This is a genomic window from Alterinioella sp. B-7 (assembly GCF_056857775.1).
Map to the genome: position 1 here is coordinate 54,593 of NZ_JBSXNT010000031.1, position 55,602 is coordinate 110,194.

Consider the following 55,602-nt stretch of genomic DNA (forward strand, 5'->3'; position numbering starts at 1 on the left):
GGAGTTCCCCCGGTTTTGTGGCCGGTAATTGGCTTGGGGATTCCAGCCCTTCAGCAGCGGTCCCTTCGTAAATGATGGGTGACTTATATGAACCGCCCCGGTTTTCCCGGAGGCTGATTACTCCGTTTTCTAAACATAACGGTGGACCAGTTCAGACGGGGCACTCAAGTTGGCATGGTCCACCACAGCGGCAGGGGCTCGCAATACCTGTCCATTGGTTATACCGAGCGATTGGCGGAAGCCGGCATCGAACCCTCGGTGGGCAGCGTCGGCGACAGCTGCGTCAACGCCTTGGCCGAGCCGATCAACGGCTTGTACAAGGCCGAGGTCATTCACCGCCGGGGGCCTTGGCGCAACTTCGAGGCCGTGGAATACGCGACGCTCGAATGGGTGGACTGGTTCAACAACCGCCGTCTCCTCGAGCCGATCGGGAACATCCCGCCCGCAGAAGCCGAGGCCAACTTCTACGCCGCTCTGGAAACTGAACCCATGGCCGCGCAGCTAACCGAAATCAGCCTCCGGCAAACCCGGCGCGGTTCAGGGGCAACAGGTGGTAACCGTCAGACTCGGAACACTAGCTTGGCGTAAGCTAGGTTAGCGAACTCAAAATTATCGGCAGGAAAGGGTGCCGGTACTGTAGCCTGGCAACTATCATTATAGTTGAGAATACGGTAGAGCCTATGGTGAGCCTAAGAAATCGGGATTTCCACTAAGTCTTTGATTTAATGGTGCCCGGGGGCGGAATCGAACCACCGACACGAGGATTTTCAATCCACTGCTCTACCCCTGAGCTACCCGGGCACGGGGACGGCAAATCCTTGCCGTGGGTGGGGGCGTTCTAGGGGGTTCGGGCGGGGCTGTCCATAGGGTTCTTGGAAAAATCTGCGGGCTGCTACCCGCGCTCGATTTCGGTCAGGACAGGCATTCGCGGCCAGCCAATGATCTACCGGGCAACCCTCTGATTGCCCGGAGAATTTCCTGCCAGTCAACCCGCCTTCTGCGGGCGCATGTCGGCCGCATTGATGCCCGCGACCTCGACCGGTTTCTTCATCGCGTCGCGGCGGAACGGGTCGCCCAGTTCCTGGTTGATCATCGCCTCGATCAGCGTCGTCTTGCCCGCCTTCTGATCCTTCAGCGCCTGATCCAGGGCCGCCGTCAGCTCCTCCATCGTGTGGGCCTGCACGCCCTGCAGGCCGCAAGCCTTCGCAATACCCGCGTAACTCACCTTCTCATCCAGTTCGGTGCCGACGAAATTGTCGTCGAACCAGAGCGTCGAGTTGCGCTTTTCCGCCCCCCATTGGTAGTTGCGGAAGACCACCTGCGTCACGGCGGGCCATTCCTCGCGCCCGATGGCGGTCAGTTCCGTCACCGCGATACCGAACGCCCCGTCGCCGGAAAACCCCACCACGGGGGTGTCCGGGCAGGCGATCTTGGCCCCGATCACGGAAGGAAGGCCGTAGCCGCAAGGCCCAAAAAGGCCGGGGGCCAGGTATTTGCGCCCCTCATCAAAGGACGGGTAGGCATTGCCGATGGCGCAGTTGTTGCCGATGTCGCTGCTGATGATCGCCTCCTTCGGCAGGGCCGCCTGGATCGCGCGCCAGGCCATGCGGGGGCTCATCCAGTCGGGCTTGTCGGCGCGGGCGCGTTGGTTCCAGGTGGTGCCTGGGTCGTCCTCCTCGTGATCCATCGAGGAGAGCTGCTGCGCCCAGGCTGACTTGGTCTGCGCGATGGTGGATTTGCGGTCGTCGCGCCCCGCATCGCCTGCGGCATCCGAAAGCTTGTTCAGGATCCCCTCGGCGACCTGTTTCGCGTCACCCACAATGCCCACGGTCACTGTCTTGGTCAGGCCGATCCGGTCGGGGTTGATATCGACCTGGATCACCTTCGCGTCTGTCGGCCAGTAGTCCATGCCATAGCCCGGCAGGGTCGAGAACGGGTTGAGGCGGGTGCCGAGGCAGAGCACCACATCCGCCTGTTTGATCAGCTCCATCGCGGCCTTGGACCCGTTATAGCCGAGCGGCCCGGCAAAGAGGGGGTGCGAGCCGGGGAAGGCGTCATTGTGCTGGTAGCCGACGCAGACCGGGGCATCGAGGCGCTCGGCCAAAGCCCGGCTCGCCGGGATCGCGCCGCCAAGCACCACGCCCGCGCCGTTCAGGATGACGGGGAATGTCGCCTCCGACAGCAGATCGGCGGCGGCCTGCACGGCATCCGCCCCACCCGAGGGGCGCTCGAACTCGACGATGGCGGGCAACTCGATGTCGATCACCTGGGTCCAGAAATCGCGCGGCACGTTGATCTGGGCAGGCGCCGAGGCGCGTTTGGCCTGAAGGATCACCCGGTTCAGCACCTCGGCCATGCGCGAAGGATCGCGCACCTCCTCCTGGTAGGCGACGCAATCGGCGAAGAGGCGCATCTGCTCCATCTCCTGAAAGCCGCCCTGCCCCATCGTCTTGTTCGCGGCCTGCGGCGTGACCAGCAGCAGCGGCGTGTGGTTCCAATAGGCGGTTTTCACGGCGGTGACGAAATTGGTGATGCCCGGCCCGTTCTGCGCGATCATCATGCTCATCTTGCCGGAGGCGCGGGTATAGCCGTCGGCCATGAACCCGCCCGAGCCTTCATGCGCGCAATCCCAGAACCGGATCCCGGCCTGTCCGAAGATGTCCGAGATCGGCATCATGGCCGAGCCGATAATGCCGAACGCATCCTCGATCCCGTGCATCTGGAGGGTTTTTACAAAGGCTTCTTCGGTGGTCATCTTCATGGGGCGGGACTCCGGCGGGCAGGAAATCGGGGGGTGAGATTTGTGGCGACACTAGCGGGTTGCGGGGGGCCATCGTTAGGGCCAGTTCGGGCGGCCCGATAGGACCAAACCGGCGTGTTTGGGGGGCTTTGCCCCGTCGCCCCCTGGGCGACTCCCCAGGATATTTCCGGAACAAAGAAGCGGGCGGTGGCGCGTTAACCTTGATGGGGCGTTAAGCGGGGCTGGCGCGGATTTCCTCGGCGATGAGGCGGATGCCCTCGGGGATCCGGTCCTCGTGGATCGAGCTGTAGGCCAGGCGGTAATGGCGCGAGGGACCGTGGTCGGGCCCGAAGAACCCGCGGCCCGGTTCGATCACGACCCCGCGCCGGTCGAGGCGGCGGGCAAGGTCTTCGGTGTCGATCCCGGGCGGCGCGATCATCCAGAAGCTCGACCCGCCCTGCCCCGCGTTCTCGGCGATGCTCAGCCCCTCGGCGGCAATGGCCTGGTCCATCACCGCGCGGCGGCGCTGATAGGCCTGGCGCATCCGGTTGATCTGCGCGTCGTAATGGCCGAGGGACAGGAAATAGGCGACGGTGCGCTGGATATGGCCGGGCGGATGGCGCAACACCAGGCCGCGCAGGCCGCGCGCCTCGCGGATGAATTCCTCCGAGGCCACGACATAGCCAAGGCGCAGGCCGGGAAAGAGCGATTTCGAGAACGAGCCGATATGGATGACGCAGCCGCCCTGGTCCATGGATTTGAGCGAGGGCGACGGGGCCGCCTGGAAGGACAGCTCGAACTCATACTCGTCCTCGACGATGACGAAGCCGCGCGCTTCGGCCAGGCGCAACAGTTCCTTCCGGCGCTCCAGCGGCATGGTCACATTGGTCGGGCAATGGTGCGAGACGGTGGCGAAGACAACATCCGTATCGGGCGGCAACCGGCCCGGCGGCAGGCCCTCGGGCCCGACATCTATCGCGACGGTGCGGCAGCGGGTCTGGCTGAGGATCTCGCGCAGGCCGGGATAGGCGGGGTTCTCCATCGCCGCGACCCGGCGCTGCGTCAGCAGGATCTGTGCCGTCATCCACAGCGCGTTCTGCGCGCCCAATGTGATCAGGATCTGATCCTTGCGCGCGGCGATCCCCCGGCGCGGCAGGATATGGCGCTGGATGTATTCCAGCAGCCGCTCATCGTCCTGTTCGTAGTAATCGGCGGTCAGGACCGAAAAATCCTTCTGCCCCAGGGCCTGGAGTGCGCATTGGCGCCAGGTCTGATGCGAGAAAAGGCGCGGGTCGGCCTGGCCGTAGATGAAGGGATAGGGGTAGTCCTTCCAATTGGACGGCCGGATCGGCCAACCGGGGCTGACGAAGCGCCGTCCGATGGCGCGGGACCAGTCGATGCCGCCCTTCTCAGACCTTGCGGGGGGATCGAAGCTGGCTGGAACCGGCGCGGTTTTCGAGACGAAATAGCCCGAGCGCCCGCGCGAATTCAGGTAATCATCGGCCAGCAATTCGGTATAGGCATTGGTGACGGTGATGCGGCTGATCTGCAGGTGGCGGGCCAGTTTCCGGCTGGAGGGCAGCTTCTCTCCCGGGCGGAAGCGGCCTGATAAAATCCCTTCCGCAACAAGGCGTTGGACCTTCTGTTGCAGGGTTCCTTCGACGTCGGGATCGAGGTAGAAACTGTCCACCGGGATGGGCATGACTGGACTTATGACCCCGCGTGAATTGGACTGCATTCAGCCTTGCCTGCCGACCCCGCAATTGTCAATATTCTGGCGTTATCGGCACGCCCCCTCTGGCCCTATCTGAAGCCCTGTGAAACCGTCAGACTCCCCGCCAATATGCCTGTTCATCCAGGAGAGAGACTCATGAACACCCCTTTCAGCCCCAATGATCTGACCGCCGTGATCGAGGCCGACCGCGCCCATCTGTGGCACCACCTGATGCAGCACAAGCCGCTGGAAACCAATGACCCGAGGATCATCGTCGAGGGCAAGGGGATGCGGGTCTGGGATGCGACCGGGAAGGAGCATCTCGATGCCGTCTCGGGCGCGGTCTGGACCGTCAATGTGGGCTACGGGCGCGAGCGCATCGCCAAGGCGGTCTATGACCAGCTGGTCAAGATGAACTATTTCGCCAATTCGGCGGGCTCCATTCCGGGCTCGATCTTTGCCGAGATGCTGATCGAGAAGATGCCGGGGATGAGCCGGGTCTATTATACCAATTCCGGTTCGGAGGCGAATGAGAAGGCGTTCAAGATGGTCCGCCAGATCGCGCATAAGCGCCATGGCGGCAAGAAGCACAAGATCCTCTACCGCGACCGCGACTATCACGGGTCCACCCTGGCGGCGATGTCGGCAGGCGGCCAGGATGAACGCAATGCGCAATACGGTCCCTTCGCGCCCGGCTTCGTGCGCGTGCCGCATTGCATGGAATACCGCGCGCAATGGGACCTGTCGGGTGAGGAATACGGGGCGAAAGCCGCTGATGCCATTGAAGAAACCATCCTGCGCGAGGGCCCCGATACGGTGGGTGCGCTCTGCCTTGAGCCGGTGACGGCGGGCGGCGGTGTCATCACGCCGCCCGAGGGCTACTGGCCCCGCGTGCAGGAGATCTGCCGCAAATACGATGTGCTTCTGCATATCGACGAGGTGGTCTGCGGCGTCGGGCGCACCGGCAGCTGGTTCGGCTATCAGCATTACGGGGTGGAGCCCGATTTCGTCACCATGGCCAAGGGCGTTGCCTCGGGCTATGCCGCGATTGCCTGCATGGTGACGACGGAAGAGGTGTTTGCCATGTTCAAGGACGATGCCGCCGATCCGCTGAACTATTTCCGCGATATCTCGACCTTCGGCGGCTGCACGGCGGGGCCCGCGGCGGCGATCGAGAACATGAAGATCATCGAGGAGGAAGGCCTCTTGGAGAACACCACGCGCATGGGCGAGCGGATGCTGGACAACCTGCACGCGCTGTCGGAAAAGCACGCCGTGATCGGCGATGTGCGCGGCAAGGGCTTGTTCCTGGGCGCGGAACTGGTCAGCGACCGGACGTCCAAGGAGCCCTGCGCCGAGAAGGACGTGCAGGCCGTGGTGGCCGATTGCATGGCGCAAGGCGTCATCATCGGGGCGACCAACCGGTCGGTGCCCGGCTTCAACAACACGCTGTGCTTCAGCCCGGCCCTGATCGCGACGGCGGATGATATCGACGAAATCACGCAAGCCGTGGACAAGGCGTTAACCAAGGTCTTCGGCTAGGTGCGGGTGATCTCGATCTGAATTCGGGGGGGAACGCCCTCAAGCTGCGTGTACACCCCCCGTACACCCCCCTATGCCCCCCCGTACAGACGCGGGGCGACAACCGGTCCAATCGCGCTGCGTCGTTCCTGTTGGATGCCGGGTTAGGGGGCGTTGCCCCCGGTCGCCCTGCGGGCGCCCTCCCCCAGGATATTTTCAGAACAAAGAAGAGGGGGGGGGCGCGTTAACCTTAACGGGGGGCTACGCCTTGCCCTTCCATGGCACCAGCACGCGTTCGGCCCAGCGCATCAGCATGTCGATGCCGTAGCCGATGATGCCAATGAGGATGATGCCCATGATCACGATATCGGTGAGCTGGAATTTCGATGCGGCCACGATCATCTGGCCCGCGCCCTGTTCGGCGGCGACAAGCTCGGCGGCGACCACGGTGCCCCAGCAGACCCCCATCGCCACACGCGCGCCGGTGAAAATCTCCGGCAAGCTGTTGGGGATGATGACATGGCGCATGATCTGCGCCTTGGACGCGCCCAGAGAATAGGCGGCGTGGATCTTGGAAATCGACACGCCCGAGACGCCCGCCCGCGCGGCGATGGTCATGATCCAGAGTGCCGCGAGGAACAAGAGGAAGATCTTGCCGCTTTCGTCGATGCCGAACCAGATGATCACCAGCGGGATCAGCGCCAGAGGCGGCACCGGTCGCATGAATTCGACGATCGGGTCGAACCAGCCGCGGAACCAGTTGGAAAGCCCCATCGCGTAGCCGAGCGGTATGCCGATCAGCGCCCCGAGGGCGAAGCCCGCCAGAACCCGGAAGAGCGAATAGCCCAGATGTTCGGCCAGGGTGAAATCGCGATAGCCTTCTTGCGAGATTTCGATCAGGCGTTCCCAGACATCTTCCGGCGCGGGCAGCCAGATCTCCTCCATCTGCCAGCCGCCATAGGGGGTGAAGCGGATCGTGCCGCGCCGGCTGAGCGTGACGGTTCCGTCATCGGTCACGACTTCGCCAGCCTCGGGCTCGATCGGTTCGCCGTTGATGGCGACGATGCGAAAGCCCTCCTCCTCGGCGCCCTCGTCATTCTCGCCGGTCTGGATCAGGCTGGAGCGGCCGCCATTCAATGCCACGCTGTCGTCGCGGGCAAAGCCGTCGCCGCCGCCATCGCCTTCGGGCAGCTCGGCATCCTCGCCCACGGGCCGGACAATGGCACGCACGGTGGCGTCGTCACGTTCCCCTGCCGCGTTTTCGGCGGTGTAGGTGAAGGAGGTTTCGCCCAGGAACGGCCCCGGCGCGTGGATGGGGGTGATGACCGAACCGGTGAAGGCACCCCAGATCAGGAAAATGGAAATGACCGAGATGACCGAGGCGGCGCGATTGGGGCGCACGGCGCTTTCATCGCCGAAGGTCACGGTCTTGAGCGAGGTGAAATCGCGGCGCGATTCGCGCATCGCGGTGAAGGCCTTGACGGCAAAGAAGGCGGCGACGAAGAGGGCGATATAGATGGCGGCGATCAGCATCAGGCGGCCCCTTCCGTGCGGCCCATGATTTCCTCTTCCATGTCCCAGATCATCGACAGGATTTCATCGCGGGTCTCTCCGAAGAGGTCGGTCTTCTTGACATCGCGCAGATCGGCATCGACGCCGCGTTCGGCAAAGGGCAGCCGGTATTCCTTGTGGATGCGGCCGGGGCGCGGGGCCATGACCAGCAGGCGTTCGCCCAGGAGCAGCGCCTCCTCGACCGAATGGGTGATGAGGATGATGGTCTTGCCGGTCTCCTTCCAGAGCTTCAGCACCAGCCCTTGCATCTTTTCACGGGTCAGCGCGTCGAGCGCGCCAAGCGGTTCATCCATCAAGATCACATCCGGATCATTGGCCAGGCAGCGGGCCAGCGCCACGCGCTGCTGCATGCCGCCGGACAGCTCATAGACGGCCTTTTCCTTGAATTCCTGTAGGCCCACGACCTCGAGCAGGTGATCGGTGATCTGGTCACGCTCGGGTTTGGCCATGCCCTTCATGCGGGGGCCGAAATCGACGTTCTGGCGCACGCTCATCCATTCGAAAAGGGCGCCTTTCTGGAACACCATGCCGCGTTCGGCGTCGGGGCCGGTGACGTAATGGCCATTGAGTTCGATGGTGCCCTCGGTCGGCGCAAGGAAGCCCGCGAGGATGTTGAGAAGTGTGGTCTTGCCGCAGCCCGAGGGGCCGAGGACCGACATCAGCTCGCCTTCCTGGATGGTCAGGGTGATGTTCTTGAGCGCCTGCACCGCGCCGCCGTCGGGCAGGTCGAAGCGCATGGAAATCTTGTCGAGCACGAGTCCCGTCATGGCGGCCATTCCCCTTCAGGTGTTCGGCGTTGGTCGAAAAGGCGGCACGGGAGGAAGCCCCCGCGCCGCCCGTTTCAAGGGTTTACATGTCGCCATTCGCGGCCATCAGCGGGCCGGTATTGACCGCGCTTTCATAGCTGTCGCGGGCGGCGTCGATATTGCCGGTCTCGACGAAGAAGTTGGCCACTTCCAGCAGGAACTCCTGCGTGCCGCCGCCAAGCCAGGTCTCGGAGAGCTGATCCTCGATGGAGGGAAACTCGAAGCCCGCCAGCGTGGCCGCCGTGGCCTCCTCGTCCATGCCGGCATCCTGGGCGATGACCGGCAGCATCTCATCGGTGTTCTCGCCCGAGTTCCACATGTCGTTCATGCGGCCCGTGATGGCGAGGAAATCGGCCAGAAGCTCGGGCTCTTCCTCGGCGAAGGAGGCGGGGACGGAGGTGACGTCGAAGACATAGATGCCAAGCTCCTGCTTTTCGGCCCCCGAGAGCAGCACGTTGCCATGCTCCAGCATCCGGCGCAGCGCCCCGCCCCAGCCGCAGGCCATGTCGAGCGAGCCCTGCGCCAGAGCCGCGGCGCTGTCGGCCGGTGCCATGTCGACCACTTCGAGGCTGCTGACATCGACGCCAAAATGCTCCATCTGGCGCAGGAAGCCGTAATGCGCGGCGGTGCCGATCGGCACGCCGACGCGGGCGCCTTCCAGGTCGGCCACGTTGCTGGCGTCGATCTCCTGATCGGCATGGACGACGCAGTTGTCATTCTCGGAATAGCTGACCGCCACATCGACGACCTGGATATCCTGACCGGCGGAGGCCGCGACAACGAAGGGCGGCACGCCCTGGCTGATCGAGATGTCCACATCGCCCGAGGCCATTGCTGCCGACATCGCGGTGCCGGTGTCGAAGGCGCGCCAGTTGATGGTGATGCCCAGTTCCTCCTCGTAGATGCCCATCTGCTTGGCATATTGGAACGGCATCGGCCATTCGAGGAAATAGGCAACGGTCAGTTCGTCCATGCCTTGCGCGACGCTGGCGGTCGCGGACATGGCTAGGCCGATGGCGGCCCCGGAAAGAAGCGTCTTTTTCATGAAAATCTCCCTGTGTGGTGCGGGACCGATTTCCCTGCCCGGCCCTTCGCGTGCCGTAGCTTGCGAGGGCAACTTGCCCCGCGTCAAGAAATTCGTGGAAACTGGACTGATCGTTGCCCCGGTCTGGACTGATCCGGCCACCCCGATCAGTGCAGGCGCGAAGTGTCCGTGGTCGCGGCCCCGGCGGCCTCGGCCGCCTCCTCGATATCGTCGGGATCGTCCGAGGGCACCGCGTAGCTGCCCGTCATCCAGCGCCCCAGATCGACATCGGCGCAGCGGCGCGAGCAGAAGGGGCGGTATTCGGGGTCTGTCGGCTTCTTGCAGATCGGGCAGGTCATTGCATCATCAGGTCGGTCAGGGGCGCGCGGTCGCGTTTTCTTTGCAGTTCATAAAGCCCAAGCGGGGTCCATCCCGCAAGCACTGTATCGGTGCCGTCGAGGCGAAAGGCGCGGCGCAGCGCATCCTCGAACCCGCGGCGATCCTTCTTGGGCATGGGCGCCACGTCCAGCGTGATCTGCCCGCCAAGCCCGCGCAGGCGCAACTGGCGCGGCAGGTCGCGGGCGGCGGCGAGGTTGGCCTTGAGCCCGGCGGCAAGCGAAGTATCGTTGCCGGTATTGATGTCGACCGCGACGAGGGCGGAGGTCGGCTCGATGATCATCGACGCGCCCGAAATCAGGGGGACGTGCGGGCTGAGGGCCGCATCAAGCGCCTCCAGCACGCCATGCGGGCCGAACCCCTCCTCGACCGCATCGGGGGCGGGGGCGGCCCAATCGCGCCAGGCCAAGTGATGCGCGTCCGGCGCATCGACGAGCAGTTCGGGATCGCCTTCGGTGTCGGCGGTCACCGTCAGGGCGAGATCCCGCATCGCGGCAATGTCCTCGGCCAGTGCGGCCTCATCGGCGTTTTCGGCGGCAGAGCGCAGGATCAGCCCGAAATGGTCGGGGGCCGCGGCCATTTCCTCATGCGCGATTTCCAGCAGGCGATCCCGTTCCGCGTCATCCTTGATCGAGCGCGCGATGTTGAAGCCGCGCGCCTCGGGCGTGACGATGGCATAGCGGCTCTTGAAGAGAAGCCGCGTAGCGACGGGCGTGGCCTTGCCGCCCTCGCCGATCCCGGTCACCTGCACCAGCAGCGTCTGACCGGGGGCCAATCCCTTGGCCTGGCGCAGGAATCCAGGGATCCCGTCGGCCATGCGCAGCATCATGCCGCCCTGCCCCTTCATGGGCCGGTCGCAGACCGCGCGCAGGATCGCGCCGGGTTGCGGCGGGGCGTCCTCGGGCGGGTCGATGCGGATATCCTCAAGCCGCCCATCCACCATCAGCGCGGCGGCGGGGCGGCCGTTGAGATGATCCAGAACGACGATACGGCCTTTCATGGTTGCCCCCAGACCGGCCAGCCCGCGGCGGCCAGAAGTTGCGCGGTTTCCGCCAGCGGCAACCCCATGATGGCCGAATGGCTGCCGGAAATCCACGGGATGAAGGCCCCGGCGGGCCCTTGGATCGAATAGCCGCCCGCCTTGCCCTGCCAATCACCGCTGGCAAGGTAGCCGTTCAATTCGATATCGCTGAGCCGTTTCATCTGTACCCGGCTTTCCACCACCCGTTCCCGGAGCGTCCCGCCCTTGCGGACCGCAATCGCCGTATAGACGCGGTGGCGGCGTCCGGCCAGATCGGTGAGGAACTTGGCGGCCTCACCGGCATCTTGCGGCTTGCCCATGATGCGGCGGCCCATCGCGACGGTGGTATCGGCACAGAGCACGATGTCATCGGGCCCCGCCGCGACCGCCTGCACCTTGTCGCGGGTCACGCGGGCGCAATAGGCGCGGGGCAGCTCGCCTTTCTGCGGGGTTTCGTCGATATCGGGGGGCTGAATCGCGTCCGGCGTGACGCCCAGAACGCCCAACAGCTCAAGCCGCCGGGGGCTTCCCGATCCCAGGATAAGACGCATTATTCAACGATCCCGCATCTTGTCCGAAAATCGGACCGCACGTTTCGGGGCGCGGGCATCCGCGCGCCTTACTTGAAGCGGTAGTTGATCCGACCCTTGGTCAGATCATAGGGGGTCATCTCGACCTGCACCTTGTCGCCTGCCAGAACGCGAATGCGGTTCTTGCGCATCTTGCCTGCCGTATGTGCGATGATCGTATGGCCGTTTTCCAGCTCGACCAGGAATGTCGCATTCGGCAGGAGTTCCTTTACGACGCCGGGAAATTCGAGCAGTTCTTCCTTGGCCATGGTTTCTCCTGAATATTATCGCCCCTTGGGGCGCGATGGCGGCTAGATGCGCCTCAACGTCAAGAATTTCAAGCTGTATTTGCGGTTTGAACGATTTCAACCCCCGATTTGGCGCGTGCGTCACTGTCGGGCCAGCGGGCATGGTTGAAAACCGCGCCGCCCTCGCGCACGCGGGCAATCGCGGCGGGGTCGATATCGGCGAGTGTCCAGCCGGGAGCGTTGTGCGGGCCCAGGGCGATGATGCCGGTTTCGGGAAAGCCCAGGTCGGGGGGGCCGTAGATCGCGGCGGCACCTTCGTTTTCATCGACGGCGGGCGACCAGGCGCAGGGGAGGACGGTGGGCGCGTGGATCACGACGCATTGGCCCTCCAGCGCGCGGGCCATCGCGCCGACGCGCACGCGCCAGTAGCCCGCGAGGGTATCGGTGCAGGAGGGCACGGCGAGGATGTCGACACCCGCCTCGACCAGTGCGCGGGCAAGTGCCGGAAACTCGGCGTCGAAGCAGATCAGGATGCCGAGGGTGATGTCGCCGATGCGGAACGCGCGCAGGGGGCCGCCGGGGACCACATCCCAGGTCTCGGCCTCGAAACGGGTCATGATCTGCTTGTCCTGGTGGCCAATCAGGCCATCGGGTCCGAACAGCATGGCGCGATTGACCGGGCGCGACCCCCCGTCGAAGACGGGGGCGGAGGCGGCGAGGATATGCAGCTTGTGCCGTGCGGCGAGGGTGGCGTGCAGCGCGGCGGCGTCCGCCATCCGGTCCGAGACGGCGTGCAGGCTGGCCTCCAGATCGGCGGCGGCCTCACGCCCGGCCAGCGTGGCAAGCTCCATCGCGCCGTATTCGGGGAAGACCAGAAGCTCGGCCCCCTGCCCCGCGGCGTCACTGACCCAACGGGTCAGCTTGTCTTCGTAAGCCTGCCAATTGTCTAGAAAATCCATGTTGTAGGCGGCGGCGGCGATGCGCATGGGTCAGAGCCTCCTTGTCCAGAATTGCAGCGGTTTGGCGGTTTCGGTCTCGGACCCGGTGTCGCGCCAGGAAAGCCGCGCGATGGCGCCCTCCAGCGGCGCATATCCCCGCGCGCGCCAGAGGGAATCGAGCGGGCGATAGCCGGCGGGCCGCGCCGGGTGATCGTGGCGACGGATCACGGCGCAGAAGGCGGAATGGCTGAGGCCGAGGGCGCGGGCGTGATCCTCGCGCGCATCGAAGAAGGCATGGCCCGCGCCCTGGCCGCGAAAATCTGGCAGCAACACGGATTCGGCGCAGTAGAACACGTCCTCCAACGGGATGCCGTGAGCTTGCAACGTCGCCCCGAGCCCCTCGTCGTGATCCACCATCGGCATGCCGGTCGCGGCCCCCACCATGGTGCCGCCGTCAAAGGCGCCCGTGACGATGGCACGGGGGGTGGTATAGGCCGAGAGATAGCCTCGTTCATAAGCCGCATCGCCTTCGTAGAGATAGGGCCAGTCGCGGAAGACAGTGACGCGCAGGCGGGCGAGATCGTCCAGCACCTCGGCCACTTGCGCCCCTCGAAAGCTACGGAATTCCAGGCTCACGCCGAGACCTGGGCGATCCAGTCGGCGAGGTTGTAATAGGTGGTGACGCGGGCGATCTTGCCGCCCTCGATGTCGAAGAAGGCCCCGGCAGGCAGGCGGTAGCGCTGGCCGCGTGCGGGCGGCAGGCCCTCGTCATCGGCCAGGTATTCGCCGTTTACGGTAAATTCCGCCGCCGCGCGGGTGCCGTCCTCGGACACCATCACCACGATATCGCTCAACTCCTCGCGATAAGTGCGGGCCATGTGGTCGCAAAAGGCGCGAAACGCCTCCTGGCCGACGCGGATGCCACCCTCGTTGACGTGATGGGCCACATCCGGCGTCAGGCAGGCCAGCATCGCATCGGTATCGCCTGCGTTGAAGGCGTCGTAATAGCGGTAGATCAAATCCCTGCTCATGTCTGCGGCTCCGTCGGTTCTCCGAATTTTCCGATCATGCGGGTAATCAGCAGGTCGCGCGTCTGCCGATAGGCGGCGAGCTTGGCCTCGCGCGTCTCGCCCAGGCCCGTGGGGTCCAGCATCGCCCAGTATTCCACGTCGACATGGAAATTCCGGGTCAGCTCCAGCGCCAGGCGCTGGCTGGCGGGCGAGAGGCAGATCACCAGGTCGAAGCCCGACAGGTCATCGCCCCATTGCTTCATCTCCTCGAAGCTGCGCGAGCGGTGGCGCGACAGCTCCACCCCCATTTCGGCGCAGACCGCGATGGCGAAGCCGTCGATTTCCAGGTCGTTATGCACCCCCGCCGATTGCACATAGGCGCGGTGGCCGTAGAATTTTTTCATCAGCCCCTCGGCCATGGGCGAGCGCACGGCGTTGTGGTCACAGCAGAACAGGACCGAACTGGGGAACTCCTCGTCATCCACGCTCAGCCACCGTAATGCAATACGCAGACCAGCGTGAAGAGGCGCCTTGCCGTGTCGTGGTCCACATCCGCCTTGCCGTCGAGCCGTTCCTGCAACACCCGCGCGCCTTCATCGTGGATGCCGCGGCGGCCCATGTCGATGGCCTCGATCTGCGAGGGGGGCAGCCGTTTCACCGCGTCGAAATAGCTTTCGCAGATCTGCCAGTAATCCTTGACCACCTGCTTGAACGGGCTGAGCGAGAGGTGAAATTCCGCCGCATCCTCGCCCGCCTCGGTGTCGATATCGAAGACAAGGCGGCGGTCGCGGATGCCCAGGTGCAGCTTGTAGGGGCCACCTGGCGCGGTGCGCCCGCCCTGCGCGGGCAGCGCGAAGTTATTTGCCTCCAGCAGGTCGAAAATCGCCACCTTGCGTTCCTGCTCGATCTCGGGCGTGGGCGCAGGCAGCCCGCTGTCGTCAATCTCGATATGGCAGATATCGCCGCTCATCGTCTCACTCCCCCTCGTTCAGACGGTCCAGCCGCGCGCGGACCGAGCCCCCATGTGCCTGCAAGCTTTCGGAGTTTGCCAGCGTTTCCGCCGCCGGACCGATGGCCTTCAGGGCGGCAGGCGTCAGTTTTGCCACAGTCGTACGCTTGAGGAAATCCATCACCGAGAGGCCGGAGGAAAACCGCGCCGAGCGTGCCGTGGGCAGAACGTGGTTGGGGCCGCCGACATAATCGCCAATGGCCTCGGGCGTCCAGGGCCCGAGGAAGAGAGCGCCCGCGTGGCGGACCTTTGCGGCCAGCGCATCCGCGTCGGCGACGCAAAGCTCCAGATGTTCGGGCGCGATCCGGTCCGAGAGGGCGGCGGCCTCATCGAGGTCGCGCACCGTGATGACCGCACCGAAATCCCGCCAGCTTGCGCCCGCGATGGCGCGCCGGTCGAGGGTTTCGAGGCGGTTTTCGACGGCTTGCGCAACGGCGCGGCCAAAATCGGCATCGTCTGTGATCAGGATCGACTGCGCGCTTTCGTCATGTTCGGCCTGTGACAGCAGGTCCAGCGCGATCCAGTCGGGGTCATTATCCTTGTCGGCGATCACCAGGATTTCCGAGGGGCCCGCGATCATGTCGATGCCGACCTTGCCGAAGACGCGCCGCTTGGCTGCCGCGACATAGGCGTTGCCAGGCCCGGTTATCTTGTCGACGGGCGCTATGGTTTCGGTGCCATAGGCCATGGCCGCGATCGCCTGCGCGCCGCCCAAGCGGTAGACGGTCTTCACGCCCGACAGATGTGCCGCCAGCAGGACCAGCGGGTTCACCTTTCCCTCCGGCGTGGGCGCGCAGATGACGAGGGTTTCGACCCCCGCCACCGCCGCCGGAATGGCGTTCATCAAGACGGAGGATGGATAGGAGGCCAGCCCCCCCGGCACGTAGAGCCCCGCCGCCGAAACCGGTGTCCAGCGCCAGCCGAGGGTGGCCCCGGTCTCATCGGTCCAGCTTTGGTCGTCAGGCATCTGGCGCGCGTGGTAGGCGCGGATGCGGGCGGCGGCCAGTTCGAGGGCGTCGCGTTCGGCCTGCGGCACCTCCTCGATGGCTTGCGCGATCTCCTCGGGGGTGAAGGCGAAGCGGTCGGGGGTCAGGGTCAGGCGGTCGAAGCGCTCGGTCAGCTCGATCAGCGCCGCATCGCCGCGCCTGCGCAGATCCGCGATGATCGCGGCGACCGTGTCATCCACATCCGGCGCGTCCTCGCGCTTCATCTCCAGAAGGGCCTTGAAACGGGCATCGAAATCGGGGGCGGTGCTGTCGAGGAACTGGGGCATTTGTCTTTCATCCTTGGGCATTTGCCCAATAGCGCGCACGGCCCCCGGCCTCAAGCGCGGATGACGCGCGCCATGCGCACAAGCTCCAGCAGGCGCCCGTCACTGGCCAATGTGCGCGGTGCCTCGCCCTCGGAGCGGAACCCGGCCCGCTCGTAGAACCGGATCGCCGCCGCGTTGCTTGTGGCCACCGTCAGGCTGAGCCGGGTCATGCCCTGGGCCTTCGCCTCGACCTCGGCGGCCCGGAAGAGCGCCCGCGCAATGCCCTGGCCGCGATGGCCGGTCTTGACATAGACCGCGGTCAACTCGCCGGTTCGCGGGTCGGTCGGCATCGGGTCCAGCGCGGTGGAGCCGATCAGGGCCTGGTCCGCGAAGGCCCCCAGGATGGTGCCTTTCTCCAGCCGCGCGGCAAAGGCCGACAGCGGCTGTCCGGCCCAATCGTCATGGCTGGAGCCATAGGCCTCGGGGTGGTGCAGCAGCGCCTCGAGCCGCAGATAGCGCCAGATCGCGGCGTCCTCGGGGCAAAGGCGGCGGATAGCGGCGGCAGGTCTGCGCCGCCAGCGCCAGATCATGGGCCATGTCCCGGCACCTTGCCGGAGGGGGCGTAATATGGCCGGGTCACGTCGCGCAACGTCACCTCGAGGCATTCCACATCGACCGCCACCGCGCCGTCACCGGCCAGCACCAGCGTGATCCGGCCCGTGCCCTCCTCGCCGGCCTCCCAGTCCAGCGCCAGCAGCGACAGGACGGTGTCCTTGTCGGCCAGGTCGATGCCCTGGCTTGCCACCGCCATCGCATCCTCGATCACCAGCACCGATTGCACACGCTCGGGCGGGTGGTCGCCGACGCGGGCGCCCTCCTCCCAGCGGAAGCGGTTGATCAGGAGGGCGAAGCGGCGCTTCTTGCGGTCCCAGGTCATTTCCGTGATCGGGAACACCGCGTCCTGCGTCAGCGTCGAGATCACCTTGAGGTCATCTTGGTCCAGCGCCCGCAGCGCCATCGGCTTGGCGCCGCCATCCTCGAAACGTGCATCAGACATCGCCATGCACCCGTTCGATGCGCGCGCCGACGCCCGCCAGCTTGGCCACGACATGTTCATAGCCGCGATCCAGGTGATAGACGCGGTTGACCACGGTTTCGCCCTCGGCGGCCAGCGCCGCGAGGATCAGCGACACCGAGGCGCGCAGGTCGGTCGCCATCACCGGCGCACCGCGCAGCTTGTCGACGCCCGTGACGGTGGCATGACCGCCCTGCACGTCGATATCGGCCCCCATGCGGACCAGTTCGGGCGCGTGCATGAAGCGGTTCTCGAAGATCTTTTCCTCCAGCACGGAGACACCACCGGCGGTACACATCAGCGCCATCATCTGCGCCTGAAGATCGGTGGGAAAGCCGGGGAAGGGCTCGGTCACGACATTGACCGCGCGCACCCTGCCGTTGGAGCGTTTCACCATCAACCCGCGCGGCGTTTCCGAGACGTCTATCCCGGCCTCGTCCAGCTTGGCGACGAAGCTTTCGACCAGGTCCAGCCGACCGCCCAGAAGCTCCACTTCGCCGCCCGTGATCGCGGGGGCCAGCATGTAGGTGCCAAGCTCGATCCGGTCGGTGACAACGGGGTGGGTCGCGCCGTGCAGACGCTCGACGCCCTCAATGGTGATGGTCGATGTGCCCTCGCCCTCGATCTCGGCCCCCATGGCGCGCAGGCATTTCACAAGGTCGACGATCTCGGGCTCGCGCGCGGCGTTCTGCAGCACGGTCGTGCCTTTCGCCAACGTCGCCGCCATGACGGTGTTCTCGGTCGCGCCGACGGAGGCGAAATCGAGCGTGATCTCGGCGCCTTTCAGCCCGCCCTGCGCCTCGGCATGGAGGTAGCCGTCGCGCAGTTCGATCGTCGCGCCCATCGCCTCCAGCGCGGTGATATGCAGGTCCATGGGCCGCGCGCCGATGGCGCAGCCGCCAGGCAGGCTCACTTCGGCGCGGTGGTGACGCGCCAGAAGCGGCCCCAGCACGAGGTTCGAGGCCCGCATCTTGCGCACGATGTCGTAATGCGCGACGTGGTTGTTCGCTTTGTGGGACGACATGGCGATGACCTTGCCGTCATTAAGCGCCGTCACCTCGGCCCCCAGCGATTGCAGCAGTTCGGTCATGGTGCGGATGTCCGAGAGGCGCGGCGCATTGGTCAGCGTCAGCGGCTCATCCGACAGAAGCGTCGCGGGCATCAGCGTCAGGCAGGCGTTCTTGGCCCCCGCGATGGGAATCGCGCCAGAAAGCTCCGCCCCGCCCTGAATGACTATTCGATCCAACCTGCCACCTGCCTTTTCCTCATCGCCGATCCGGGTAAGGATCAGCCGTCACTCTTGTCATCATCCTGCGCCGCGCGTGCCCGTGCCTGCGCCTTGCGCCTGCCCATATTGGCCTTGAGCGCCGCCTTCAACCGCTCTTCGCGGGTCTGGGCGGGTTTCGCCGGTTTGGTCGTCCGCCCGTGCTGATCCGAGTTCGATCCGTTCATATCGGCAGTCTTACAGGCTGCGGGAAAAACCGTCCAGTTACCCCTTGCACCGATGAACAATTGCCGCTAATTCACCGCCCACGCCGCCCCGGAACAGGGGCCGCCCGGAATGCTGTGGTAGCTCAGTGGTAGAGCACACCCTTGGTAAGGGTGAGGTCGAGAGTTCAATCCTCTCTCACAGCACCATTTTCCCCTTCCCTGATTCTGCATCAGCCCTACGGATCGCCGGATTGCGGACCACTCCCATTTGAACCAACTCGCGCCCGATGCGTTGGGTCTGCGAATTGGTTCAATGGGGATCACATGGCAGATCAGGACAAGCCGGTTGTCGTCATCACCGGGGCCGCCGGGAATATCGGCACCAACCTCAGGAAAAAGCTCGCGCGCAGCTACAGGGTGATCGGGCTGGACCTGCCTGACCTGTGCAAGGGGCGCAAGGACATGATCGGTTGCGACATCACCGATCCTGGGTCGATGGCGCGCGCGGTCGATGAGATCGGCGAGAAGACCGAAGGCGGTCGCATCGCCTCGGTCGTCCACCTGGCCGCCTATTTCGATTTCAGCGGCGAGGAGCGCCCGCAATACGAGGCCGTGAACGAAGAGGGCACCCGCAACCTCTTGCGCGCGCTGCAAGCCGCCGAGGTCGAGCAATTCGTCTATTCCGGCACCATGCTGGTGCATGCGGCCGGCGTGCCGGGCGAGCGTATCAGCGAGGACACCCCCATCGCACCCGCCTGGGCCTATCCGCGATCCAAGGCCCGCACCGAGGAGATCATCCGCGAGGAGGCGGGCGACATTTCCACGATCTTCCTGCACCTGGCGGGGCTTTACGATGACAAGACCGCGGTGCCGACGCTGAGCCACCAGATCGCGCGCATCTATGAGCGGGATTTCAAATCCCATGTGTTTTCCGGCGACCGTCGTGCCGGGCAGGCGTTCCTGCATCAAGGCGACATGCTGGATCTCTTCAAACGCGTGATCGACCGGCGTGCCGATCTGGACACCGGCGAGGTGATCCTGGCCGGTGAGCCCGACACGATGAGCTATGAGGCGCTGCAAGACACCCTCGGCGAACTGATCCATGGCGAGGAGACCTGGGCCACGCTGGTCCTGCCCGCCCCCGTCGCAAAACTGGGCGCCAAGCTGGAGACGGAGTCTGAGCCCGTCGTGCCCGATGCGCTGGACGAGGGCGAAAAGCCCTTCATCCGGCCCTTCATGATCGACATGTCCTCGGATCACTACGCGCTGGACATTTCCAAGGCGCGCCGCCTGCTGGATTGGGAACCCGAGGACCGCATCGCCGACAAGCTGCCGGTGCTGGTCGAGGCGCTGAAAGCCGATCCGCTGGACTGGTACGAGATGAACGGGATCACGCCGCCGCCCTGGCTGCGCGCCGCCGATGCGCGGGTGGAGGATGCCGAGGCGCTGCGGCTGCGCCACGAGACGGAATACCGCGAACAGCACCGCGCCAGCCTCTGGGCCGGATGGGCCAATGCGGGGCTAGGCATCTGGCTGATGACCTCGCCGCCGATGTTGGGCTATGACGATCCGGGGATGATCCTGAGCGACGTTGTGGCCGGTCTTCTGCTGTTCCTCTTCGCGATGCTGTCCCTGTCCTGGCGCATGCCCTGGGCACGGTTTGCCGCCGCCGGGATCGGCGTCTGGATCATGTTCGCGCCGCTGGTCTTCTGGACGGCGAACGGTGCCGCCTATCTCAACGGCACCATCGTCGGGATGCTGGCGGTTGCCTTCGCGCTCTGCCTCGGGCCGATGCCGGGGGTCTCGCCCGTTGCCGCGCAGACCGGGCCGACCATCCCCGAGGGGTGGAGCTATTCGCCCTCGGACTGGTTCCAGCGCCTGCCGGTGATCATCCTGGCGGTCGTCGGCCTGCTGACCTCGCGCTACCTGACGGGCTATCAGCTGGAAAGCATAGACCAGGTCTGGGAGCCGTTCTTTCCCGGCACGCTGCAAGGGCAGAACGGGACCGAACAGATCATCACCTCGGATGTCTCGGAAAGCTGGCCGGTGCCCGATGCCGGGGTCGGCGCGCTGACCTATGCTCTGGAGATCCTGGTGGGTGCCATGGGCACCTCGGCCCGCTGGCGCACCATGCCGTGGCTGGTGGTGCTGTTCGGCATCATGATCGTGCCGCTTGGCGCGGTGTCGATCTTCTTCATCGTGATCCAGCCCATCGTGATCGGCACCTATTCGACGCTGGCCCTCATCGCCGCCGCCGCGATGGTCTGGCAGATCCCCTATTCGCTGGATGAGCTGGTCGCGACCTTCCAGTTCCTGCGCCGCCGTCACCGCGCGGGCCAGCCCTGGCTGCGCGTCTTCTTCACCGGCGACACCGATGAGGGCCCCGACAAGCGCCGCATCGACGATTTCGAGCGCGGGCTGCGCGCCATCGTCTATGACATGCTGAATGGTGGCATGACCTTTCCGTGGACGCTGATGGCCTCGCTCGGGGTCGGGGCCCTGCTGATGCTGTCGCCGCTGGTCTTTCCCTGGGGTGGCGGGGTGGCCGCGACTAACCATATCATCGGCGCGCTGGTGATCACGGTCACGGTCGCGGCGCTGGCCCCGGTGGTGCGCCTGGCCCGGTTCCTGAACATGCTGATGGGGATCGTGCTGCTGTTCGCGCCGCTGGTGGCGGGGGCGTCCTGGGGCGGGCTGGCCTTTTCGGCGACTTGCGGCCTGGCGCTGATCGGCCTCAGCATTCCGCGCGGGCCGGTCTATAGCAGCTTCGGCGACTGGGACAGGTTCATCCGGTGACGCCATGAGCCCTTTTGCCGATCTCCCCCTCTGGATCACCGTCACGGCCTTCATCCTGGCCGCCGGCGCGGTCTGGGTCGCGGGCACGCGGCTGTCGCGCTATGCCGATGCCATCGCGCGCGAATTCGGGATCGGGCAGGCCGTCCTCGGCGTCATCCTTCTGGGCGGGGTCACCTCGCTGCCCGAGATCGCCGTCACCGGCACGGCGGCCCTTGGCGGCAACGCGGCGCTGGCGGTGAACAACCTGCTTGGCGGCTTCGCGATGCAGGTCACGGTGCTGGCGCTGGCCGACATGGCCATTCGCAAGAGCGCCCTGACCGAGGCCGTGCCCGACCCCATCGTGCTGTTGCAGGGCGTGCTTGGCATCATCCTGGTCGCGGGCACGCTGGCGGGAATCGGGGTGGGCGACATCGCGTTTGCGGGCGCGGGCCTCTGGACCTGGGGGCTGGCGGCGCTCTTCGTCTATTGCATCCGCATGGTGGCGCGGGCCGAGGACAACCCGGCCTGGAAAGTGATCGGCGAGCCGCCCGCCTCCGAGATCGAGACCGACGACCCCAAGCGCGACCTGAGCCGCGCGCAACTTCTGGGTGCCACGGGCCTGGCCGCCCTGGCGATCCTGGTCATGGGCTATGTCCTGTCGACCAGCGGCGAGGCATTGGCCGAGCGCACCGGGCTTGGCGACAGTTTCTTCGGCGCGGTCTTCGTCGCCATCTCGACCTCGCTGCCCGAGATCAGCACCGTTCTGGCCGCCGTCAGACTGGGGCGTTACGTGATGGCGGCCTCGGACATCTTCGGCACCAACCTTTTCGATATCGGGGTGATCTTCCTGGTCGACCTGGCCTATCCGGGCGGCGCGGTCCTGAACGAGGTCGGCATGTTCTCGATCGTCGCCGGGCTGATCGGGATCCTCGTCACCGCGATCTATGTCGCCGGCCTGATCGAGCGGCGCGATCCGGCGCTTTTCGGGATCGGGCTGGACAGCTACCTGGTGGCGGCGACCTATCTGGGCGGCATCGCGTTGCTCTTCACCCTGCGCTGAACGTCTCAATGGAAAGGAGGCTGACATGACACCCGCCAAATCCCTGCCAGAAATTGGCGACGACCTCTCGCGTGAGGAGATCATGGATGTGCTGGCCAATGAGGGCTATTCCGCAGGCGACCGCAAGGGGTGGCTGAAGAAGGTGCTGACCCGCCTTGCGCAGGAGCCGCAGGACGGCCCCGACGCGGATCGCGATGCCCTGGTGAGGGAGATCAAGCGGGTGCTGGACCGCAACATCCCCGGTGAGCCCGAGGCCGACGACACGCTGTAGCGCGCTATGTTTCCGTTGCCTCCAGCCGCAGCGCCCCGCGCAGGGCGCGCGCGCTGACGGGTTCCAGCAGGGTGGCGCGTTCGTCGAACCCCATGCGCGACATGGCCCGCGCCTCATGCGCCGGCGCCGGGGCGTGCAGCGTCGTCCAGACCAGCCGCGCCAGCGACAGGGGGCTGTGGCTGGCCAGGTTGAGCCGCTCCAGCGCGGGCAGAAGCTGGCGTTCCACCGCATCGAAATCACTGCCGAAGGGGAAATCTGGCAACGCGTCACGATGCGTCTTGCGCCACGACGCCAGCCGCTCGGGCGTGTTTTCCGTGTCGGGCAGGCGGTAATCCTTGCCGATCTTGCCCGCGCCCCGCGCCTTTTGCAAAAGCTCCGCCTGGAACCGCGCATCGGTGATCGCCAGCATCCGCGCCACGACCTCGTGATCGGGCTGGCCGCGCAGGTCGGCCACGCCATATTCGGTGACGATGATGTCGCGCAGGTGGTGGGGCACGGTGGCGAAGGGCAATTCCCAGGCGATGTTCGAAACCGTCTTGCCGCCGCTCTCGCGCGTCGCGGGCAGCGTGATGATCGAGCGCGCGCCTTCCAGCGCAAAGGCCTGATCGACGAAATTGACCTGCCCGCCGACACCGCTGACGGTCTGGCCATCGTCGGTGATGTCCGAGGCGACCGCGCCCAGAAGGCTGGCCTTCATCGCGCTGTTGACGAAGCGCCCATCGACGCGGGCGGCGCGCTTGGCGGGCTCATCCCCGTAAAGCGCGTTGGTGAAGCTGACGGGGCGCATCTGGATCAGGGCGCGTGTCTCGGCGGGCATCTCGCGCAGGCGGGTATAGAAATCGCGATCCTCGACAAAAAAGCCGGCATGGATGGCGGCCCCATCGACACGACGCGTGACGATCCCTGCCTCGAACAGTTCCAGCAAGCCGCGCACCAGCATTTCGGCGCACCCGTAGAGGCCGGTCTCGAACGGGCCGGTGTCGCCGGTATCGGGCGCAAGATCGTGCAGCGCGCGCGCCAGCCGCCCCTTGTGGCGCAGGATCAGCGCATGCGCGACGGCGTCACCGGTCTGGCCGATGCCCAGTTGCAGCGTGCCACCATCCCTGACCAGCCCCGCGACATGCGCGCCGATGGCGTGATGTGCCGTCGAGACCGGCTGGCGCACTGCGGAGAAGAGCTCGAACTGCGCCTCCGGCTCAAGGCAGTATTGCAGCGTCTCGGGCGTGATCTCGGCGGAGGGGCCCGGCATGAAGGGCAGTTGGTCATTGACCTCGCCCGCCATCAGGAACGCCATCCGGCCCTCTTTGCGCCGGTCCAGTAGGTCGGCGGTGATGTCGGTGTTGCAGGAGAGGGAATAGAGGTCGCCCTCGCGCGCCAGAAGCTGGATCAGCACGTTGGGATTGGCCGCGATCAGAACGTCGCGGGCATGGGTGTAATTCGCCGAGATATAGCTTTGCTGCATCCGGTCCACGCCCAACCAGCGGCCCGCCAGCAGGAAAAATTCATTGACCTCGATATTGTCGGGCAGGCGCCCCTCGCGCAGCAGCGTTGCATAGAGGATCTCGGGATAGGCCCCGAAAAGACGCTCCTTGGCGGGGTTCAGCAGGCGTTGGCCCATGTCCGAGCCAGGCGCGGGGGCTTCCAGCGTCAGGGCGGTGAAGATCGAGAGGGTGACGGAAGCATCGTCACAGGCGGCACGGGTCAGCGCATTGAGCAGCGTGACCGGCTTGCCGAGGCCCAGGGGCAGGGCCAGCCTGACCTCGCCGCCCGTCGCCTCGATGATCCTTGCGGCCAGTTCGTCGGCATCCCGGAAGGTCTCAGGCAAGGTCCGACCACCCTTCATCAGGCTCGAAGCGCGGCCCGTGGCGGGCGGCAAGGTCGGACAGCGTGGCGCGCACTTCCTCGACGCCGCGCGCCTTGGCATGGTGCATCGGCCCGCCCCGGAACGGCGCGAAGCCGGTGGCGAAGATCAGCGCGGCGTCAACCTCATCGGCGTCGCGGGCAATGTCCTTGCGCAGGCATTCGACGCAGGCATCCAGCATCGGCAGGATCAGCCGGTCGGTCAGGTCGGCGGGGCCTTCATCCTCGGTGTCGGGATGCGGCGTGCCGTCCGACCAGTCATAGAACCCCTGCCCCGCCTTCTTGCCGGTCTCGCCCGCCTCGACCTTGTCGCGCAAGGCGGCGGTCACGTCGGGCATGGGCTTGTCGAGATGCTCCTTGAGGCTCTCGGCGACATGCAGGCAGATATCCAGCCCCACCTGGTCGGCCAGCGTGACGGGGCCCATCGGCATGCCGAAATCAATCGCGGCACTGTCGATCACTTCTTTCGGCACGCCCTCCTCCATCAGCACCATCGCCTCCAGCAGGTAGGGCGTCAGCGCGCGGTTGACGAGGAAACCGGGATAATCCTGCACCAGGACGGGCAGCCGGTCGATGGCACCGCAAAACGCGGAAAGCCTGTCCAGCGTCGCCTTTGAGGTCTTGTCATGCGCCACGACCTCGACCAGTTCCAGCTTGGAAACAGGGTTGAAGAAATGCAGCCCCGCAAAGCGTGTCGGGGTCTTGGCCTTCTTCGCCAGTTCCGCCAATGGCAGGCTTGAGGTGTTGGTGGCCAGGATCGAGCCCGGTTTCATCCCCTTGCCCAGATCGGCGTAGATCTTGCCCTTGAGATCGGGTTTCTCGGGGGCCGCCTCGATCACCAGATCGGCGCGGGCGACACCATAGCCGCGCATGTCGGGGATAAGCCGGTCCAGCGCATCGCGCGCCTCGGTGCTGCTCAGGTGCTTGTCCTTGCAGACCTTGCGCGCCTGTTTCAACGCCGCGCCGATCGGGCCGGTTTCGACATCGCCAAGCGTCACGGTCTTGCCTTGCAGCGCGGCCCAAGCGGCGATCTCGCCGCCCATGGCCCCGGCGCCGACGACATGGACATGGGCGATCTCGTCCTCGCCCCTCGCCTTGTCCTTGAGGCCCTGGCGCAGGAAGAAGACCCGGCGCAGGTTCTTCGACGTCTCGGTTTTCAGCAACTCCGCGAAGGAGGCAATCTCACCCTCCTGCATCGCGGCGCGGTCATCGCCATGCTCTTCCCAGAGCGCAATCAGCGCCTCGGGGGCGGGGTAATGTTCCGGCGGGGCCTGCTTGGCGGCTTCGCTGCGCATCCGGCGCGCGGCGAGATTTCGGGCGGGGCCGAGCCTGAACGCGTGCGAGGACAGCCCCGCGCCGTGTTTTTCGACGTCACCGAAGATGATGGCCTCGATAGCCGCCTCGACATGGCGCTCCTCGCAGACGACATCGGCGATTCCGAGCGATTTCGCCTTTTTCGTATGGGCCGATTTTCCGGTCAGCATCAGGGTCATCGCCTCGGTCGGCTCGATCAGCGCAGGCAGGCGGAAGGTGCCGCCAAGGCCGGGATGCAGGCCGAGGCGCACCTCGGGAAAGGCGAAGGAGGCCCCGTCAACGGCAATGCGCCAGTCGCAGGCCAGCGCCAGTTCAAACCCCGCGCCAAGCGCCGCGCCATGGGTGACGCAGATCGTCGGGCAATCCAGCGCCTCCAGCCGGTCCAGCACGTCATGGCCCTGACGCAGCAGGTCTTCCGCGCCCTCCTCCGACATCGCGTCGAAGCCGGTGATGTCGGCCCCGGCGGCGAAGCCTGCGGGCTTGGCGGATCGGATCACCAGCGCCTTGGGCGTGTCGGCCTCAAGCGCGTCGAGGTGACCCGCGAGGCCCTTCAGCACGCCTTCGGAAATCGTGTTGACGCTGCTGCCCTTTCGGTCGAGCGCCAGCCAGACGGTGCCCCCCTCATCGACTGCGTGGTGCCAGTCGCCATCGCCCGCGCCGGTGATCGGCCCAAGCGCCAGTTTGGTCTCTCCCAGATGGTCCAGAACGGGTTTGGTCATCACACAGCCTCCAGCAACATCGCGCCGCCCAATCCGCCGCCGATACATTCCGTCGCCACGCCGATCTTGTCGCCGCGCCGTTTCATGGCATTGGCCAGGTGCAGCACGATGCGGTTGCCGCTGGTGCCGACCGGATGGCCAAGCGAGATCGCGCCGCCATCGACGTTGAGCCTGTCGCGGTCAATCAGGCCGAAGGCGCCCTCCAGCCCCAGAATATCGCGGCAGAAATCGGCGTCGTTCCAGGCCGCAATGCAGGACAGCACCTGTGCCGCGAAGGCCTCGTTCAATTCCCACAGGTCGATCCCGTCGAGAGCGTAGCCGTTGCGCATGACCAGCGGCGTGGCGCACAAGACCGGCCCGAGCCCCATGACGGAAGGGTCCAGCCCCGCCCATTCGCTGTCGACGATGCGGGCGATGGGTTTCAGCCCGTGTTCCTCGACCGCGGCCTCGGAGGCGACGATCACCCAGGACGCGCCATCGGTGATCTGGCTGGAATTGCCGGGGGTGACCTGGCCATAGGGTTTCTCGAAGGCGGGCGAGAGCTTGGCCAGCGACTCCATGTCATTGTCGGGTCGCACGCCGTCATCATGGTCATAGACCTCCCCATCCTCGCTGTCGAAGGCGGTCATGACCTCGTCGTCAAGCCAGCCTTCCTCCTGCGCTTTCGCAAGCCGGTGGTGGCTGTCCATCGCATAGGCATCGGCGGTCTTCCGGTCGATCCCGAAGCGATGCGCCAGAACCTCGGCCGTCTGCCCCATGTTCAGCGTGGTGATCGGGTCGGTCAGGCCACGTTCCAGCCCGATGACGGGTTTGAAGAAATCGGGCCGCAGCCCTGCCATGGCGCGCGCCTGCGCCACCGGCCCCCTGGCGCGGTTCATCTCGGCGAACCATTCGACCGCGCCCTGGCGCAGGACCAGCGGCGCATGGCTCAGCGCCTCGGCGCCGCCGGCAAGGATCAGATCCTGCTTGCCCTCGCGGATATAGCGAAAGGCGGTGTCGATGGATTGCATCCCCGAGCCGCAATTGATCTGCGTCGTGAAGGCGACCATGTCCTCGCCCATGCCAAGACGCAGGGCGGCGACACGGGCGGGGTTCATTTCGTCCGCGATGACATTGACGCAGCCCAGGATCACCAGGTCGAAGGCATCGCGCGCGAAGGGCTGGCGCATGAGCAGGGGTCTGCCCGCCTGCACCGCCAGATCGACGGGAGTAAAGGGCCCCGGCCCGCCGCGCGCCTTGAGAAAGGGGGTTCTGGCCCCATCGACAAGATAGACAGGACGATCGTTCATTCCGCAGCCCTCGCCGTTGGTTGATGCAGGTTCGGGAAAAGCGTGGCGAGGTCTTCGGGGGAATAATCATCCACCGCGACGACCTCATCCACCAGGGCCTGCATGTCGTTGATCTGTTGCATGTCACTTTCGCCGATGATCCCGGCCTCGAGCGCCTGCTCGGGCGTCTTTCCGGCCTCGCGCAGCTTCTTCATCAGGGGCGCGGCCCCGGTCACGGCGGCGTAGCAGCGGTTGAGCGTCTCGATACCGTCCGAATGGCAGCCCTCGAAGATGCGCCCGACGATGCGGTCGCGGGTGTCGGAGGGCTCGAATATCAGGTCCGAGCACTCCGCGACCAGCCGGTCATCGGGCGTTTTCGGGGCCGATCCGGTCAGGGTCACAAAGCGCAAAATCCATGCCGCCCACCGGGCCGGGAAATTTGCCAGAACCCCATCCAGCGCCTCCTGCATCCGGCCAAAGCCACGCTCGGCGGCGTAGCGGACCACGGGCAGGTCGGCCTCGTTCCGCCCCTCGTCCTGCCAGCGTTTCAGCGTGGCCGAGAGGATATACATCTCGGACAGCACATCGCCCATTCTCCCCGAAATCATCTCCTTGCGCTTGAGCGCGCCGCCGAGCGTCAGGAACGCGAAATCGGCGGTCAGGGCATAGGCCGCGGACCAGCGTGAGAGCTTGCGATAGATGGGCGCGACCGGCCCGACGCCTTTTGGCGCGGGCGCGAAGAGGCCGCCGGTCCAGGCCCGGCCCCAGGCGCGGAAGAACGTCTTGGTCGTGTGGCCGATATGGGCCCAGAGGCTCTTGTCGAAGCGGGCGAGCGATTCCTCCTCGTCCTCGACGCCAAGCGATTGAATATTCTCCAGCATATGCGGATGCGCACGGATCGAGCCCTGGCCGAAGATGATCAGGCTTCGGGTGACGATATTGGCCCCCTCGACGGTAATCCCGATCGGCACGGCGCGGTAGAAGGGCAGCAGGTAATTCGACGGCCCGTCGATCACCGCCTTGCCCGAATGCACGTCCATCGCGTCATTCAGCGCCTCCCGCATCCGGTAGGTCGCATGCGCCTTCATGATCGCGGAAATCACGCTGAGGGCGCGGCCTTCGTCCAGTCCGGCGCAGGTCAGGTGGCGCGCGGCGTCCATCGAATAGGCATCGGCAGCCAGGCGGCCCATGCGCGACTGCACCCCGCCGAACATGCCGATGGGCAGGTTGAACTGCTCGCGGATGCGGGCATAAGCCCCGGTGGTATGCGCCGACAGCGCGATGGCGGCACAGCCCATCGAGGGCAGCGAAATGCCCCGGCCCGCGGCCAGCGCGGTCATCAGCATCATCCAGCCCTGCCCGGCATAGTCCTTGCCGCCGATGATGTTGGACAGCGGGATGAACACGTCCTTGCCGGTGGTCGGCCCGTTCATGAACATGGTCGAGGATGGCAGGTGCCGCCGCCCGGTCTCGACCCCGTCCAGATCGGTGGGGACAAGGGCGCAGGTGATGCCGATCTCCTCCTCGTCGCCCAGAAGCCCATCGGGATCGCGCAGCTTGAAGGCCAGCCCCAGCACGGTGCAGACGGGGGCAAGGGTGATATAGCGCTTGGCCCAGTTGAGGCGGATACCCAACACCTCCTCGCCGTTCCACTCGCCCTTGCACACGACGCCCTCGTCGCGCATCGCCGAGGCGTCCGACCCGGCCTCGGCGCTGGTCAGGCCGAAGGCGGGCAACTCCTCGCCGCTGGCCAGGCGTGGCAGCCAGTCGTCCTTCTGCGCGTCGGTGCCGAAATGCAGCATCAACTCGCCCGGCCCCAGCGAGTTGGGCACCATGACGGTGACGGCAACCGCGACCGAGCGGGTCGAGAGGAAACGCACGACCTCGGAATGGGCGAAGGCCGAGAAACCCAGACCGCCATGGGATTCGGGGATGATCATCCCGAAGAATTTCTTCTCGCGCAGGAAGGTCCAGATCTCGGGGGGCAGGTCGGCATCGAGCTGGTTGATCTTCCAGTCGTCGATCATGCCGCATAATTCGCGGCAGGGGCCGTCGAGAAAGGCCTGTTCCTTGTCCCTGAGGCGCGGTGCCTTGACCGCGTGCAGCATGTCCCAGTCCGGGTTGCCGGAGAAAAGCTCCGCCTCCCACCAGACATCCCCCGCTTCAAGCGCGTCACGCTCGGTATCGGAGAGGGTTGGCAGGGCGGTCCTGGCCCATCTGTGGATCGGAGCGGTCAGTTTTTGGCGAAAGGTTCCCATCTAGGCAGAACCAACGGGGGCGGGTTTGGTTCCATGGCAAGGCTGCGCGGACCGAAAAAGGGCCACCCGGTCCGGATAGCCCCCTGTTCCATGCTAGCGCTCGGTGCTCAGGCGTCGTCCCATTCCCAGGGGCGGGTAAACTCGCCCAGGACGCGGGTGACGTCAGCCTCTTCCACATTGCCGGTCTTCTTGACCTGCGCCACAAGCCCGCGGTTCTTGCTCTCGACCACCCGGACGACCTCGGCGGCCAGCCCCGCCTCCTTCAGCGCGGCATTGTAGACCCGCGTGATGGCGCGTTTGCGCAGGTCGGGCTTGAAGACCTTGCCAACGGCGGTCTTGGGCAATTCATCCATGATCTCGATATGCTTGGGCCGTGCCGCACGTTCGTGGACATGTTCGTCGCAATGGGCCTTGAGCTCCTCGATGGTCACCTTGCCGCCATCGACCAGTTCGACATAGACGCAAGGCAGTTCACCCGCGAAGGCGTCGGGCTGGCCGATCGCGCCGGCCATGGCGACGGCCTCGTGTCCGGCCAGCGCCTCCTCGATCTCGGCGGGGTCGATATTGTGGCCGCCGCGGATGATCAGGTCCTTGGCGCGGCCCGTGATCCACAGATAGCCATCCTCGTCGATGCGGCCCAGATCGCCGGTGCGCAGGTAGATGTCGTCGTGGAACAGGTCGATATTCTTGTCGCTCTCGGTATAGGTCGAGCCTTCGAAGACACCGGGGTTGTCGATGCAGATCTCGCCCACCTCATCGGTGTCGCAGACAATCACCCCGTCGGGCGTGTGTTTGAGGATGCGCACCTCGGTATGGGGCAGCGGCACGCCGACCGAGCCCACCTTCTTGGTGCCCTCGACCGGGTTCACCGAGACAAGGCAGGTCGCCTCGGTCAACCCGTAGCCCTCGACCAGGGTCACGCCGGTGGCTTTCTCGAAGCGGCGGAACAGCTCCAGCGGCAGCGGAGAGGATCCGGAAAAAGCGGTCTTGACGGTCGAGACATCGGCGTTGACCGGGCGCTGCATCATCGCCGAGATTGCGGTCGGCACGGTGATGATGAAGGTCACGCCCCAGCGTTCGACCAGCTTCCAGAAATTGTCGAACACGCCCTCGCCGCGATAGCCCTGCGGGGTCGGAAAGACGACATGCGCGCCAGAGGCGATCATCGCCATCAGGATCACGTGGCAGGCGAAGACGTGGAACAGCGGCAGCGGGCAGATGATGGTGTCGGTGTCGTCGAACAGAAGCGTATGGCCAAGCCAGCCATTGTAGATCATGCCGGAATACTTGTGCTGCGCGACCTTGGGCATGCCCGTGGTGCCGCCGGTGTGGAAATAGGCCGCGACGCGGTCTTCCTTGCTGTCATCGAAAGTCAGGCGGTCGGCGGGCTGTTTGGCCACTTCTGCGGTGAAATCCAGCACCTTGGCGTGATGGCTGACCGGGTTCTTGGGCCGGATCAGCGGCACGATCCAGCTTTTCGGCGGGGTCAGGTAGCGCAGCAGGTCGACCTCCAGCACATGGGTGACGCCGGGGGCATCCGCCACTGCCTCGGCCACCTTCTGCGCCACATCCGTCTTGGGGAAGGCGCGCAGGGTCACGACCAGTTTGGCCTTGGTCTCGCGCAGGATGGAGGCGATGTGCTCGGGCTCCAGGAGCGGGTTGATCGGGTTGGCGATACCCGCGACGCAGCCGCCGATCAGCACGGTCGTTGCCTCGTTGCAGTTCGGCAGGACATAGGCGACGACATCCCCCTCGCCCACGCCGAGCGAACGGAAGAGATTGGCGACCTGCGTGACCTTGCCGTGATACTGTTTCCAGGTCATCGTCTCGGCCTTGTCCTTGGGCCCGGAGAGCAACTGGAAACTGACCGCCTTGTTGTTCGGCACCCGCGCGGCGGTCTGCGACAGAAGCTGGTAGAGCGTCACCGCCGGCTGGCTCTCGGGCCATGGGTTCGCTTCCTCGATCGCGCGCACGTCGGCAATATTCGCAAATCGCGACATTCCGGTTCTCCTCCCCTGATTCCGGCGTCGGCCCTCGTGCGTGGCACGGGGCCCGTTTTGCGGGCAGGATGGAAGGATTGCGCCTGCAAGGCAAGCGTTTCGGGGCCCGCCGCGCGGATTACTCTGCGGCAAGCCCTTCGGTGAACTGAAGCCGCGCCAGCCGCGCGTAGAGGCCACCGCCCGCCACCAGGTCCTCATGCGTGCCCTCGGCCACGATCTGGCCTGCCTCGAACACCACGATCCGGTCGGCCTGTTTCACCGTCGCCAACCGATGCGCGACGATCAGCGTGGTGCGGTCGGCGGAAAGCTCGGTCACCGCCTGCTGCACGGCGCGTTCGCTTTCGGCGTCCAGTGCGCTGGTGGCCTCATCGAGCAGCAGCACCGGCGCATCGCGCAAGATGGCACGGGCGATGGCGATGCGCTGTTTCTGTCCGCCCGACAGCATGATGCCGCGCTCGCCGACATAAGTGTCATAGCCCTCCGGCAGGGCGGTCAGGAAGTCATGCGCGGCGGCGGCGCGGGCGGCGTCCTCGACCTCGGCATCCGACGCATCGGGGCGACCGAAACGGATGTTCTCGCGCGCCGAGGCCGCGAAGATCACCGGATCCTGCGGCACCAGCGCGATGGATTTGCGGAAATGCGCGCGGGTCATGTCGCGCAGATCGACGCCATCGAGGCTGACTCTGCCCGAGATCGGATCGTAGAAGCGCAGGAGCAGCTGGAAGATGGTGGATTTGCCCGCGCCCGAGGGGCCGACCAGCGCCACGGTCTCGCCCGGTTTTATGGCCAGGCTGACACCCGCAAGCGCCGCGGCATCGGGGCGGGTGGGGTAGTGGAAATGCACATCCTCGAAGGCAATCTGCCCGCGCCCGCCCTGCGGCAGGGTACGGCCCGCCAGCGGGTCTGCCACGCTGTCATCGTCGCCGAGCAGTTCCACCAGCCGTTCGGTCGCGCCCGAGGCGCGCTGCAACTCGCCCCAGATCTCGGAAAGCGCGCCCACGGACCCCGCCACCATGATCGCGTAGATCAGGAACTGGATCAGCTCGCCCACGCTCATCGCCTCGGCCCGGACGTCGCGCGCGCCGATCCAGAGCACGCCGACCACACCGGCGAAGACCAGCGCGATGACGATCACGGTCATGATGGCGCGGGTGCGGATGCGGGTCTTGGCGCTCTCGAAGCTCAGCTCGGTCACATCGTCGAACTGCCCCGCCGTGGCGCGTTCATTGGTGAAGGCCTGCACCGCCTGCGCCGAGAGAAGCGCCTCGGACGCCTTGCCCGAGCTTTCCGCGATCCAGTCCTGGTTCTGGCGGCTGAGCATCCGCAAGCGCCGTCCCAGGAGGACGATCGGCACGATGACAACCGGCACGATCAGCAGCACGAGGCCGGTCAGTTTGGGCGAGGTATAGAGCATCATGCCAAGCCCGCCGAGGAACAGCAGCACGTTGCGCAAGGCGACGGAAACGGACGAGCCGATGACCGACAGCAGCAGCGTGGTGTCGGTGGTGATGCGGCTCAGGACCTCGCCGGTCATGATGCGCTCGAAGAAAGCGGGGCTCATGTGGATCATGCGGCTGAACACCGCCTTGCGGATATCCGCGACGACACGCTCGCCCAGGCGGGTGACGAGGTAGTAGCGCAGCCCCGTGCCAAGCGCGAGCAGCCCGGCGATGGCCAGGGCGGCGATGAAATACTGGTCCAGCAGGGCGACGGATTCGGTCTCGAACCCGTCAACGACGCGGCGCACGGCCAGTGGCAGCAGCAGCGAAACGGTCGCGGTCAGGACCAGCGCCGCGATGGCGGCGAAGACCAGGGCCTTATAGGGGGCCATGAAGGGCGCCAGCGCCTTGAGCGAGCCGATGCGGCGCGATTTCTCGCGCTCCTCTTCCGACCGCTTGGGGGCGGGTGTGCTGGCGGCGGTGCTGTCGGACATGCGCGACCTTCTTTGGTTGACCTGGCCCGCATGGGGATACTGCCGTGTCGGCCCACGCACAAGACCGCAAGCCCCTGCAACGCGGTCGCAGGGGTCAGCGGCGCAGCAGGCGGGCCGCGATGGCGGTCAGGGCGAAGAGGACAGCGGCGGCGCTGACGATGCTCGGCCCCGTCGGCGTGTCATAGCTCAGCGAGGCCTGGAGGCCGCCGAAGACAGACAGCGCTCCGATCCCGGCGGCGAACGCGGCCATGCGTTCGGGCGTGTCACCCACCGCGCGGGCGGCGGCGGCGGGGATGATCAGCATCGCGCCGATCAAAAGCGCGCCAACCACCTTGATCGCGACCGTGACGACAAGGGCCAGCGCCAGCGTCAGCACCATCTGCTCGCGCCTTGGGTCGATGCCGCTGGCATAGGCCAGATCGGGATTGACCGTGGCGGTCAGCAGCGCCTGCCAGCGCCAGGCCAGCAGCGCCAGAATCGCCGCCGCGCCACCCCAGATCAGCGCCAGGTCGCCGCGACCTACCGACAGGATATCGCCGAAGAGATAGGCCATCGGGTCGATCCGCACGCCCGAGATCAGCGATACCGCGACCAGCCCCGCCGCCAGCGCCGAATGTGCCGCGACCCCCAGAAGCGTATCCATCGCATGGCCCCGGCTGGTCAGGGTCGAGACCGCAAGCGCCATGATCCCGGCGACAGCCAGAACGCCCAAGAAGACATTGACCGAAAGCGCCAGCGCCAGCGCCACGCCCAGGATCGCGGCATGCGCCGTTGCGTCGCTGAAATAGGCCATGCGCCGCCAGACCACGAAACAGCCCAGGGGGGCGGCGGCCAGCGCCACGCCAAGCCCGGCCAGAAGGGCGCGGATCACGAAACTGTCGAGAAGGCTCATTCAGGCGCCCCATGGTCATGGCTGTGGGTATGTTCATGGCGGTAAAGCGCCAGCGCGCCGCCGGTGCCGGTGCCAAAAAGCGCCCGGTATTCGGGGGCCGAGGCGACATGCTCCGGCGCGCCTTCACAACAGACATGGCCGTTGAGGCAGATTACCCGGTCCGACGCCGCCATCACCACGTGCAATTCATGGCTGACCATCAGCACGGCACAGCCCAAGCGGTCGCGCAGATCGGCGATGCGCTGGTAGAAAGCCGCCGATCCCGGCTGGTCCAGCCCTTGCGTCGCCTCGTCGAGGATCAGGAGCTCCGGGGCGTTCAACAGCGCGCGCGCCAGCAACACGCGCTGGAACTGCCCGCCCGACAGGTCCGTCATCTGGCGGCTGGCCAGCGCCCCCGCCCCCGCCTCCTCCAGCGCCTGATGCGCGGTGGCGGCGTCCACCCGGCGCGGCAGGTCGAGGAAGCGGCGCACCGTAAGGGGCAAGGTCGGGTCGATATGCAGCTTTTGCGGCACATATCCGATGCGCAGGTTCGGGCTGCGCGTGACACGGCCCGCCTCGGGCCGGATCGCCCCGATGATGGCGCGCAGAAGGGTGGATTTGCCCGACCCGTTGGGGCCGACGACGGTGACGATCTCGCCGGGATCAATGGAAAAATCGACATGGTGCAGGACCGTGTTGCCGCCCAGGCGAACGCTCATGCCGTCGATGCGCACAAGGCTCATGCGGGGGCCTCTTCGCGGCAATTGGGGCAGATGCCCTGCGCCTCGGTCACGGTGCGCTCGATGACAAAGCCCGTTTCCGCCGCCGCCCGGCCCAGGTTGCCGCGCGCGGGTTCGGCGATGGCCTCGGCCACCGAATGACAGATGCGGCAGATCAGGAAAGCCGCCGCGTGATCGGTGCCGGGATGGGTGCAGGCGATGAAGGCGTTGAGCTGCTCGATCTTGTGCGCAAAGCCATGCTTGACGAGGAAATCCAGCGCCCGATAGGCCACCGGGGGCTGGCTGCCCATGCCCTCGTCGCGCAGCCGGTCGAGGATCTCATAGGCCCCGAGCGCCCGGTGTTCCTCAAGCAGCATCTCCAGCACGCGGCGGCGCACCGGCGTCAGGTGCAGCCCTTGCGTGGCGCAACGCCGCTCCACCTCGGCCAACCCGCCCTTGCGGCAGGCGGCGTGGTCATGCTGTTCGAATCCGATCGGGTCCATGGCGGTGCATCCGGTTGGGGCATTTCCTGCTTGCTATGCTATAACATCACAAATAGAAAGCCGCTATGTGATAATATAACGGAGGCCCCGATGTTTCGCCCTGCCCTCGCCGCGCTCTTTCTGTTCGCCACCCCCTTGCAGGCCGAAGTGCCCCGGATCGCGGTCGATATCGCGCCGGTCTACGGGCTGGTCGAGCAGGTCCTGGGCGATCTGGGGCGGCCCGACCTGGTAATCCGACCCGGCGCCTTGCCGCATGATTTCGCGCTGCGCCCCTCGCAGGCGGCGGTGCTGGAACAGGCCGATCTCGTGATCTGGGTCGGCCCCGGCCTGACACCGTGGCTGGAGGACAGCCTGGAAACCCTCGCCGGCGATGCCGAACAGCTTAGGTTGCTGGAGGTAGAGGGCACGCGGCTTCTGGAGATGCGCGAGGGGGCCAATTTCGCCGGTCATGAGGACCCGGCAGAGCACGAGGACGAGGACGAGCCTGACAGCGGGTCAATCAACCCCCATGCCTGGCTGGACCCGGAAAACGCCCGCATCTGGCTGCTGGCCATTGCCGATGCGCTGGCAGACGCGGACCCCCGGAACGCCCGGACCTACCTGGACAACGCCGAGGCCGCCGCAAACGATCTCGGCGCCCTGGTCGCGGAGGTCGATGCGCAACTGGCCCCGGTCCGTGACGCCCGCTTTGTCGTGCTGCATGACGCCTATCACTATTTCGAGGACCGTTTCGGCCTGCAGGCCATCGGGGCCATCTCCGATGGTGAAGCCACCCCGCCGGGTGCCGCCCGCATCATGGAATTGCTGGAGGGCATGGCCGACGGCGATGTCGCCTGCCTGTTCTACGAACCGCAAAGCGATATCAACCTGGCCTATGCGGTGCTGGAAACGGGCCTTCCGAATGCCGCCCTCGATCCGCTCGGGATGAACCTGCTGCCAGAGCCGGATTTCTACACCGCCCTGATCCGCGACATGGCCGATACCGCGCTGGATTGCCTGTCAGACAGCTGAGGGGTTTGGGGATTGGAGCGGGCGACGGGAATCGAACCCGTATCATCAGCTTGGAAGGCTGAGGTCTTACCATTACACAACGCCCGCGTTGCGAAGAGGTTGCTATTTCATGGGCCATTCGAGGTCAAGAGCCCAGGCCGCCGGGCGATCCCCCGAGGCCCGGATGACTCGTGTCCCTCCCCGGAAACGCGCGCCTTGCAACCCCGGAACGGGGGGCGCTTTTTCGACGCGCCGCGGCCATCGTCGCACAAACCGAAACAATCGCCCCATTTTCGCCCCATTATGCGGCCAGGCTGATCTCAGGCAGCAGAAAGACAACAAGATCGAGCACGCTGCCTGACACTTTCCTCCCTGGACCTAGAACCGGGCCGCCCCCTCTCCCAGGCGGCCCGTTTTCTTGTCAGCGCTTCCTGAAGATCATGTCGCGCGCGGCGATCACCGCGCCGCCCGTGATCAGCACGCAGGCCAGGCCAATGGCCCAGGTAAACGCGCCCAGGCCAAGCGCGATCAGCACCAGCGTCGACAGAAGCGGCGCGCAGTAGCTGGCGGCACCCAGAACCTGGATGTCGCCATGCTTGACGCCGGTATCCCAGACGAAGAAGGCCAGCCCGACCGGGCCGATACCCAGGCCCAGGACCGCCAGCCACTGGGTCGCGCCCTGCGGCCAGACGGTCGCCTCCAGCCCCAGATGCGCCACCAGCGCCAGCCCCGCCGTGACAAGGCAGAAGCCGGTGACGATTTCCGAGGGCACGGCATGGAACCGGCGCGACAGCACGGAATAGGACGACCAGAAGAAAGCCGCCACCAGCGCCAGCGCGTAACCGTCCAGATAGGCCGGATCAATCGCAAGCCCGCGCCCGCCCGTCACGATCAGCGCGGCCCCCGCCAGCCCCATCAGCGCCCCGATGACGTGATGGGCGCGCAGCCTCTCACCGGGGGCAAGCGCGGAGAGCAGCACGATCAGCAGGGGCCAGAGATAGGCAATCAGGCTCGCCTCGATCGCGGGGGCCGCGCGCAGGGCCGAGAAATAGAGGAAGTGATACCCGAAGAGGCCGCCGACGCCCACGGCCCAGACCGGCCAGCCATGGCGCAGCGCGGCGATCCCATGCGGCCGCCAAGCCCAGCTTGCCGCCCCGGCCAGCCCGCCGATGGCAAAGCTCATCGCCATGAGCTGGAACGGCGGCACCGCGCCGCTGGCCGCCGTGAAGGCCGCCAGAAGCGCCCAGAGCAGGATCGCGACGAAGCCCACCAGCGTGGCCGGACCCCGGCTCATTCGCCCCCGTCATCGAGGGGTTCGATCAGGTCCGGCCCCTGCGCGCGGTTGGAATTGACGGCAGGATCGACGCGGTAAGCCTCAAATCGGTCCTTGGGTGCTGCCTGCATCAGGGGCGCCGCGCCCTTGCCCTCCTCGCCCAGCCACTTGGCCCAGTCGTCGGGTGCCAGGCTGACGGGTTCGCGGTGGTGGATATGGTCCAGTCCCGCCCCCGCCGCACAGGTCACGATGGCCAGCGTGGTCAGGCCTTCGTCGCCCCGCTGCCAGTCCTGCCAGATGCCGGCCAGCACCAGCGCGCCGCCGTCTTTCGGGTGGATATACCAGGGCAGCCGGTTATCCCTGGCATCCTTGGTCCATTCGTAGAACCCGCTGATCGGCACCAGGCACCGGCGTTCGCGCACGGCGGAACGAAAGGCGGGTTTCTCGGCGATCGTCTCGGCCCGCGCGTTGATCAGCAAGGGCCCGTCCGTGGGCGTCTTGTACCAATGCGGCACCAGCCCCCAGCGCATCGGGCGGTAGCGCCGTTGGCCTCCATCCGAGGTGACGACGCCCACGGCTTGCGTCGGGCAGATATTGTAGCGGGGGCTGTCGGGAAGGTCGTTGGCGGGTGCAGCCCCGAAGAGCTGCACCATCGCGTCATGGGGGAGGGTCAGGGCCATGCGTCCACACATGGGCGCGAGACTAGGCAGCCCGCGGGGCGCTGAAAAGCCCCAATCCCTCAGGCGCCGTAAACGGCCTTTTGGGCAATGCGCGGGATGTCGCCCTCGTAGATGTCGAGGTCCAGCCTGGTATTGCGGTCGAGCGCGCCCAGTTCCCGCACGGTACGGCGGTAGGCGGCGCGTTTGCGGGCGCGGTTCATCAGCTCTGCTGCATAGGTCATGTCGTGTCTCCTTCGCGTTACAGGGCCAATATGATAGCGCTACCGGAACGCACAACCGACGCTTTTCGAAAGCCGCCATGACGGGCTTGCATGGCGGGAAAATCCCGCCGCCCCCGCTGGACTGACCGACAGGAAAAGGGCCGGACAGTTTCCCGTCCGGCCCTTTCATTCCTTGTCAGACAGGCTTACTCGGCCTGCATGATCCGATCTTCCAGATGCGGTGTATAGGGGGAGTTCTCGGCCAGGTAGTCGGCGACCACCTGCTCCAGGCCAGGACCGAAATCATAGGCGTTCATGCCCTCGCTGGCGAAGACCGCGTAGCCGTCGCCGCCACCGCGCATGTAGTCGTTGGACACGACGCCATAGGTTGCCTCGGGGTCGATCGGCTCATAGCCGTTTTCCGTTTCGATCTCGACCGAGACGATGCGGCTGCCCGGCTCCGCCTCGGGATCCCACGTGTAGCGCATGCCCGCGACCTGCGGGAAGCGGCCCGCGCCTTCCTCGACCTGGCTGACGCCATTTTCCAGCGCCGCGACGATGTCGGCCCCGGTCAGTTGGAACGTGGCCAGCGTGTTCTGGAACGGAAGCACCGTCAGCACCTCGCCCATCGTCACCTCGCCCGCGTCGATCGAGGCACGCAGACCGCCGCCGTTCTGGATCGCGACGTCGATGCCCTGGTCGCGCACCCGCTCCAGCATCGCGGTCGCCACGAGGACGCCCATTTCGCATTCCTGCACACGGCAGCTCGACCGGTCGCCGTCAATGGAGGCCTCGGACTCACCGACCACCTCGGCCATCGCTTCTTCGATCGGGGCGGTCAGCTCGGCGATGCGCTCGCTCAACTCCGCGTCCGGCTCAAAGGAGGCATCCAGCAGGATCGTGTCGCCCTCGGCCCAGACCACGTTGCCGTCATCGTCGATGGTCAGCTCCAGATGGCCCATGTACTTGGAATAGGCATAGGCCGAGACCACGGGCACCAGATCGCCCTCCGGGCCGGTGATGAAGTTCGGATAGGCAAAGTCGCGGTCGGGGTCGTCCACCGAATAAAAGGTGTTGGAATGGCCGCCGATCACCGCATCCAGGCCCGAGACCTGAGCCGCCAGCATGTCATCCAGCACCTGGCCCACATGGGTCACGGCAATGATCACCTCGATGCCCTGCTCGCGCAATTCATCGACATCCTGCTGCATCGCCTCGATCTCGTCCTGGAACTGGACATTGGGGCCGGGCGCCGCGATATCGACCGTATCGGTGGTCAGCGAGGCCACGAAGCCGACCTGGATACCGCCGATTTCCATCACGTAGCTGTTGCCGACACGTTCCTGCAGGGGCTCCGAGCCGGACAGGTCCAGGTTGCCGGCGATCACCGGGAAGTCCATCATGTCGATGACCCGGGCCAGGTTTTCCGGGCCGTCGTCAAATTCATGGTTGCCAAGCGCCAGCAGGTCCAGCCCGATGGCGTTCATCATCTCGGCTTCGACATCCCCCTTGAAGGTGGTGTACATCAGCGAGCCCTGGAACAGGTCGCCCGCCGCGACAACGGCCACGTTCTCCGCGCCGTGTTCGGCTTCGATCTGTTCGATCACGGTTTCCATCCGCGCGGCGCCGCCAAAGCATTCGCCCGCCGCGTCATCCTCGGCGTTGCAGGTGTTGTTGAAACGCGTGATCGGCTGCACCCGGCTGTGGAAGTCGTTGAAATGAAGGATATGGATGGTGGTGTCGGCGGCTGCCATGCCACCCATGGTGGTCAGCAGTGCCGTCGAACACAGGATTCGAGCAAACATCGGTAGTCTCCCTGTCGGTCTTTGTTATGATCGCAGCTTGGCGGGGGCCGCCCCCCATGTAAAGCGATTCAATCGCGCGGGCGGCCCCTTGACGTGGCGGCGCTGACGGGCCAATGGCTGGCCCATGCTGATTTTCAAGATATTGCGGTCCGAGGAATGGGCCGAACTGCGCGCCAAGGGCGAAACCGACGGCGCGCCGGTCGATCTGGCGGATGGTTTCGTGCATTTCTCGACCGCAGAGCAGCTGGCCGGGACCGCCGCCAGGCATTTCGCGGGCGCGGAGGGCCTGGAGCTGCTGGCGGTGGAGGCCGCGCGGCTTGGCGATGCGCTGAAATGGGAGGTCTCGCGCGGCGGGGCGGAATTCCCGCATCTCTATGCCAGTTTGCGGCTGGAGGATGTCCTCTGGCACAAGCCCCTGCCCTGGGACGGCACCCGCCATATCATCCCCGAATTGGCGACGCCCTGATGCTGGAGCGGCTCGGCCTCAGCCTCATGCACCGGCTGGACCCGGAGCGGGCGCACGCGCTGGCGCTGACCGCCCTGCGCACCGGGCTTGCCCCGCTGCCCGGCCCCGTCACCTCGCCGCGCCTTGCCACGACCGTGGCGGGCATGACGCTGCTCAACCCCGTCGGGCTGGCGGCGGGCTTCGACAAGAACGCCACCGCCTTCGGGCCGCTGATGCGGGCGGGCTTCGGCTTTCTGGAGGTTGGCGCCGCCACCCCGCGCCCGCAGCCGGGCAACCCGCGCCCGCGCCTCTTCCGCCTGGCGCAAGACCGCGCCGCGATCAACCGGTTCGGCTTCAACAATGACGGGATGGACGCGATCACCGACCGCCTCGCCGCGCGCCATCACGAGATCCCCGTGGGCCTCAACCTCGGGGCCAACAAGGACAGCATCGACCGCGCCGCCGATTTCGCCACCGTGCTGCGCCATGCCAGGGCCCATGTCGATTTCGCCACGGTCAATGTCTCCTCGCCCAACACCGAGCGTCTGCGCGACCTGCAAGGCAAGGACGCGCTCAAGGGGCTGCTGGAAGGCGTGATCGCGGTGCGTGAGGGCATGGCGCGCCCGATCCCGGTTTTCCTCAAGATCGCCCCCGACCTGGAGCCGCGCGAGATCGAGGATATCGCCGAGGTCGCGCACGAAACCCGCATTTCCGGCCTCATCGCCACCAACACCACCCGCGCCCGCGATGGGTTGCACGGGGCCCATCGGAATGAGGCGGGCGGGCTCTCCGGTCAGCCGCTCTTTGCGATGTCCACGGCCGTGCTGGCGCGGCTTTCCGACCTCACCGATGGCCGGATGCCGATCATCGGTGTCGGCGGTGTCGCCACCGCCGAGCAGGCCTATCAGAAGATCCGCGCCGGCGCCTCGGCGGTGCAGCTCTATACCGGGCTGGTCTATGGCGGGCTGTCGCTGGCCGCCGAGATCGCGCGCGGGCTGGACGGGCTCCTGGCGCGCGACGGGTTCGCCAGCGTGGCCGAGGCCGTGGGCACCGGTCGGGCCGACTGGCTATAGCGGGGGGTCGCCCATCGACGGGCGGCGGTCAAGAATCGTCGACCTTCTCAGGGCCGCTGACCAGCGTGACGCTTCCCGGGGGACGACAGGGTGCCGCCGGTCTCTGACGCCAAGAACCGCAGATACCCATCCATTACAAACAATTTCACCGGAAATACCCTCCCCCTTCGATCACCAGGCAAGCCGCGACTCCCCTTCCCACGCAGGTTATGCGACCGGGCAGCCGAGACAGCCGCCACTTCAGTGCATGGGGCAAGGACCGCTCCGAACAGCCGCCCGCTCCAGCGCCGGGTAGCGCGCGGCCAGCGTCACCGCGCGCAGCACGAAGAAGATCATCAGCGCGGCCCAGAGCCCGTGGTTCTCCAGCCCCGGCACCAGCAGGACCAGCGCCAGCACGTAACCGGCGAAGCTCAGCACCATCATATTGCGCATGTCGCGGGTGCGCGTGGCCCCGATGAAGATGCCGTCCAGCATGAAGGACGGCATGCCCAGCGCCGGGGCCAGCGCCACCCAGACCAGGTAATCGCGCGCCACCTCGCGCACGCCTTCCGCGGTGGTCATCACGTCGATGATCAGCCCACCCAACAGCGCATAGCCCGCCATCAGCCCGACACAGATGCCCAGGCCCCAGAGGCTCGTCAGCACCGCGCCCTGGCGCACGCGCGCCCGGCTGCGCGCGCCCATCGCCTGGCCCACCAGCGTCTCGGCGGCCAGCGCGAAACCGTCCAGCGCGTGGGCCGTGACATAGACGAACTGGATCAGGATCTGATTGCCCGCCAGCGTCACGTCCCCGAACCGCGCGCCCAGGAACATGAAGGCGGCGAAGCCCGTGGTCAGCAGGACCGAGCGGATCATGATGTCGGTATTGACCGCCGCCATGTGAATAAGCCGCGCCCGGTCGAAGACCCGCGCCCAGTCGCGCCAGTCCGGCACCCGGAACGCGGCGCGGCAGAGCCAGAGGCCGAAGGCAAGCCCGCTCCATTCGGCCAGGAACGTGGCCCCGGCAACACCTGCCACGCCCCAGCCCAGGCCCAGCACGAAGACCAGGTCCAGCACGATGTTCAGCCCGTTCATCCAGATTTGCAGCAGCAGGATCGAGGCTGCACGTTCCCGCGCGATGAGCCAGCCGTTGATGCCGAAGATCGCGATGGCGGCGGGCGCGGACCAGATGCGGATCGAGATGTAGCGCTGCGCCAGCCCCTCGACCTCGTCCGAGCCTTCCGCCAGCCCCATCGCGGCAGCCACAATGGGCCATTGCAGCACGATCAGGACCAGCCCGCCCATGAGCCCGATCATCAGCACGCGGGTCAGCATCGCGGCGACCTCGGCCCGGTTGCCCGCCCCCATCGCCTGCGCCGTCAGCCCCGTGGTGCCCATGCGCAGGAACCCGAAGATCCAGTAGACCGCGCTGAGGACCACCGCGCCCAGACCCACCGCGCCGATCGGGGCGGCTTCGCCCATCTGACCCACCACGCCGGTATCGACCAGGCCCAGCAGCGGCACCGTGATGTTCGAGATCATGATCGGCAGCGCGATGGTCAGAACCCTGGAATGGGTCAGGGCCACGGTGTCAGCCATCGGAACCGGGTCCGGCCTGCGGCATCAGGAAATGCCCGGTCGCCTGCGCGAAGAGCCTGTCGCGGTGATCCTGCCACGCCTCGACATGGACAGAGGCATAGCGCCGCCCCGACCGGTTCACCCGCGCCCGCGCGTAGCAGTCGCGCGGCAGGCCGGTGCGCAGGTAATCGACGGTGAAATCAATCGTCTTGGGCAGGCGCGGCATGGTCGCGGGCGTCATCTCCTCGGGCGCGATGCGGCCCGACTCGATCTCGGTCCAGATCGTCTGCCAGCTGAGCTGCACGATCGACGTCACCTCAAGGAACGAGGCAATCGCCCCGCCATGCAGCGCGGGCAGCAGCGGGTTGCCGATCAGCTTCTCGTCGAAATGCATCACCGCCGTCAATTCGTCGCCGCGCCGGTCGAAGCCGATGCCCAGAAAGCGGGCATAGGGCATGCCCTCGACCAGCGCCTTCAGCGCGCCGTCGCGGCGTTCCTTGACGACCTGGACGGGTTCGGGGCGCGCGGGCTTCCGGCTCATGTCGTGGCCTCTTTCGGACGCTCGATGGTAAAGGCGCCCGCGGCGGTCGCCACGGGACGCTCCTCATCCTCGTCCCAGGCGCTTGCGCGCACGAAGCCGACCGAGCGGGTGACATGGAAACACTCGGCCCGCGTCACGATGCGCTGGCCGGGCGTGGCGGGGCGCATGTAGTCGATGCGCAGGTCGATGGTGGCGGTGCCCGCCGGGGCCTCGGGATGGGTCATCACCGCCGCCCCGCCGCAGGTATCCATCAGCGCCGAGACCGCGCCGCCATGAATGACCCCGGTACGCGGATCGCCGACCAGGTCGTCCGACCACGGCATCGCGATCACGGCCACCCCCTCGCCGATATCCTGAACCTCCATCTTCAGGCTGTGCGCAAATGGCAGCGCCTCGATGAACTGCTTGGCAATGCGTCGTTTCTCGGCTGCGTCCAACGCCTCGGTCCTCTCGCCCATGCGGATTTTTCCGCCCCAGAGGGACCATGGTTTTGCATTCCCTGCAAGCCTGTTGCACAGTCGAAACGACCTGGTAACGGCGAGAGCCTCACGCGATGAATGACGAGCGGCTGGATTTCAAGGCGATGTGCGCGCGGTTCGACGTGACGCCGCGTACCCTGCGCCATTACGAGTATATCGAATTGCTGGCGCCCGAACGCGAGGGCCGCGCGCGGTTCTACGGCCCCCGCGAGGTCGCCCGCATGACCCTGATCCTGCGCGGCCGCCGGTTCGGATTCGCGCTCGAGGAAATCCGGCAATGGCTGGAAATGTATGATTCCGACCCCGAGGGCCGCTTGCAGCAACAGGTCTGGATCGACATGGCCGACCGCCAGCTGGACGAGCTGAAGGCCCGCCGCGTCGAGTTGGACGAGGTCATCGACGAGCTGCAAAACCTGCGCAACGTGGTCTGGAACGCACAGGATCCGTGATCGAAACCCCGTGTTTTGTTACAGAATCGGCCATTTCTTGCTGACGTAGCGTCAATCAAAAAAGTGACGCGACGTTTCATTTACGTCAACGTAAGCTTATCTTGTAGAGTGGTCCCAGACGCCACAGATCGGGGACCAGCAAGGCAATGTATGATGCGATAGGTGATCTCATGGATCCTGAAACCATGACCATCCGCGAAATGTGCGACGCGTTCGACGTGACGCCGCGCACCCTGCGGTTCTATGAATCGAAAGAATTGCTGTTTCCGATCCGTGACGGACAGAAACGCCTCTTCACCCGGCGCGACCGGGCCCGGCTCAAGCTGATCCTGCGCGGCAAGCGCTTCGGTTTCAGCCTCGAGGAGATCCGGCAATTGCTGGAGCTTTACCATGTCGGCGACCAGCAGGAGACGCAGCTCAAGCGCACGCTCGAGGTGGCCCAGACCCGGCTTGAGGATCTGGAGCAGCGCCGCACCGAACTGGATGCCGCCATCTCCGAGATGAAATCCCAGATGGACCTGGTCCGCGACATGCTTGGCGATGTCTCGGAAGACGACCGGGACGCCTGACCCCCTCTACACCTCTCCGCAAGGACCCGTATCATCATGCCCGACTATACCGCCCCCACCAAGGACATGGCCTATGTGCTGCACGACGTTCTGAAAGTGCAGGACCGTGACATCCCCGGCTATGCCGACCTGGAGCCCGATTTCACCTCCGCCGTCCTCGACGAGGCCGCCAAGATCGCAAGCGATGTGCTGGCGCCCCTGAACGCGGTCGGCGACCAGGAGGGCTGCACCCTCGAAAACGGGGTCGTGCGCACCCCCAAGGGCTTCAGGGACGCGTTCGAGCAGGTCAAGGAAGGCGGCTGGACCGGCCTCGACATGCCCGAGGAATACGGCGGTCAGAACCTGCCCTACGTGATGGGCCTCGCGCTGACCGAGATGCTGTCCGCCGCCAACCAGGCCTTCGCCATGTACCAGGGCCTGACCCATGGCGCGGCAGCGGCGATCCTGGCGCATGGCACCGAGGCGCAGAAGCAGACCTACCTGCCCGACATGATCTCGTGCAACTGGACCGGCACCATGAACCTGACGGAATCGCATTGCGGCACCGATCTGGGCCTGATGCGCACCAAGGCCGTGCCGCAGGACGATGGCAGCTACCGCATCTCGGGCGAGAAGATCTTCATCTCCTCGGGCGAACATGACATGGCCGAGAACATCATCCACCTGGTGCTGGCCAAGATCCCCGGCGGCCCGGATGGCATCAAGGGCGTCTCTCTCTTCATCGTGCCGAAATTCCTGGTCAAGGACGACGGCAACGTCGGTGAAAGGAACGGCGTCGCCTGCGGCTCGATCGAGGAAAAGATGGGAATCCACGGCAATTCCACCTGCGTGATGAACTACGACGAGGCGCAGGGCTGGCTGCTGGGGGAGGAACATAAAGGCATGCGCGCCATGTTCACGATGATGAACGAGGCCCGCATCGGCGTCGGCATCCAGGGCCTGGCGCAGGCCGACGTGGCCTACCAGAACGCGCTGACCTACGCGAAGGAGCGCCTGCAGGGCCGCGCCGTCACCGGCACGGAGAATCCCGAAGGTCCTGCCGACCCGCTGATCGTGCATCCCGATATCCGCCGCGCGCTGATGGACCAGAAGAGCTTTGTCGAGGGCGGCCGCGCCTTCGTCCTCTGGGGGGCCACGCTAATCGACCAGGCGCATCGCGCCAAGGATGCCGATGCCGACGGTCTGATCTCGCTGATGACCCCGGTGATCAAGGGTTTCCTGACTGACCAGGGCTACGACATGACCGTGCTGGCGCAACAGATCTACGGCGGCCACGGCTATATCGAGGAACATGGCATGAGCCAGTTCACCCGCGATGCCCGCATCGCCATGATCTACGAAGGGGCCAACGGCGTGCAGGCGCTGGACCTCGTGGGCCGCAAGCTGGCCCAGGATGGCGGCAAGCACGTCATGGCCTTCTTCGAGATGGTCAAGAGCTTCATCAAGGACAATGCCGAGGTCGAGGGGATGGAGCCGATCCTGACCCCGCTCAAGCAGGCGTCGAAGGAATTGCAATCGGCCGGCATGTTCTTCATGCAAGAAGGCATGAAGAACCCCAACGCGGCCCTGTCGGGATCCTATGACTTCATGCACATGATGGGCCATGTCTGCCTGGGACTGATGTGGGCCCGGATGGCCCGCGCCTCGCTCGATGCCCTTGCAAACGGCACGTCCGATCCCGACTTCCACAAGACGAAACTGGCCACCGCGCGCTACTACATGGCCCGCCGCCTGCCCGCGACGACAATGCACCTGGCGCGCATCCAATCCGGCGCCGATCCGGTGATGGGTCTGGCCGCCGATCAGTTCTGAGGGGAGAACCCATGCCCAAACGCCTGCGCCTGACCCGCCGTCCCAACATCGCCATGAGCGAGGAGGGCTACCGCAAACTGCGCGGTCTGGCGCAGGAGGCGGGACTGGATGAGGGGGAGTTTCTCTCCTTCCTCTTCGAGAACTGGAAAAGCGTGATGGATGAGGACAATTTCACCCACCGCATCCGGCTGTTCAATTCGGAGCTTGAGGACAGGAAGCGCTGAAGTCGCAAGGGACGGCGCGGGTATCGAGGACAGGATTTTGAGTATTTGGACCAAGAAGATGGGAGCAGGTTGCTTTCAGAAGAGAACCCTCTGCCACCCGCATAGCCGGTCCGAAGACCGGGGTCGGGCACGCAGAGGGCCATCTCCTTGGGCGGTCATCGGCTCTCCAGCCTGTACCGCGCCTGCTACGATGGCACGTTAACGTTAATGCTTCGTTACGTGCCATCTTCTTGGTGAAAATACTCCACGGGGGGTGTGGGGGGTGTGAAACCCCCCACCCGCGCAACGCTGAAACTGGGAGGGACGATGACACTGAAACTCTACTGCTTCGGAGAAAGCGGCAATGCCTACAAGGCGGCGCTGACGCTTGAATTGGCCGGGCTCGACTGGCAGCCGGTCTTTGTCGATTTCTTTGGCGGCGAAACCCGGAGCCCCGATTTCCGCGCCATCAACCCGATGGGCGAGGTGCCGGTGCTGGTCGATACCGACCATGACTACACCCTGACCCAATCCGGCGCGATCCAGGACTATGCCGTGCACCTGTCGGGCAAGCTGACCGGTGCCACGCCCCAGGCCCGCCGCGAAATCCTGCGCTGGATCCTGTGGGACAATCACAAGCTCAGCTCCCAGGCCGGCATGACCCGCTTCTTGATGAACTTCCTGCCCGAGGACAAGCGCCCCGCCGAGGTGATCGGCTTCATGCAGGGCCGCCTCAAATCCGCCTATGCGACGCTGGATGCCGGGCTGGAAACCCGCGACTGGCTGGTGGGCGACGCGATCACCACCGCTGACATCGCCTGCTGCGGCTATCTCTTCTACCCCGAACCCTTCGGATTCGACCGATCCGACTGGCCCCATATCGACGCCTGGCTGACCCGCATCAGCGATATGCCCGGCTGGAAACACCCCTATGACCTGATGCCCGGCAGCCCTGCCGACCGCACCTGAAAGGACCAAGACATGACCGACGCCTTTATCTACGATGCCGTGCGCACCCCCCGCGGCAAGGGCCGCAAGGACGGAAGCCTGCACGAGGTTTCCGCCCCGCGCCTCTCGGCGATCGCGCTCAACGCGCTGAAATCGCGCAACAACCTCGAAGGCCACGCCGTCGAGGACGTGATCTGGGGCAATGTCACGCAAGTGGGCGAACAGGGCGCCTGCCTTGCGCGCACAGCCGTGCTGGCCTCCGAGCTCGACGAAAGCATCCCCGGCCTCGCCATCAACCGCTTCTGCGCCTCCGGGCTGGAGGCCGTGAACCTCGCCGCCAACCAGGTGCGCGGCGGTGCAGGGTCCGCCTATATCGCGGGCGGGGTGGAATGCATGTCCCGCGTGCCGATGGGCATGGATGGCGGCGCAATCGCCGTCGACCCGTCCATCGCCATCGACAATTACTTCGTGCCGCAGGGCATCTCGGCCGACATCATCGCCACCGAATACGGCTTCACCCGCGATCAGGCCGACGCGCTGGCCGTCGAAAGCCAGAAACGCGCCAAGGCCGCCTGGGATGCGGGCCGGTTCGCGGGCTCCGTCGTGCCTGTCAATGACATCAACGGCCTGCCGATCCTGACCCATGACGAATACATGCGCCCCCAGACCGACATGCAGTCGCTCGGCGGGCTCAAGCCCTCGTTCAAGGACATGGGCGAGACCATGCCCGGTTTCGACGCCATCGCGCTGATGAAATACCCCCATCTTGAGCGGATCAACCACATCCACCACGCCGGCAACTCCTCGGGCATCGTTGATGGCGCTGCCGCCGTGCTCATCGGCAACAGGGAATTTGGCGAGGCGATGGGCCTCAAGCCCCGCGCCCGGATCAGGGCCACGGCCAAGATCGGCACCGACCCCACCATCATGCTGACCGGGCCGGTTCCGGTCACGCAGAAGATCCTCGCCGAAAGCGGCATGGAGATCGGCGATATCGACCTTTTCGAGGTCAACGAGGCCTTCGCGAGCGTGGTCATGCGGTTCCAGCAGGCGTTTGACGCGGATTGGGACAAGATCAACGTCAATGGCGGCTCAATCGCCATGGGTCACCCGCTTGGCGCGACCGGCGCGATGATCCTCGGCACGCTCTTGGATGAGCTTGAGCGCAGCGGCAAGGGCACCGGCCTCGCCACTCTTTGCATCGGCTCCGGTATGGGCGCCGCAACCATCATCGAACGCGTGTAAGGAACCAGACCAATGGCTGATTTCACCATGAAGACGGACGCCGACGGCGTCGCCATCATCACCTGGGACACCCAGGGCAAGAGCATGAACGTGCTGAACCTCGACGCGCTGGCCGAGCTGGAGTCCTGCATCGACAAGGCTTTGGCCGATGACGCCGTCAAGGGCATCATCGTCACCTCCGGCAAGGACGGCTCCTTCGCGGGCGGCATGGACCTCAACGTCATCGCCAAGATGAAGGAAATGGCAGGCGACAATCCGGCGCGAGGTTTGATGGACGGCATCATGCACATGCACACCGTCCTGCGGAAGATCGAGCGCGCGGGCATGGACCCGAAGACCTTGAAGGGCGGCAAGCCCGTGGCCTGCGCCATGCCCGGCACCGGTCTGGGCATCGGCTTCGAGATCCCGCTCGCCTGCCACCGCATCTTCGTTGCCGACAACCCGAAGGCCAAGATCGGCCTGCCCGAGATCATGGTCGGCATCTTCCCCGGCGCGGGCGGCACCACCCGTCTCGTGCGCAAGATGGGCGCGATGACGGCCAGCCCCTTCCTTCTGGAAGGCAAGCTGAGCGACCCCAAGAAAGCCCTCTCCGCCGGTCTGATCGACGAGGTGGTGCCCGCGGACGAGCTGATGGCCAAGGCGAAGGACTGGGTTCTGTCCGAGCCCAGGATCGTCAAGCCCTGGGATGAAAAGGGCTACAAGATGCCCGGCGGCGCGCCCTATCACCCGGCGGGCTTCATGACCTTCGTGGGGGCTTCCGCGATGGTGCATGGCAAGACCAAGGGCGTCTACCCGGCGGCCAAGGCGCTGCTGCAGGCCGTCTATGAGGGCGCGCTGGTGCCCTTCGACACCGCGCTGAAGGTCGAGGCGCGCAATTTCGTCAACGTGCTGATGAACCCCTCCTCCGCCGCGATGATCCGCTCGCTTTTCATCAACAAGGAGGCGCTGGAAAAAGGCGCGAACCGCCCCGACGTGGCAGACCAGACCGTGAAAAAGGTCGGCATCCTCGGCGCGGGCATGATGGGCGCGGGCATCGCCTATGTCAGCGCGAATGCGGGCATCGAAGTGGTGCTGATCGACGCCAGGCAGGACGCCGCCGACAAGGGCAAGTCCTATTCCGAGGGTATCCTCGACAAGGGCATTTCCCGCAAGAAGGTGACGGAAGAGAAGAAACAGGAGGTTCTGGACCGCATCACCGCCACCACCGATTACGCCGCCCTTGAAGGCTGCGACCTGATCGTCGAGGCGGTGTTCGAGGATGTCGGCGTCAAGGCCGGTGTGACCGAAAAGACCGAGGCCGTGATCCCCGCGGATGCGATCTTCGCCACAAACACCTCGACCCTGCCGATCACCGAGCTTGCCAAGGCGTCCATGCGCCCCGATCAGTTCATCGGCATCCACTTCTTCAGCCCCGTCGACAAGATGCTGCTGGTCGAGATCATCAAGGGCGAGAAGACCGGCGATGTGGCCGTGGCCAAGGCGCTCGATTTCGTGCGCCAGATCCGCAAGACGCCGATCGTCGTCAACGACGCGCGCTTCTTCTACGCCAACCGCTGCATCATCCCTTACATCAACGAAGGGGTGCGCATGGTCACCGAAGGCGTCTCGCCGGTGCTGATCGAGAATGCCGCCAAGCTGGTTGGCATGCCCCTCGGTCCGCTACAACTGACCGACGAGACCTCCATCGACCTCGGCGTCAAGATCGCCAAGGCCACCCGCACGGCGATGGGCGAGGAATATGACAACGACGCCGCCGATGAGGTGCTGTTCTGGCTGGAGGGCGAAGGCCGGTTGGGCCGCAAGGCGGGCGCGGGCTTCTACGCCTATGACGACAAGGGCAAGCGCATGGGGCTCTGGGACGGCATCGCCGCCAAATACCCCGAGGCCGACGACCAGCCGAGCCTGACCGAGGTGCAGCATCGCCTGCTCTTCGCGCAGGTGCTGGAGGCGGTGCGCGCGCTGGAGGACGGCGTGCTGGAAGACATCCGCGAAGGCGATGTCGGCGCGATCCTCGGCTGGGGCTTCGCGCCCTGGTCCGGCGGGCCGTTCTCCTGGCTCGACATCCTCGGCACGCCCTACGCGGCGGAACGCTGCGACGAGTTGGCCAAGACCTATGGCGACCGCTTCGCGACCCCTGCCCTCCTGCGCGAGATGGCCGACAAGGGGCAGAGCTTCTACGGCCGCTTCGGCGAAGGCGTGGACAGCAAGGCCGCCTGAACAACGGGCAAGACAGGATCAAGCGGGCGTTCCTCGGGGCGCCCGTTTTCGTTGACCCTCACAGCGCCAGGTCGTCACCCTCCATCGCGGATCGGAACGCAGGCTTCGGCAACAGGCGAAACGGATCGGCCGTCCGGCTGGCGGCAATCATCCGGTCACATCGGAAGGTCCGTGGCGCTTGCCTGAGATGGTCGACCGCGACGACATACCAGACGGGATATTTCAGCAAAAGGTAATGCGGCTCGATCCGGCGTTCGGAGACCGCGCCATCCTCGCGCCGGTATCGGATCTCCAGCACCTCCTGATCGACAAAAGCCTGGTGCAACGCCTGCACGACCCGTTTCGGCGGCGCGCTGACCCCGGCCTGCACATAGGTCGAGGCGGTGACACCGATCACGACGCGCGATTTCAGCCGGTTCACCCTGTCGCGCTTTTCCGGCGAGAACGAGGCCACCAACTGCCGCCGCACCGATCCCAGGCTGGCCAGGAACAGGGGCGACTCCATCCGCTCCGCCACCGCGATGCTGATCAGAAGATCGACCGCCTCGGGATAGGAGAGGTTCATCCGGCCCACGCCCCATCTCCGGTCCAGCCGCACACCCCCGCCGCGCCCGCGATCGGCGTCGATCGGCAGGCCCTGTTCGCGCATCAGCGCCAGGTCGCGCGCAATCGTGCGGGTGCTGACCCCATGGGCGCGCGCGAGATCCCGGACCGTGCAATGCCCCTCCTGCTTGAGCTCTGCGCCAAGCAGGTCCATCCGCCTGAGCCTGTCCTGTGCGTTTGTCCGGGCCATGCGACAAATAGGACATAAAATGTCATATTTGGCAATATCGGGTGACCTACATCGAAACGGCAGACAAGGAGATCACGCCATGAAGATGAACTACGTCACCCTCGGCACGAATGACATGCAGGCCGCAGGAGCCTTCTACGATGCGCTCTTCGCGGGGGCGGGGCTGCAATGCGTCACACCCTCGGACCGGATGACCTATTGGTTCGGCGCGGATTTCGCCTTCGCAACGGCGATCCCCTTCGACACGACCCCCGCCACCAGCGGCAACGGCACCATGGTGGGCTTCCGCGCCGGGACCGAGAAGGACGTCAGACGATTGCACGCGCTGGCCCTCAGTCTCGGCGGCACCTGCGAAGGCACGCCCGGCCAACGCGGGCCGAAATTCTCAGCCTATATCCGCGATCTCGACGGGAACAAGCTGTGCCTCTCCGACTAAGTTGACACTGGCGGCCCGAACAGGGGCCGTCACATCCCCCCTGCGGGAAGGTCTTGCGCATCGCTCCATTGCCTTGGCGACTGACCATAGAGCCGCTTGAACTCGCGGCTGAACTGGGACGGGCTGAGATAGCCGACATCCATCGCCGCTTCGCTTACCGGCATGCCCCCGGCTATCTTCATCGCGGCACTGTTCAGACGCATCGACTTCACGAACTGGATCGGCGGCAATGTCGTCACCTGCTTGAACTTGCGATGAAACACCGCCCGGCTCATGCCCGCGCGGCTGGCCATGTCGTCGATCGAGATCGGCGCGTCCAGATTGGACGATACATGCGCAATGGCTCGCGCAATGGCATTGCCCGCACCGAAGGCCTGCCGCGCGACGCCGCCCGCCTCCCCCTTCAGGATCGCGTAATAGAGCTCGCGCAGCCGCGCCTCGCCCAGAACGGCGGTATCCGTCTTGCTGTCGCCCAGTTGCAGGAGCCTCAGCAGGGCCTCCGAAAATACCGCGTCCCACCGCGCAAACCGGATGCCCTGCGACACCGGCCCGGGGTCAGGCGCCGTGATCGCGCCGCCTGCGGTCTCCATCTCGATGGCCAGCCCGGCCATCAGGCGCGGATCGAGCGCGATGTAGACACCGAAAAGTGGCGTATCGGGCGAGGCGGTCGGCGTCCCCGCCTTCACCGGCATCGACATGGGACAGAGCAGATACCGGCTGTTGTCATAGACATATCGCGCGCCGTCCAGCACCGCCTCCTTGGCCCCGCTGGCAATGGCGATGACAGAGGGTTCATAGACCGCCGGGGCGCAGGGCACGGCTTTCGTCGCACGGAACAGCCTGACCCCCGCAACGCCGGTTTCCATCAGCCCGTCTTCCTGCATGCGGCCCGCGATAAGCTGCCTGATCCGATCCTGTGTCATGCCGCCAAAGTAGCGCAGATCTACCACCCGCAACAACCCAACCGATACAATCAGGCAAGTATACGCGCCAATATCGCCTGTTTTTTGACGGACCTGAGAGCTATCTCACATTGCAGGTTGAAACCGCACGCCCCCTCGACCCGTGCTGGAAGGAGCATGACAATGGCAGACACGACATTCGGACCCGATGGCTGGACGCCCGACCACCTCGGCACCCTCGCAGGCAAGACCTTTGTCATTACCGGCGCCAATGCCGGTGCGGGTTTCCAAGTCGCGCGCATCCTTCTGTCCAAGGGCGCGGCGGTGGTGATGCTGAACCGCAGCGCCGCGAAATCGACCCGGGCCCTCGCGGATCTGAAGCAGGAATTCGGGCCGCGCGCCGAGGTCGGATTTATCCGCATGGACCTGGCCGAGCTTGCCAGCGTGCGCGCAGCGGCGGAGGAGCTTCTCAGGACCGTTCCCCGGATCAACGCGCTGATCTGCAACGCCGCCATCGCGCAGGTGCCGACGCGAGAGCTTACCGTTGACGGGTTCGAAAGCCAGCTTGGCACCAACCATTACGGCCATTTCGTCCTCGGCGGGATGCTCTTCGACCGCATCGAGGCGTCGATGGGCCGGATCGTTGTCGTGGCCAGCCTTGGCTACAGGATGGGGCTCCGGACGATCCAGTTCGACGACATGAACTGGGACAAGGCCTATCGCGCCAATCCGGCCTACAGCCAGAGCAAGCTGGCGCAGATGATGTTCGCCTATGAATTGCAGGACCGGGTCAGGGCCGCCGGCAGGAAAGTCGGGGTCTATGTCTGCCACCCCGGGGCCTCCGCGACCTCGCTGATAAGCACCAGCGGGGGGCTTTTGACGCGGGCAACATGGTGGCTGATGAGCAAGACTCCGTTGGTGCAGACCGCCGAAAAAGGCGCTTACCCGGAAGTCATGTGCGCGACCCAGGGCGGGTTGGACCAGCGCGCCCTTCATGGTCCCACGGGGTGGATGCAAACTGGTGGCCCTGTCGGCAAGGGTACGCTGGAACCCTACGCCCATGACAAGCCCGTCATGACCAGATTGTGGGAACGATCTGAACAGGAAA

Annotated in this window: 53 protein-coding genes, 3 tRNA genes and 1 pseudogene (1 of these 57 running past the window's edge); 18 read left to right on the forward strand and 39 right to left on the reverse strand. The window is 65.7% G+C overall.

What is annotated here, in order from left to right; all coding sequences use genetic code 11:
- Positions 1-171: 171 nt before the first annotated feature.
- Positions 172-588: pseudogene (locus tag AC13C7_RS08620) on the forward strand (integrase core domain-containing protein); the annotation flags it as partial.
- 138 nt (positions 589-726) lie between these two features.
- On the opposite strand, the gene AC13C7_RS08625 reads toward AC13C7_RS08620, so the two are convergent.
- The 3 genes from AC13C7_RS08625 to pdxR all read right to left on the reverse strand — a co-directional run bounded on the left by AC13C7_RS08625 (position 727) and on the right by pdxR (position 4,442).
- A tRNA-Phe gene (locus tag AC13C7_RS08625) sits at positions 727-801 on the reverse strand.
- Between the two features lie 184 nt (positions 802-985).
- Positions 986-2,761, reverse strand: a complete 1,776-nt coding sequence (xsc, locus tag AC13C7_RS08630) for a sulfoacetaldehyde acetyltransferase (RefSeq protein WP_482867217.1) — start codon at positions 2,759-2,761, stop codon at positions 986-988.
- Positions 2,762-2,972: 211 nt separating this feature from the next.
- Complete coding sequence (pdxR, locus tag AC13C7_RS08635; protein WP_482867218.1) at positions 2,973-4,442, reverse strand: MocR-like pyridoxine biosynthesis transcription factor PdxR; 1,470 nt, start codon at positions 4,440-4,442, stop codon at positions 2,973-2,975.
- Positions 4,443-4,610: 168 nt separating this feature from the next.
- Between pdxR and AC13C7_RS08640 the strand changes: the two genes are divergently transcribed.
- The gene (locus AC13C7_RS08640) at positions 4,611-5,996 is read left to right on the forward strand and encodes an aminotransferase family protein (protein ID WP_482867219.1); all 1,386 of its coding nucleotides are present in this window, start codon (positions 4,611-4,613) and stop codon (positions 5,994-5,996) included.
- A gap of 240 nt (positions 5,997-6,236) precedes the next feature.
- Here the strand turns inward: AC13C7_RS08640 and AC13C7_RS08645 are convergent, their stop codons facing one another.
- The 17 genes from AC13C7_RS08645 to AC13C7_RS08725 form a co-directional block, all read right to left on the reverse strand.
- Entirely contained in the window at positions 6,237-7,508 is a 1,272-nt protein-coding gene (locus AC13C7_RS08645; RefSeq protein WP_446118394.1) for an ABC transporter permease, read from the reverse strand.
- Positions 7,508-8,314, reverse strand: coding sequence for a taurine ABC transporter ATP-binding protein (locus tag AC13C7_RS08650; RefSeq protein WP_172321201.1), 807 nt, complete (start codon positions 8,312-8,314; stop codon positions 7,508-7,510). The genes AC13C7_RS08645 and AC13C7_RS08650 overlap by 1 nt, the downstream gene beginning before the upstream one ends.
- Positions 8,315-8,396: 82 nt before the next feature.
- The gene (locus AC13C7_RS08655; RefSeq protein ID WP_172321200.1) at positions 8,397-9,398 is read right to left on the reverse strand and encodes a taurine ABC transporter substrate-binding protein; all 1,002 of its coding nucleotides are present in this window, start codon (positions 9,396-9,398) and stop codon (positions 8,397-8,399) included.
- A 146-nt stretch (positions 9,399-9,544) separates the two neighbouring features.
- Positions 9,545-9,736, reverse strand: a complete 192-nt coding sequence (locus AC13C7_RS08660) for a DNA gyrase inhibitor YacG (protein WP_172321199.1) — start codon at positions 9,734-9,736, stop codon at positions 9,545-9,547.
- Positions 9,733-10,773, reverse strand: coding sequence for a ribonuclease E/G (locus tag AC13C7_RS08665; protein WP_482867220.1), 1,041 nt, complete (start codon positions 10,771-10,773; stop codon positions 9,733-9,735). Before AC13C7_RS08665 ends, AC13C7_RS08660 begins: the two co-directional genes overlap by 4 nt.
- Positions 10,770-11,345 carry a Maf family protein gene (locus AC13C7_RS08670; protein ID WP_482867221.1) on the reverse strand — a complete coding sequence of 192 codons (576 nt, stop codon included), beginning with the start codon at positions 11,343-11,345 and terminating at the stop codon, positions 10,770-10,772. The genes AC13C7_RS08665 and AC13C7_RS08670 overlap by 4 nt, the downstream gene beginning before the upstream one ends.
- Before the next feature lie 68 nt (positions 11,346-11,413).
- Positions 11,414-11,632, reverse strand: coding sequence for a translation initiation factor IF-1 (gene infA / locus AC13C7_RS08675; protein WP_008186030.1), 219 nt, complete (start codon positions 11,630-11,632; stop codon positions 11,414-11,416).
- A 68-nt stretch (positions 11,633-11,700) separates the two neighbouring features.
- Positions 11,701-12,597, reverse strand: a complete 897-nt coding sequence (locus AC13C7_RS08680) for a carbon-nitrogen hydrolase family protein (RefSeq protein WP_482867222.1) — start codon at positions 12,595-12,597, stop codon at positions 11,701-11,703.
- 3 nt (positions 12,598-12,600) lie between these two features.
- On the reverse strand, positions 12,601-13,185 hold the full coding sequence (locus AC13C7_RS08685) for a GNAT family N-acetyltransferase (RefSeq protein WP_482867223.1): 585 nt from the start codon (positions 13,183-13,185) through the stop codon (positions 12,601-12,603).
- Positions 13,182-13,580, reverse strand: a complete 399-nt coding sequence (locus AC13C7_RS08690) for a ketosteroid isomerase-related protein (protein ID WP_172321194.1) — start codon at positions 13,578-13,580, stop codon at positions 13,182-13,184. The genes AC13C7_RS08685 and AC13C7_RS08690 overlap by 4 nt, the downstream gene beginning before the upstream one ends.
- Positions 13,577-13,978, reverse strand: coding sequence for an arsenate-mycothiol transferase ArsC (locus AC13C7_RS08695; RefSeq protein WP_407925875.1), 402 nt, complete (start codon positions 13,976-13,978; stop codon positions 13,577-13,579). Before AC13C7_RS08695 ends, AC13C7_RS08690 begins: the two co-directional genes overlap by 4 nt.
- Positions 13,979-14,046: 68 nt before the next feature.
- Entirely contained in the window at positions 14,047-14,529 is a 483-nt protein-coding gene (locus tag AC13C7_RS08700) for a UPF0262 family protein (RefSeq protein WP_446169020.1), read from the reverse strand.
- Positions 14,530-14,533: 4 nt separating this feature from the next.
- Positions 14,534-15,841 carry a histidinol dehydrogenase gene (gene hisD, locus AC13C7_RS08705; RefSeq protein ID WP_482867224.1) on the reverse strand — a complete coding sequence of 436 codons (1,308 nt, stop codon included), beginning with the start codon at positions 15,839-15,841 and terminating at the stop codon, positions 14,534-14,536.
- Between the two features lie 50 nt (positions 15,842-15,891).
- The gene (locus AC13C7_RS08710; protein ID WP_482867225.1) at positions 15,892-16,410 is read right to left on the reverse strand and encodes a GNAT family N-acetyltransferase; all 519 of its coding nucleotides are present in this window, start codon (positions 16,408-16,410) and stop codon (positions 15,892-15,894) included.
- The gene (locus AC13C7_RS08715) at positions 16,407-16,883 is read right to left on the reverse strand and encodes a DUF2948 family protein (protein WP_172321190.1); all 477 of its coding nucleotides are present in this window, start codon (positions 16,881-16,883) and stop codon (positions 16,407-16,409) included. Before AC13C7_RS08715 ends, AC13C7_RS08710 begins: the two co-directional genes overlap by 4 nt.
- Entirely contained in the window at positions 16,870-18,141 is a 1,272-nt protein-coding gene (gene murA, locus AC13C7_RS08720; RefSeq protein WP_482867226.1) for a UDP-N-acetylglucosamine 1-carboxyvinyltransferase, read from the reverse strand. The genes AC13C7_RS08715 and murA overlap by 14 nt, the downstream gene beginning before the upstream one ends.
- Before the next feature lie 41 nt (positions 18,142-18,182).
- Entirely contained in the window at positions 18,183-18,347 is a 165-nt protein-coding gene (locus AC13C7_RS08725) for a hypothetical protein (RefSeq protein WP_482867227.1), read from the reverse strand.
- A 111-nt stretch (positions 18,348-18,458) separates the two neighbouring features.
- Between AC13C7_RS08725 and AC13C7_RS08730 the strand changes: the two genes are divergently transcribed.
- From AC13C7_RS08730 to AC13C7_RS08745, 4 genes are all read left to right on the forward strand, one after another.
- Positions 18,459-18,533 (forward strand) — tRNA-Thr (locus AC13C7_RS08730).
- A gap of 117 nt (positions 18,534-18,650) precedes the next feature.
- A complete protein-coding gene (locus tag AC13C7_RS08735) occupies positions 18,651-21,122 on the forward strand; it encodes an NAD-dependent epimerase/dehydratase family protein (protein WP_482867228.1) in 2,472 nt (823 codons plus the stop codon).
- Between the two features lie 4 nt (positions 21,123-21,126).
- Positions 21,127-22,161, forward strand: coding sequence for a sodium:calcium antiporter (locus tag AC13C7_RS08740; protein WP_446118421.1), 1,035 nt, complete (start codon positions 21,127-21,129; stop codon positions 22,159-22,161).
- A gap of 25 nt (positions 22,162-22,186) precedes the next feature.
- Positions 22,187-22,432: a hypothetical protein gene (locus tag AC13C7_RS08745; RefSeq protein WP_482867229.1), complete on the forward strand. Its 246-nt coding sequence runs from the start codon at positions 22,187-22,189 to the stop codon at positions 22,430-22,432.
- 4 nt (positions 22,433-22,436) lie between these two features.
- Here AC13C7_RS08745 and AC13C7_RS08750 read toward each other — a convergent pair whose 3' ends face one another.
- From AC13C7_RS08750 to AC13C7_RS08790, 9 genes are all read right to left on the reverse strand, one after another.
- Positions 22,437-24,257: an acetyl-CoA hydrolase/transferase C-terminal domain-containing protein gene (locus tag AC13C7_RS08750; protein ID WP_482867230.1), complete on the reverse strand. Its 1,821-nt coding sequence runs from the start codon at positions 24,255-24,257 to the stop codon at positions 22,437-22,439.
- On the reverse strand, positions 24,250-26,325 hold the full coding sequence (locus AC13C7_RS08755) for a 3-hydroxyacyl-CoA dehydrogenase NAD-binding domain-containing protein (protein ID WP_482867231.1): 2,076 nt from the start codon (positions 26,323-26,325) through the stop codon (positions 24,250-24,252). The genes AC13C7_RS08750 and AC13C7_RS08755 overlap by 8 nt, the downstream gene beginning before the upstream one ends.
- Positions 26,325-27,614 (reverse strand): acetyl-CoA C-acetyltransferase, encoded by a 1,290-nt coding sequence (locus AC13C7_RS08760; protein WP_172321181.1) that lies wholly within the window; start codon positions 27,612-27,614, stop codon positions 26,325-26,327. The genes AC13C7_RS08755 and AC13C7_RS08760 overlap by 1 nt, the downstream gene beginning before the upstream one ends.
- A complete protein-coding gene (locus AC13C7_RS08765) occupies positions 27,611-29,851 on the reverse strand; it encodes an acyl-CoA dehydrogenase (RefSeq protein ID WP_482867232.1) in 2,241 nt (746 codons plus the stop codon). The genes AC13C7_RS08760 and AC13C7_RS08765 overlap by 4 nt, the downstream gene beginning before the upstream one ends.
- 107 nt (positions 29,852-29,958) lie before the next feature.
- Positions 29,959-31,851, reverse strand: a complete 1,893-nt coding sequence (locus tag AC13C7_RS08770; protein WP_482867233.1) for an acyl-CoA synthetase — start codon at positions 31,849-31,851, stop codon at positions 29,959-29,961.
- Between the two features lie 118 nt (positions 31,852-31,969).
- Positions 31,970-33,784, reverse strand: coding sequence for an ABC transporter transmembrane domain-containing protein (locus AC13C7_RS08775; RefSeq protein WP_482867234.1), 1,815 nt, complete (start codon positions 33,782-33,784; stop codon positions 31,970-31,972).
- A 94-nt stretch (positions 33,785-33,878) separates the two neighbouring features.
- Positions 33,879-34,676: a metal ABC transporter permease gene (locus AC13C7_RS08780; protein ID WP_482867235.1), complete on the reverse strand. Its 798-nt coding sequence runs from the start codon at positions 34,674-34,676 to the stop codon at positions 33,879-33,881.
- Entirely contained in the window at positions 34,673-35,398 is a 726-nt protein-coding gene (locus AC13C7_RS08785) for an ATP-binding cassette domain-containing protein (protein ID WP_482867236.1), read from the reverse strand. The genes AC13C7_RS08780 and AC13C7_RS08785 overlap by 4 nt, the downstream gene beginning before the upstream one ends.
- Positions 35,395-35,877, reverse strand: coding sequence for a transcriptional repressor (locus AC13C7_RS08790; RefSeq protein WP_446118441.1), 483 nt, complete (start codon positions 35,875-35,877; stop codon positions 35,395-35,397). The genes AC13C7_RS08785 and AC13C7_RS08790 overlap by 4 nt, the downstream gene beginning before the upstream one ends.
- A 90-nt stretch (positions 35,878-35,967) precedes the next feature.
- Between AC13C7_RS08790 and AC13C7_RS08795 the strand changes: the two genes are divergently transcribed.
- Positions 35,968-36,888, forward strand: a complete 921-nt coding sequence (locus AC13C7_RS08795; RefSeq protein WP_482867237.1) for a zinc ABC transporter substrate-binding protein — start codon at positions 35,968-35,970, stop codon at positions 36,886-36,888.
- Between the two features lie 13 nt (positions 36,889-36,901).
- Here the strand turns inward: AC13C7_RS08795 and AC13C7_RS08800 are convergent.
- From AC13C7_RS08800 to AC13C7_RS08820, 5 genes are all read right to left on the reverse strand, one after another.
- A tRNA-Gly gene (locus AC13C7_RS08800) sits at positions 36,902-36,975 on the reverse strand.
- Between the two features lie 313 nt (positions 36,976-37,288).
- Positions 37,289-38,161: an aromatic amino acid exporter YddG gene (yddG, locus tag AC13C7_RS08805; RefSeq protein ID WP_482867238.1), complete on the reverse strand. Its 873-nt coding sequence runs from the start codon at positions 38,159-38,161 to the stop codon at positions 37,289-37,291.
- Complete coding sequence (locus AC13C7_RS08810) at positions 38,158-38,832, reverse strand: SOS response-associated peptidase (RefSeq protein ID WP_482867239.1); 675 nt, start codon at positions 38,830-38,832, stop codon at positions 38,158-38,160. The genes yddG and AC13C7_RS08810 overlap by 4 nt, the downstream gene beginning before the upstream one ends.
- A 47-nt stretch (positions 38,833-38,879) precedes the next feature.
- The gene (locus AC13C7_RS08815) at positions 38,880-39,041 is read right to left on the reverse strand and encodes a hypothetical protein (RefSeq protein WP_172321171.1); all 162 of its coding nucleotides are present in this window, start codon (positions 39,039-39,041) and stop codon (positions 38,880-38,882) included.
- A 185-nt stretch (positions 39,042-39,226) separates the two neighbouring features.
- The gene (locus AC13C7_RS08820; protein WP_482867240.1) at positions 39,227-40,825 is read right to left on the reverse strand and encodes a bifunctional metallophosphatase/5'-nucleotidase; all 1,599 of its coding nucleotides are present in this window, start codon (positions 40,823-40,825) and stop codon (positions 39,227-39,229) included.
- Positions 40,826-40,949: 124 nt separating this feature from the next.
- Between AC13C7_RS08820 and AC13C7_RS08825 the strand changes: the two genes are divergently transcribed.
- Both AC13C7_RS08825 and AC13C7_RS08830 read left to right on the forward strand, forming a co-directional pair.
- Complete coding sequence (locus AC13C7_RS08825; RefSeq protein ID WP_482867241.1) at positions 40,950-41,291, forward strand: DUF952 domain-containing protein; 342 nt, start codon at positions 40,950-40,952, stop codon at positions 41,289-41,291.
- The gene (locus tag AC13C7_RS08830) at positions 41,291-42,343 is read left to right on the forward strand and encodes a quinone-dependent dihydroorotate dehydrogenase (protein WP_482867242.1); all 1,053 of its coding nucleotides are present in this window, start codon (positions 41,291-41,293) and stop codon (positions 42,341-42,343) included. The genes AC13C7_RS08825 and AC13C7_RS08830 overlap by 1 nt, the downstream gene beginning before the upstream one ends.
- 240 nt (positions 42,344-42,583) lie before the next feature.
- On the opposite strand, the gene AC13C7_RS08835 is transcribed toward AC13C7_RS08830, so the two are convergent.
- Genes AC13C7_RS08835 through AC13C7_RS08845 form a run of 3 tightly spaced genes read right to left on the reverse strand, consistent with a single transcriptional unit; the run spans position 42,584 to position 44,899 of the window.
- Positions 42,584-43,921: an MATE family efflux transporter gene (locus AC13C7_RS08835; protein ID WP_482867243.1), complete on the reverse strand. Its 1,338-nt coding sequence runs from the start codon at positions 43,919-43,921 to the stop codon at positions 42,584-42,586.
- Positions 43,914-44,441, reverse strand: coding sequence for a PaaI family thioesterase (locus AC13C7_RS08840; RefSeq protein ID WP_172321166.1), 528 nt, complete (start codon positions 44,439-44,441; stop codon positions 43,914-43,916). Before AC13C7_RS08840 ends, AC13C7_RS08835 begins: the two co-directional genes overlap by 8 nt.
- Positions 44,438-44,899 (reverse strand): PaaI family thioesterase, encoded by a 462-nt coding sequence (locus AC13C7_RS08845; RefSeq protein WP_446118458.1) that lies wholly within the window; start codon positions 44,897-44,899, stop codon positions 44,438-44,440. Before AC13C7_RS08845 ends, AC13C7_RS08840 begins: the two co-directional genes overlap by 4 nt.
- A gap of 95 nt (positions 44,900-44,994) precedes the next feature.
- Between AC13C7_RS08845 and AC13C7_RS08850 the strand changes: the two genes are divergently transcribed.
- The 7 genes from AC13C7_RS08850 (at position 44,995) to AC13C7_RS08880 (ending at position 52,363) form a co-directional block, all read left to right on the forward strand.
- Positions 44,995-45,369, forward strand: a complete 375-nt coding sequence (locus AC13C7_RS08850) for a MerR family transcriptional regulator (protein ID WP_446118460.1) — start codon at positions 44,995-44,997, stop codon at positions 45,367-45,369.
- A 170-nt stretch (positions 45,370-45,539) separates the two neighbouring features.
- Entirely contained in the window at positions 45,540-45,938 is a 399-nt protein-coding gene (locus tag AC13C7_RS08855; protein ID WP_446118462.1) for a MerR family transcriptional regulator, read from the forward strand.
- A 36-nt stretch (positions 45,939-45,974) separates the two neighbouring features.
- Positions 45,975-47,750, forward strand: a complete 1,776-nt coding sequence (locus AC13C7_RS08860) for an acyl-CoA dehydrogenase C-terminal domain-containing protein (protein WP_482867244.1) — start codon at positions 45,975-45,977, stop codon at positions 47,748-47,750.
- An 11-nt stretch (positions 47,751-47,761) separates the two neighbouring features.
- Positions 47,762-47,974 carry a hypothetical protein gene (locus AC13C7_RS08865; RefSeq protein ID WP_172321162.1) on the forward strand — a complete coding sequence of 71 codons (213 nt, stop codon included), beginning with the start codon at positions 47,762-47,764 and terminating at the stop codon, positions 47,972-47,974.
- 306 nt (positions 47,975-48,280) lie between these two features.
- Complete coding sequence (locus AC13C7_RS08870) at positions 48,281-48,922, forward strand: glutathione S-transferase family protein (RefSeq protein WP_482867245.1); 642 nt, start codon at positions 48,281-48,283, stop codon at positions 48,920-48,922.
- 12 nt (positions 48,923-48,934) lie between these two features.
- On the forward strand, positions 48,935-50,146 hold the full coding sequence (locus AC13C7_RS08875; RefSeq protein WP_482867246.1) for an acetyl-CoA C-acetyltransferase: 1,212 nt from the start codon (positions 48,935-48,937) through the stop codon (positions 50,144-50,146).
- 12 nt (positions 50,147-50,158) lie between these two features.
- Positions 50,159-52,363, forward strand: coding sequence for a 3-hydroxyacyl-CoA dehydrogenase NAD-binding domain-containing protein (locus tag AC13C7_RS08880; protein ID WP_482867247.1), 2,205 nt, complete (start codon positions 50,159-50,161; stop codon positions 52,361-52,363).
- Positions 52,364-52,421: 58 nt separating this feature from the next.
- Here the strand turns inward: AC13C7_RS08880 and AC13C7_RS08885 are convergent, their stop codons facing one another.
- Positions 52,422-53,156, reverse strand: coding sequence for a helix-turn-helix transcriptional regulator (locus tag AC13C7_RS08885; RefSeq protein ID WP_482867248.1), 735 nt, complete (start codon positions 53,154-53,156; stop codon positions 52,422-52,424).
- A 79-nt stretch (positions 53,157-53,235) separates the two neighbouring features.
- Between AC13C7_RS08885 and AC13C7_RS08890 the strand changes: the two genes are divergently transcribed.
- A complete protein-coding gene (locus AC13C7_RS08890) occupies positions 53,236-53,592 on the forward strand; it encodes a VOC family protein (protein ID WP_482867249.1) in 357 nt (118 codons plus the stop codon).
- A 29-nt stretch (positions 53,593-53,621) separates the two neighbouring features.
- On the opposite strand, the gene AC13C7_RS08895 is transcribed toward AC13C7_RS08890, so the two are convergent.
- Entirely contained in the window at positions 53,622-54,515 is an 894-nt protein-coding gene (locus tag AC13C7_RS08895) for an AraC family transcriptional regulator (RefSeq protein ID WP_482867250.1), read from the reverse strand.
- A gap of 162 nt (positions 54,516-54,677) precedes the next feature.
- Between AC13C7_RS08895 and AC13C7_RS08900 the strand changes: the two genes are divergently transcribed.
- Positions 54,678-55,602, forward strand: partial view of an SDR family oxidoreductase gene (locus AC13C7_RS08900; protein ID WP_482867251.1) — the 5' portion only. The gene runs 23 nt beyond the window's last position; the window shows 925 of its 948 coding nt (coding positions 1-925); the start codon lies at positions 54,678-54,680; its stop codon lies beyond the right edge, outside the window.

Bases quoted from the DNA above. Each gene is read 5' to 3' on its own strand.
- xsc (WP_482867217.1), bottom strand. From the start codon at position 2,761: ATGAAGATGACCACCGAAGAAGCCTTTGTAAAAACCCTCCAGATGCAC.
- pdxR (WP_482867218.1), bottom strand. From the start codon at position 4,442: ATGCCCATCCCGGTGGACAGTTTCTACCTCGATCCCGACGTCGAAGGA.
- AC13C7_RS08640 (WP_482867219.1), top strand. From the start codon at position 4,611: ATGAACACCCCTTTCAGCCCCAATGATCTGACCGCCGTGATCGAGGCC.
- AC13C7_RS08645 (WP_446118394.1), bottom strand. From the start codon at position 7,508: ATGCTGATCGCCGCCATCTATATCGCCCTCTTCGTCGCCGCCTTCTTT.
- AC13C7_RS08650 (WP_172321201.1), bottom strand. From the start codon at position 8,314: ATGACGGGACTCGTGCTCGACAAGATTTCCATGCGCTTCGACCTGCCC.
- AC13C7_RS08655 (WP_172321200.1), bottom strand. From the start codon at position 9,398: ATGAAAAAGACGCTTCTTTCCGGGGCCGCCATCGGCCTAGCCATGTCC.
- AC13C7_RS08660 (WP_172321199.1), bottom strand. From the start codon at position 9,736: ATGACCTGCCCGATCTGCAAGAAGCCGACAGACCCCGAATACCGCCCC.
- AC13C7_RS08665 (WP_482867220.1), bottom strand. From the start codon at position 10,773: ATGAAAGGCCGTATCGTCGTTCTGGATCATCTCAACGGCCGCCCCGCC.
- AC13C7_RS08670 (WP_482867221.1), bottom strand. From the start codon at position 11,345: ATGCGTCTTATCCTGGGATCGGGAAGCCCCCGGCGGCTTGAGCTGTTG.
- infA (WP_008186030.1), bottom strand. From the start codon at position 11,632: ATGGCCAAGGAAGAACTGCTCGAATTTCCCGGCGTCGTAAAGGAACTC.
- AC13C7_RS08680 (WP_482867222.1), bottom strand. From the start codon at position 12,597: ATGCGCATCGCCGCCGCCGCCTACAACATGGATTTTCTAGACAATTGG.
- AC13C7_RS08690 (WP_172321194.1), bottom strand. From the start codon at position 13,580: ATGAGCAGGGATTTGATCTACCGCTATTACGACGCCTTCAACGCAGGC.
- AC13C7_RS08695 (WP_407925875.1), bottom strand. From the start codon at position 13,978: ATGGCCGAGGGGCTGATGAAAAAATTCTACGGCCACCGCGCCTATGTG.
- AC13C7_RS08700 (WP_446169020.1), bottom strand. From the start codon at position 14,529: ATGAGCGGCGATATCTGCCATATCGAGATTGACGACAGCGGGCTGCCT.
- hisD (WP_482867224.1), bottom strand. From the start codon at position 15,841: ATGCCCCAGTTCCTCGACAGCACCGCCCCCGATTTCGATGCCCGTTTC.
- AC13C7_RS08710 (WP_482867225.1), bottom strand. From the start codon at position 16,410: ATGATCTGGCGCTGGCGGCGCAGACCTGCCGCCGCTATCCGCCGCCTT.
- AC13C7_RS08715 (WP_172321190.1), bottom strand. From the start codon at position 16,883: ATGGCGATGTCTGATGCACGTTTCGAGGATGGCGGCGCCAAGCCGATG.
- AC13C7_RS08725 (WP_482867227.1), bottom strand. From the start codon at position 18,347: ATGAACGGATCGAACTCGGATCAGCACGGGCGGACGACCAAACCGGCG.
- AC13C7_RS08735 (WP_482867228.1), top strand. From the start codon at position 18,651: ATGGCAGATCAGGACAAGCCGGTTGTCGTCATCACCGGGGCCGCCGGG.
- AC13C7_RS08740 (WP_446118421.1), top strand. From the start codon at position 21,127: ATGAGCCCTTTTGCCGATCTCCCCCTCTGGATCACCGTCACGGCCTTC.
- AC13C7_RS08745 (WP_482867229.1), top strand. From the start codon at position 22,187: ATGACACCCGCCAAATCCCTGCCAGAAATTGGCGACGACCTCTCGCGT.
- AC13C7_RS08755 (WP_482867231.1), bottom strand. From the start codon at position 26,325: ATGACCAAACCCGTTCTGGACCATCTGGGAGAGACCAAACTGGCGCTT.
- AC13C7_RS08760 (WP_172321181.1), bottom strand. From the start codon at position 27,614: ATGAACGATCGTCCTGTCTATCTTGTCGATGGGGCCAGAACCCCCTTT.
- AC13C7_RS08765 (WP_482867232.1), bottom strand. From the start codon at position 29,851: ATGGGAACCTTTCGCCAAAAACTGACCGCTCCGATCCACAGATGGGCC.
- AC13C7_RS08770 (WP_482867233.1), bottom strand. From the start codon at position 31,851: ATGTCGCGATTTGCGAATATTGCCGACGTGCGCGCGATCGAGGAAGCG.
- AC13C7_RS08775 (WP_482867234.1), bottom strand. From the start codon at position 33,784: ATGTCCGACAGCACCGCCGCCAGCACACCCGCCCCCAAGCGGTCGGAA.
- AC13C7_RS08780 (WP_482867235.1), bottom strand. From the start codon at position 34,676: ATGAGCCTTCTCGACAGTTTCGTGATCCGCGCCCTTCTGGCCGGGCTT.
- AC13C7_RS08785 (WP_482867236.1), bottom strand. From the start codon at position 35,398: ATGAGCCTTGTGCGCATCGACGGCATGAGCGTTCGCCTGGGCGGCAAC.
- AC13C7_RS08790 (WP_446118441.1), bottom strand. From the start codon at position 35,877: ATGGACCCGATCGGATTCGAACAGCATGACCACGCCGCCTGCCGCAAG.
- AC13C7_RS08795 (WP_482867237.1), top strand. From the start codon at position 35,968: ATGTTTCGCCCTGCCCTCGCCGCGCTCTTTCTGTTCGCCACCCCCTTG.
- yddG (WP_482867238.1), bottom strand. From the start codon at position 38,161: ATGAGCCGGGGTCCGGCCACGCTGGTGGGCTTCGTCGCGATCCTGCTC.
- AC13C7_RS08810 (WP_482867239.1), bottom strand. From the start codon at position 38,832: ATGTGTGGACGCATGGCCCTGACCCTCCCCCATGACGCGATGGTGCAG.
- AC13C7_RS08815 (WP_172321171.1), bottom strand. From the start codon at position 39,041: ATGACCTATGCAGCAGAGCTGATGAACCGCGCCCGCAAACGCGCCGCC.
- AC13C7_RS08820 (WP_482867240.1), bottom strand. From the start codon at position 40,825: ATGTTTGCTCGAATCCTGTGTTCGACGGCACTGCTGACCACCATGGGT.
- AC13C7_RS08825 (WP_482867241.1), top strand. From the start codon at position 40,950: ATGCTGATTTTCAAGATATTGCGGTCCGAGGAATGGGCCGAACTGCGC.
- AC13C7_RS08830 (WP_482867242.1), top strand. From the start codon at position 41,291: ATGCTGGAGCGGCTCGGCCTCAGCCTCATGCACCGGCTGGACCCGGAG.
- AC13C7_RS08835 (WP_482867243.1), bottom strand. From the start codon at position 43,921: ATGGCTGACACCGTGGCCCTGACCCATTCCAGGGTTCTGACCATCGCG.
- AC13C7_RS08840 (WP_172321166.1), bottom strand. From the start codon at position 44,441: ATGAGCCGGAAGCCCGCGCGCCCCGAACCCGTCCAGGTCGTCAAGGAA.
- AC13C7_RS08845 (WP_446118458.1), bottom strand. From the start codon at position 44,899: ATGGGCGAGAGGACCGAGGCGTTGGACGCAGCCGAGAAACGACGCATT.
- AC13C7_RS08850 (WP_446118460.1), top strand. From the start codon at position 44,995: ATGAATGACGAGCGGCTGGATTTCAAGGCGATGTGCGCGCGGTTCGAC.
- AC13C7_RS08855 (WP_446118462.1), top strand. From the start codon at position 45,540: ATGGATCCTGAAACCATGACCATCCGCGAAATGTGCGACGCGTTCGAC.
- AC13C7_RS08860 (WP_482867244.1), top strand. From the start codon at position 45,975: ATGCCCGACTATACCGCCCCCACCAAGGACATGGCCTATGTGCTGCAC.
- AC13C7_RS08865 (WP_172321162.1), top strand. From the start codon at position 47,762: ATGCCCAAACGCCTGCGCCTGACCCGCCGTCCCAACATCGCCATGAGC.
- AC13C7_RS08870 (WP_482867245.1), top strand. From the start codon at position 48,281: ATGACACTGAAACTCTACTGCTTCGGAGAAAGCGGCAATGCCTACAAG.
- AC13C7_RS08875 (WP_482867246.1), top strand. From the start codon at position 48,935: ATGACCGACGCCTTTATCTACGATGCCGTGCGCACCCCCCGCGGCAAG.
- AC13C7_RS08880 (WP_482867247.1), top strand. From the start codon at position 50,159: ATGGCTGATTTCACCATGAAGACGGACGCCGACGGCGTCGCCATCATC.
- AC13C7_RS08885 (WP_482867248.1), bottom strand. From the start codon at position 53,156: ATGGCCCGGACAAACGCACAGGACAGGCTCAGGCGGATGGACCTGCTT.
- AC13C7_RS08890 (WP_482867249.1), top strand. From the start codon at position 53,236: ATGAAGATGAACTACGTCACCCTCGGCACGAATGACATGCAGGCCGCA.
- AC13C7_RS08895 (WP_482867250.1), bottom strand. From the start codon at position 54,515: ATGACACAGGATCGGATCAGGCAGCTTATCGCGGGCCGCATGCAGGAA.